The organism is Pseudomonas sp. BTN1 (assembly GCF_001907715.1).
Classification (GTDB): Bacteria; Pseudomonadota; Gammaproteobacteria; order Pseudomonadales; family Pseudomonadaceae; genus Aquipseudomonas; species Aquipseudomonas paracarnis.
The window spans coordinates 286390-342032 of record NZ_MPBM01000019.1; the positions used below are offsets into that span (position 1 = coordinate 286390).

The 55643-nt window shown below is 60.9% G+C and carries 56 protein-coding genes and 1 pseudogene (2 of these 57 only partly in view); 27 read left to right on the top strand and 30 right to left on the bottom strand.

Annotated elements, in window-relative coordinates; all coding sequences use genetic code 11:
- Window positions 1-861, bottom strand: partial view of a tonB-system energizer ExbB gene (exbB, locus tag BMH52_RS08905; RefSeq protein WP_032873316.1) — the 5' portion only. The gene continues 123 nt to the left of window position 1, outside the view; 861 of the gene's 984 nt are visible here — the first part of the coding sequence; the start codon lies at window positions 859-861; its stop codon lies beyond the left edge, outside the window.
- 188 nt (window positions 862-1049) lie between these two features.
- Here exbB and BMH52_RS08910 point away from each other — a divergent pair, with 188 nt between their 5' ends.
- Window positions 1050-1901 carry an SDR family oxidoreductase gene (locus BMH52_RS08910; RefSeq protein WP_020302849.1) on the top strand — a complete coding sequence of 284 codons (852 nt, stop codon included), beginning with the start codon at window positions 1050-1052 and terminating at the stop codon, window positions 1899-1901.
- A gap of 125 nt (window positions 1902-2026) precedes the next feature.
- Here BMH52_RS08910 and BMH52_RS08915 read toward each other — a convergent pair whose 3' ends face one another.
- From BMH52_RS08915 to BMH52_RS08940, 6 genes are all read right to left on the bottom strand, one after another.
- The gene (locus BMH52_RS08915) at window positions 2027-2767 is read right to left on the bottom strand and encodes a hypothetical protein (protein ID WP_014720485.1); all 741 of its coding nucleotides are present in this window, start codon (window positions 2765-2767) and stop codon (window positions 2027-2029) included.
- 56 nt (window positions 2768-2823) lie between these two features.
- Window positions 2824-3204, bottom strand: coding sequence for a RidA family protein (locus BMH52_RS08920; protein ID WP_003176922.1), 381 nt, complete (start codon window positions 3202-3204; stop codon window positions 2824-2826).
- Window positions 3205-3228: 24 nt separating this feature from the next.
- Window positions 3229-5334: a bifunctional GTP diphosphokinase/guanosine-3',5'-bis pyrophosphate 3'-pyrophosphohydrolase gene (gene spoT / locus BMH52_RS08925; RefSeq protein ID WP_003195510.1), complete on the bottom strand. Its 2106-nt coding sequence runs from the start codon at window positions 5332-5334 to the stop codon at window positions 3229-3231.
- A 60-nt stretch (window positions 5335-5394) separates the two neighbouring features.
- Complete coding sequence (rpoZ, locus tag BMH52_RS08930; RefSeq protein WP_003195508.1) at window positions 5395-5658, bottom strand: DNA-directed RNA polymerase subunit omega; 264 nt, start codon at window positions 5656-5658, stop codon at window positions 5395-5397.
- Between the two features lie 167 nt (window positions 5659-5825).
- Complete coding sequence (gene gmk / locus BMH52_RS08935; protein ID WP_019818119.1) at window positions 5826-6446, bottom strand: guanylate kinase; 621 nt, start codon at window positions 6444-6446, stop codon at window positions 5826-5828.
- Between the two features lie 10 nt (window positions 6447-6456).
- A complete protein-coding gene (locus BMH52_RS08940; RefSeq protein WP_073843432.1) occupies window positions 6457-7320 on the bottom strand; it encodes a YicC/YloC family endoribonuclease in 864 nt (287 codons plus the stop codon).
- Window positions 7321-7606: 286 nt separating this feature from the next.
- Here BMH52_RS08940 and rph point away from each other — a divergent pair, with 286 nt between their 5' ends.
- Window positions 7607-8329, top strand: a complete 723-nt coding sequence (rph, locus tag BMH52_RS08945; protein WP_003195497.1) for a ribonuclease PH — start codon at window positions 7607-7609, stop codon at window positions 8327-8329.
- A 22-nt stretch (window positions 8330-8351) separates the two neighbouring features.
- Entirely contained in the window at window positions 8352-8720 is a 369-nt protein-coding gene (locus BMH52_RS08950; protein WP_003195495.1) for a DUF4870 domain-containing protein, read from the top strand.
- Between the two features lie 59 nt (window positions 8721-8779).
- Here the strand turns inward: BMH52_RS08950 and BMH52_RS08955 are convergent, their stop codons facing one another.
- Window positions 8780-9559: an exodeoxyribonuclease III gene (locus tag BMH52_RS08955; RefSeq protein ID WP_003195493.1), complete on the bottom strand. Its 780-nt coding sequence runs from the start codon at window positions 9557-9559 to the stop codon at window positions 8780-8782.
- 82 nt (window positions 9560-9641) lie between these two features.
- Here BMH52_RS08955 and pyrE point away from each other — a divergent pair, with 82 nt between their 5' ends.
- On the top strand, window positions 9642-10286 hold the full coding sequence (pyrE, locus tag BMH52_RS08960; protein WP_014720483.1) for an orotate phosphoribosyltransferase: 645 nt from the start codon (window positions 9642-9644) through the stop codon (window positions 10284-10286).
- 166 nt (window positions 10287-10452) lie between these two features.
- Here the strand turns inward: pyrE and argB are convergent, their stop codons facing one another.
- The 4 genes and pseudogenes from argB to coaBC form a co-directional block, all read right to left on the bottom strand.
- The gene (argB, locus tag BMH52_RS08965) at window positions 10453-11358 is read right to left on the bottom strand and encodes an acetylglutamate kinase (protein WP_003213275.1); all 906 of its coding nucleotides are present in this window, start codon (window positions 11356-11358) and stop codon (window positions 10453-10455) included.
- Window positions 11359-11378: 20 nt separating this feature from the next.
- Window positions 11379-12785 (bottom strand): annotated as a pseudogene (locus BMH52_RS08970) (phosphomannomutase/phosphoglucomutase); the annotation flags it as partial.
- 253 nt (window positions 12786-13038) lie between these two features.
- Entirely contained in the window at window positions 13039-13494 is a 456-nt protein-coding gene (dut, locus tag BMH52_RS08975; RefSeq protein ID WP_014720481.1) for a dUTP diphosphatase, read from the bottom strand.
- A 5-nt stretch (window positions 13495-13499) separates the two neighbouring features.
- Window positions 13500-14708 carry a bifunctional phosphopantothenoylcysteine decarboxylase/phosphopantothenate--cysteine ligase CoaBC gene (gene coaBC, locus BMH52_RS08980; RefSeq protein ID WP_003195481.1) on the bottom strand — a complete coding sequence of 403 codons (1209 nt, stop codon included), beginning with the start codon at window positions 14706-14708 and terminating at the stop codon, window positions 13500-13502.
- A gap of 142 nt (window positions 14709-14850) precedes the next feature.
- On the opposite strand from coaBC, the gene radC reads away from it, so the two are divergent.
- Window positions 14851-15525 carry a DNA repair protein RadC gene (gene radC, locus BMH52_RS08985; RefSeq protein ID WP_014720480.1) on the top strand — a complete coding sequence of 225 codons (675 nt, stop codon included), beginning with the start codon at window positions 14851-14853 and terminating at the stop codon, window positions 15523-15525.
- Window positions 15526-15579: 54 nt separating this feature from the next.
- Here the strand turns inward: radC and BMH52_RS08990 are convergent, their stop codons facing one another.
- On the bottom strand, window positions 15580-17172 hold the full coding sequence (locus BMH52_RS08990; RefSeq protein WP_014720479.1) for an ABC transporter substrate-binding protein: 1593 nt from the start codon (window positions 17170-17172) through the stop codon (window positions 15580-15582).
- Window positions 17173-17629: 457 nt separating this feature from the next.
- Between BMH52_RS08990 and rpmB the strand changes: the two genes are divergently transcribed.
- The gene (gene rpmB, locus BMH52_RS08995) at window positions 17630-17863 is read left to right on the top strand and encodes a 50S ribosomal protein L28 (protein WP_003176907.1); all 234 of its coding nucleotides are present in this window, start codon (window positions 17630-17632) and stop codon (window positions 17861-17863) included.
- 11 nt (window positions 17864-17874) lie between these two features.
- On the top strand, window positions 17875-18030 hold the full coding sequence (rpmG, locus tag BMH52_RS09000) for a 50S ribosomal protein L33 (protein ID WP_003176906.1): 156 nt from the start codon (window positions 17875-17877) through the stop codon (window positions 18028-18030).
- Window positions 18031-18182: 152 nt separating this feature from the next.
- On the opposite strand, the gene BMH52_RS09005 is transcribed toward rpmG, so the two are convergent.
- Window positions 18183-18545: a cupin domain-containing protein gene (locus BMH52_RS09005; RefSeq protein WP_014720478.1), complete on the bottom strand. Its 363-nt coding sequence runs from the start codon at window positions 18543-18545 to the stop codon at window positions 18183-18185.
- Window positions 18546-18775: 230 nt separating this feature from the next.
- Here BMH52_RS09005 and BMH52_RS09010 point away from each other — a divergent pair, with 230 nt between their 5' ends.
- Window positions 18776-20269 (top strand): aldehyde dehydrogenase, encoded by a 1494-nt coding sequence (locus tag BMH52_RS09010; RefSeq protein WP_003195472.1) that lies wholly within the window; start codon window positions 18776-18778, stop codon window positions 20267-20269.
- 177 nt (window positions 20270-20446) lie between these two features.
- The gene (locus BMH52_RS09015) at window positions 20447-21589 is read left to right on the top strand and encodes an MFS transporter (RefSeq protein WP_019819806.1); all 1143 of its coding nucleotides are present in this window, start codon (window positions 20447-20449) and stop codon (window positions 21587-21589) included.
- A gap of 125 nt (window positions 21590-21714) precedes the next feature.
- On the opposite strand, the gene BMH52_RS09020 is transcribed toward BMH52_RS09015, so the two are convergent.
- Both BMH52_RS09020 and BMH52_RS09025 read right to left on the bottom strand, forming a co-directional pair.
- Window positions 21715-23283: a phospholipase D family protein gene (locus tag BMH52_RS09020; RefSeq protein ID WP_014720476.1), complete on the bottom strand. Its 1569-nt coding sequence runs from the start codon at window positions 23281-23283 to the stop codon at window positions 21715-21717.
- Between the two features lie 61 nt (window positions 23284-23344).
- A complete protein-coding gene (locus BMH52_RS09025) occupies window positions 23345-24769 on the bottom strand; it encodes a PLP-dependent aminotransferase family protein (protein WP_003195467.1) in 1425 nt (474 codons plus the stop codon).
- 166 nt (window positions 24770-24935) lie between these two features.
- On the opposite strand from BMH52_RS09025, the gene BMH52_RS09030 reads away from it, so the two are divergent.
- The gene (locus BMH52_RS09030) at window positions 24936-25160 is read left to right on the top strand and encodes a DUF1127 domain-containing protein (RefSeq protein ID WP_032901894.1); all 225 of its coding nucleotides are present in this window, start codon (window positions 24936-24938) and stop codon (window positions 25158-25160) included.
- On the opposite strand, the gene BMH52_RS09035 is transcribed toward BMH52_RS09030, so the two are convergent.
- Complete coding sequence (locus BMH52_RS09035; protein WP_073843434.1) at window positions 25161-26453, bottom strand: FAD-binding oxidoreductase; 1293 nt, start codon at window positions 26451-26453, stop codon at window positions 25161-25163.
- 115 nt (window positions 26454-26568) lie between these two features.
- Here BMH52_RS09035 and BMH52_RS09040 point away from each other — a divergent pair, with 115 nt between their 5' ends.
- Window positions 26569-26922 carry a YkgJ family cysteine cluster protein gene (locus BMH52_RS09040; protein ID WP_003195461.1) on the top strand — a complete coding sequence of 118 codons (354 nt, stop codon included), beginning with the start codon at window positions 26569-26571 and terminating at the stop codon, window positions 26920-26922.
- Between the two features lie 71 nt (window positions 26923-26993).
- On the opposite strand, the gene BMH52_RS09045 is transcribed toward BMH52_RS09040, so the two are convergent.
- Window positions 26994-27482, bottom strand: a complete 489-nt coding sequence (locus BMH52_RS09045; RefSeq protein WP_003176896.1) for an Lrp/AsnC ligand binding domain-containing protein — start codon at window positions 27480-27482, stop codon at window positions 26994-26996.
- Between the two features lie 156 nt (window positions 27483-27638).
- Between BMH52_RS09045 and dadA the strand changes: the two genes are divergently transcribed.
- The 6 genes from dadA (at window position 27639) to BMH52_RS09075 (ending at window position 33737) form a co-directional block, all read left to right on the top strand.
- Window positions 27639-28940 carry a D-amino acid dehydrogenase gene (dadA, locus tag BMH52_RS09050; protein ID WP_014720473.1) on the top strand — a complete coding sequence of 434 codons (1302 nt, stop codon included), beginning with the start codon at window positions 27639-27641 and terminating at the stop codon, window positions 28938-28940.
- The gene (locus tag BMH52_RS09055; protein ID WP_014720472.1) at window positions 28912-29265 is read left to right on the top strand and encodes a RidA family protein; all 354 of its coding nucleotides are present in this window, start codon (window positions 28912-28914) and stop codon (window positions 29263-29265) included. The genes dadA and BMH52_RS09055 overlap by 29 nt, the downstream gene beginning before the upstream one ends.
- Before the next feature lie 79 nt (window positions 29266-29344).
- The gene (gene alr, locus BMH52_RS09060; protein ID WP_034129082.1) at window positions 29345-30418 is read left to right on the top strand and encodes an alanine racemase; all 1074 of its coding nucleotides are present in this window, start codon (window positions 29345-29347) and stop codon (window positions 30416-30418) included.
- 116 nt (window positions 30419-30534) lie between these two features.
- The gene (locus BMH52_RS09065) at window positions 30535-31083 is read left to right on the top strand and encodes a cupin domain-containing protein (protein ID WP_014720470.1); all 549 of its coding nucleotides are present in this window, start codon (window positions 30535-30537) and stop codon (window positions 31081-31083) included.
- 182 nt (window positions 31084-31265) lie between these two features.
- Window positions 31266-31676 carry a cytochrome c5 family protein gene (locus BMH52_RS09070; protein ID WP_019819811.1) on the top strand — a complete coding sequence of 137 codons (411 nt, stop codon included), beginning with the start codon at window positions 31266-31268 and terminating at the stop codon, window positions 31674-31676.
- 138 nt (window positions 31677-31814) lie between these two features.
- Window positions 31815-33737, top strand: a complete 1923-nt coding sequence (locus tag BMH52_RS09075) for an acetyl-CoA hydrolase/transferase C-terminal domain-containing protein (RefSeq protein ID WP_014720468.1) — start codon at window positions 31815-31817, stop codon at window positions 33735-33737.
- Window positions 33738-33853: 116 nt separating this feature from the next.
- Here the strand turns inward: BMH52_RS09075 and BMH52_RS09080 are convergent, their stop codons facing one another.
- Together BMH52_RS09080 and rep are read right to left on the bottom strand one after the other, a co-directional pair.
- On the bottom strand, window positions 33854-34426 hold the full coding sequence (locus tag BMH52_RS09080) for a xanthine phosphoribosyltransferase (protein WP_003195447.1): 573 nt from the start codon (window positions 34424-34426) through the stop codon (window positions 33854-33856).
- Window positions 34427-34484: 58 nt separating this feature from the next.
- Window positions 34485-36494, bottom strand: coding sequence for a DNA helicase Rep (gene rep, locus BMH52_RS09085; protein ID WP_073843436.1), 2010 nt, complete (start codon window positions 36492-36494; stop codon window positions 34485-34487).
- Between the two features lie 266 nt (window positions 36495-36760).
- Here rep and BMH52_RS09090 point away from each other — a divergent pair, with 266 nt between their 5' ends.
- The gene (locus tag BMH52_RS09090) at window positions 36761-38425 is read left to right on the top strand and encodes a bifunctional diguanylate cyclase/phosphodiesterase (protein ID WP_014720467.1); all 1665 of its coding nucleotides are present in this window, start codon (window positions 36761-36763) and stop codon (window positions 38423-38425) included.
- 64 nt (window positions 38426-38489) lie between these two features.
- Here BMH52_RS09090 and BMH52_RS09095 read toward each other — a convergent pair whose 3' ends face one another.
- Window positions 38490-39893, bottom strand: coding sequence for a NorM family multidrug efflux MATE transporter (locus BMH52_RS09095; protein ID WP_014720466.1), 1404 nt, complete (start codon window positions 39891-39893; stop codon window positions 38490-38492).
- A gap of 152 nt (window positions 39894-40045) precedes the next feature.
- On the opposite strand from BMH52_RS09095, the gene BMH52_RS09100 reads away from it, so the two are divergent.
- The gene (locus tag BMH52_RS09100; protein WP_014720465.1) at window positions 40046-40966 is read left to right on the top strand and encodes a LysR substrate-binding domain-containing protein; all 921 of its coding nucleotides are present in this window, start codon (window positions 40046-40048) and stop codon (window positions 40964-40966) included.
- 176 nt (window positions 40967-41142) lie between these two features.
- The gene (locus BMH52_RS09105; RefSeq protein WP_072435237.1) at window positions 41143-43119 is read left to right on the top strand and encodes a methyl-accepting chemotaxis protein; all 1977 of its coding nucleotides are present in this window, start codon (window positions 41143-41145) and stop codon (window positions 43117-43119) included.
- 27 nt (window positions 43120-43146) lie between these two features.
- Here BMH52_RS09105 and BMH52_RS09110 read toward each other — a convergent pair whose 3' ends face one another.
- Together BMH52_RS09110 and BMH52_RS09115 are read right to left on the bottom strand one after the other, a co-directional pair.
- Window positions 43147-44643 carry a YifB family Mg chelatase-like AAA ATPase gene (locus BMH52_RS09110; protein WP_014720463.1) on the bottom strand — a complete coding sequence of 499 codons (1497 nt, stop codon included), beginning with the start codon at window positions 44641-44643 and terminating at the stop codon, window positions 43147-43149.
- A 155-nt stretch (window positions 44644-44798) separates the two neighbouring features.
- Complete coding sequence (locus BMH52_RS09115; protein ID WP_003195432.1) at window positions 44799-45062, bottom strand: accessory factor UbiK family protein; 264 nt, start codon at window positions 45060-45062, stop codon at window positions 44799-44801.
- Window positions 45063-45486: 424 nt separating this feature from the next.
- Between BMH52_RS09115 and glnK the strand changes: the two genes are divergently transcribed.
- The 4 genes from glnK (at window position 45487) to sutA (ending at window position 48267) form a co-directional block, all read left to right on the top strand.
- Window positions 45487-45825, top strand: coding sequence for a P-II family nitrogen regulator (gene glnK, locus BMH52_RS09120; protein ID WP_002555808.1), 339 nt, complete (start codon window positions 45487-45489; stop codon window positions 45823-45825).
- Between the two features lie 34 nt (window positions 45826-45859).
- On the top strand, window positions 45860-47197 hold the full coding sequence (locus tag BMH52_RS09125; protein ID WP_072435217.1) for an ammonium transporter: 1338 nt from the start codon (window positions 45860-45862) through the stop codon (window positions 47195-47197).
- A 209-nt stretch (window positions 47198-47406) separates the two neighbouring features.
- Window positions 47407-47832 carry a secondary thiamine-phosphate synthase enzyme YjbQ gene (locus tag BMH52_RS09130; protein ID WP_003195429.1) on the top strand — a complete coding sequence of 142 codons (426 nt, stop codon included), beginning with the start codon at window positions 47407-47409 and terminating at the stop codon, window positions 47830-47832.
- Between the two features lie 102 nt (window positions 47833-47934).
- Entirely contained in the window at window positions 47935-48267 is a 333-nt protein-coding gene (gene sutA, locus BMH52_RS09135) for a transcriptional regulator SutA (RefSeq protein WP_073843438.1), read from the top strand.
- A 127-nt stretch (window positions 48268-48394) separates the two neighbouring features.
- On the opposite strand, the gene BMH52_RS09140 is transcribed toward sutA, so the two are convergent.
- From BMH52_RS09140 to BMH52_RS09165, 6 genes are read right to left on the bottom strand one after another with little or no spacing between them, the layout of a single operon-like run.
- Window positions 48395-49090 carry an HAD family hydrolase gene (locus tag BMH52_RS09140; protein ID WP_014720460.1) on the bottom strand — a complete coding sequence of 232 codons (696 nt, stop codon included), beginning with the start codon at window positions 49088-49090 and terminating at the stop codon, window positions 48395-48397.
- Entirely contained in the window at window positions 49087-49986 is a 900-nt protein-coding gene (xerC, locus tag BMH52_RS09145) for a tyrosine recombinase XerC (RefSeq protein ID WP_014720459.1), read from the bottom strand. Before xerC ends, BMH52_RS09140 begins: the two co-directional genes overlap by 4 nt.
- A 2-nt stretch (window positions 49987-49988) precedes the next feature.
- Window positions 49989-50705, bottom strand: a complete 717-nt coding sequence (locus tag BMH52_RS09150; RefSeq protein ID WP_014720458.1) for a DUF484 family protein — start codon at window positions 50703-50705, stop codon at window positions 49989-49991.
- Window positions 50706-50718: 13 nt separating this feature from the next.
- Entirely contained in the window at window positions 50719-51549 is an 831-nt protein-coding gene (gene dapF / locus BMH52_RS09155; protein WP_020302864.1) for a diaminopimelate epimerase, read from the bottom strand.
- 3 nt (window positions 51550-51552) lie between these two features.
- Window positions 51553-52800, bottom strand: a complete 1248-nt coding sequence (lysA, locus tag BMH52_RS09160) for a diaminopimelate decarboxylase (RefSeq protein WP_003195418.1) — start codon at window positions 52798-52800, stop codon at window positions 51553-51555.
- A gap of 14 nt (window positions 52801-52814) precedes the next feature.
- Entirely contained in the window at window positions 52815-52982 is a 168-nt protein-coding gene (locus BMH52_RS09165; protein ID WP_003195417.1) for a lipoprotein, read from the bottom strand.
- A 238-nt stretch (window positions 52983-53220) separates the two neighbouring features.
- Here BMH52_RS09165 and cyaY point away from each other — a divergent pair, with 238 nt between their 5' ends.
- The 3 genes from cyaY (at window position 53221) to rnk (ending at window position 54319) form a co-directional block, all read left to right on the top strand.
- Entirely contained in the window at window positions 53221-53553 is a 333-nt protein-coding gene (gene cyaY, locus BMH52_RS09175) for an iron donor protein CyaY (protein ID WP_014720455.1), read from the top strand.
- Between the two features lie 2 nt (window positions 53554-53555).
- Window positions 53556-53774: a DUF1289 domain-containing protein gene (locus tag BMH52_RS09180; RefSeq protein WP_032873896.1), complete on the top strand. Its 219-nt coding sequence runs from the start codon at window positions 53556-53558 to the stop codon at window positions 53772-53774.
- Window positions 53775-53905: 131 nt separating this feature from the next.
- Window positions 53906-54319, top strand: a complete 414-nt coding sequence (gene rnk / locus BMH52_RS09185) for a nucleoside diphosphate kinase regulator (RefSeq protein WP_014720453.1) — start codon at window positions 53906-53908, stop codon at window positions 54317-54319.
- On the opposite strand, the gene BMH52_RS09190 is transcribed toward rnk, so the two are convergent.
- A protein-coding gene (locus BMH52_RS09190) for a class I adenylate cyclase (RefSeq protein WP_073843443.1) crosses the window boundary here: on the bottom strand, window positions 54316-55643 show its final stretch. 1513 nt of this gene lie beyond the right edge of the window; 1328 of the gene's 2841 nt are visible here — the last part of the coding sequence; its start codon lies off the right edge, out of view; it ends in the stop codon at window positions 54316-54318. The genes rnk and BMH52_RS09190 overlap by 4 nt on opposite strands.

Here is a 55643-nt window from a genome sequence, read left to right on the forward strand (position 1 = left end):
CGAACGGGCGAAGACGTTGTAGATCACCACCGCAGGAATCGCGGCAACCAGGCCCAGGGCGGTAGCCAGCAGGGCTTCGGCGATGCCGGGGGCAACGACGGCGAGGTTGGTGGTCTGGGTTTTGGCGATGCCGATGAAGCTGTTCATGATGCCCCACACGGTACCGAACAGGCCGACGAAGGGTGCGGTGGAACCGATGGTAGCGAGTACGCCGGTGCCGCTGCTCATGTTACGGCCGCAGGCGGCAACCAGGCGCTCCAGGCGGAAGCTGACGCGCTCCTTGATGCCTTCTTTTTCGCGAGTGTTGGCCGACAGGCGCATTTCTTCGAGTGCGTCGTGCACCAGCAGGTTAGCCAGGGTGCCCTTCTTGGTCGCGGTTTCGCTCGCTTCCTTGAGGGTGGTGGCTTTTTTCAGGTGGACGATTTCAGCGCGCAGACGACGCTTGGCGCCCAACAGCTCGAAGCCTTTGGCAATCCAGATGGTCCAGGTGATGATCGAGGCAATGGCCAGGCCGATCATGACGGCTTTCACCACCACGTCAGCATTCTGGTACATGCCCCATGGTGACAAGTCGTGGGCCATGCCCAGGGTGTTGTCTTCCTCAAGCACCACGCCGGTTTCGTCGGCAGGTGCGGCGGCGCCGGCGGCCTGGGCCGGGTCGGTGGCCACTGGCGCGACGGCAGGCGTTGCCGCAGTAGCGGCATTTTGCTCGGCAGCGGCCGGAGCGGCGGGGGCAGTGGCGTCAGCGAATGCGGCGGTCGGTGCCAGCAATACGCTGAACAGCATCGCAGCAATCGCACGCCAGGCGCGGGAGGGGCTGTGAAGCTTGGTTGGCGAAGCGGGGTTTGTATGACGTGTCATGCTGGCCGGACCTGAGAGAAAAAATGGGTGATCGTCCTTCCAGACCATTTCGGGTCGAGGACAAATGGGCGGTTATTATTGCAAGTAATTCTTGTTAACTAAAGTGGCACTGTTACTTTATTTCGCTTTTTACTGGCCGTTGATCCACTCGCGCGGCTAATCTGCGCCTTTGAGAATGGAGTTTTGTGATGTCTGTGCCTTCTGTTGTGATTGCCGGTTGCGGTGATGTGGGTAGTCGGCTGGCTAGCCAATTGCTGGCCTCGGAATGGGAGGTTCACGGCCTGCGCCGCGATATTTCGCGCCTGCCCGACGGGGTGATCGGCATCGCCGGCGACCTGTTCAAAAAGGACTGCCCTGACACCTGGCCCATCGGCGGGGTGGATTACCTAGTGTATTGCGCCGCTGCCACTGACCACGACGAAGCCGGCTATCGCGCCGCCTACGTGCAAGGGTTGCTGCATGTGCTGGAGTGGCTGGAAGACTACGGCCAGACGCCCAAGCATTTGCTGTTTGTCTCCAGCAGCAGTGTGTATGGGCAGCAAAACGGCGAGTGGGTCGACGAAACGTCCGAGACGCAAGCGAAGGGCTATTCCGGGCAGGTGATGCTGGAGGCTGAACAGGTGGCGCTCAACAGCGGTATTCCAGCGACCATCGTGCGACTGACCGGGATTTACGGCCCGGGTCGTGAATGGCTGCTCACTCAGGTTCGCCAAGGCTATCGCGTAGCGATTGACCCGCCGTTGTATGGCAACCGTATCCACGCCGATGACGCCGCGGGCCTGCTCGCCTTTTTGCTGCGGCATGTGGAAAAGGGCGGTTCGCTGGACAAGGTCTACATCGGCGTTGACGATGCGCCGGCACCACTGGCCGAGGTGGTGGCCTGGTTGCGCGAGTACCTGGGTGTGACCGAGTGGGCTGAAGATGCAAGTGTGCGCCGTGCTGGCAGCAAACAATGCAGTAATGCGCGTATCAAGGCGCTTGGCTGGATGCCGACATACCCGACTTACCGGGAAGGCTATGCGGCGATTCTGAAAGGCTGAAGCGCGCAAAAAATGTGGGAGCTGGCTTGCCTGCGATAGCGGTATATCAATCACATCTTTGTTGGATGTAATACCGTCATCGCAGGCAAGCCAGCTCCCACATTTGGATTTGGGTGAGGCTTTTATTACTTTTCAAGCAACCATTGGCGAGGGCCTGGCGTAAACGAAGGCACTTCATCGGCCTGTGCGGTATTGATCGCCTGGAAGATCTCCAGTTGCTCACCCTTGCGCGCGAAGATCCAAGGGTTGCCCTGGCCGTTCAGTTGCAGCCAGATGCTGTCATAGCCGCCGCTCATGGAGGCGCAATCGCCTGCCAGACAGAGTGAATAACGATCAACCCCCGGTAGGCCGGCGACCTTGCCGTCTGCCTGGAACTGCACCGTGGCGCCGCTGCCGGTGCCGTCGCTGATCTTCCAGTCGCCGCCCATATAGGCCGCGTACAGCGCGCGTTCGAAGTTGGCGCCCAGTGGCGCGCCTTCTGGGGCCGGGTCTTTGGCGCGGGCAAACAGCTGCTCGGGCTCGTTGTCGTTGGCCACTTGCAGCAGTTGCTTGCCTTTGCGCTTGAGTTCGGTGGCAGAGCTGCCATAGAAATCCACGTTCCATGCGCCGGGCTCTTCACCCGACAACTTGCCTTCCGCCACTTCAAAACCGTTGTAGTAGCGGGCCTGCAAGGCCTTGGTGTTGACCTCCCACTCAAGGTTGGGGCCATAAGACTGCAGGGCTTCACGCAAAGGGCCGCCCTTGGCTGCCGCGTCGATGGCGGCCTGGTTGATCCAGGTACCGCTTACATCCAGGTCGGCGGGGTTACTGGCACAGCCACCGAGCAACAGGGCGAGCAACGAAGAGGCTACAAGCGCTTTGCGCATTACGAAATCCTTCTGAAACGAAGTCGGCGCAGCCTTTTGGGGCTGCGCCGGGTGTTTTACTCGATGACCAGAATGGCGTCCATCTCAACCTGTGCGCCCTTTGGCAAGGCGGCAACGCCGATGGCGGCGCGGGCTGGGTAAGGTTGTTCGAAGTACTTGCCCATGATCTCGTTGACCTTGGCGAAGTGGCTGAGGTCGGTGAGGAAGATGTTCAGCTTGACGATGTCCTTGAACGAACCACCGGCAGCTTCAGCCACGGACTTGAGGTTTTCAAAGACCTGTACGGTCTGGGCTTCGAAGCCTTCAACCAGTTCCATGGTCTTTGGGTCCAGCGGGATCTGGCCGGACATGTAGACGGTGTTGCCCGCCTTGATCGCCTGGGAATAAGTGCCGATGGCGGCTGGAGCTTTATCGCTGGTGATAACTGTCTTGGTCATGAATGACTCCTTGTAATGGATCGGTTATGCACGCATGCGGGTGATGCGGATCACACCGGTCAAGGCGCGCAACTTTTTGATCACGCGGGCCAGGTGCACGCGGTCGTGCACGCTGACCACCAGTTGGACCACGCTGATGCGACCATCGCGTTCGTCCATGCTGATTTTCTCGATATTGCCGTCGGCGGCGTTGACGCTGCTGGCCAGCAGGGCGATGAGGCCGCGCTGGTGCTCCAGCTCAACTCGCAGTTCGACGTTGAATTCGCCGGTGACATCCTTGGCCCACGAGAGCTGGATGCATTTTTCCGGGTTGTGGCGGATTTCAGTGATGTTGCGGCAGTTGTCCAGGTGCACCACCATGCCTTTGCCGGCGGACAAGTGGCCGACAATCGGGTCGCCCGGGATCGGCGTGCAACATTTGGCGTAGCTGAGCACCAGGCCCTCGGTGCCGCGAATTGCCAGCGGGCCTTCAGGGCTCGGCAACTGTTCGCCTTCGCCCAGCAGGCGGCGCGCAACCACGTAAGCCATGCGGTTGCCCAGGCCGATATCTTCCAGCAGGTCTTCGATGGTTTCCTGGCGGTACTCGTGGAGCATCGCTTGCACGCGCTCTTGCGGGATCTTGTCCAGGGCGCTGTCGAAGCCGTTGAGCACCTTGTTCAGCAGGCGTTCGCCCAGGCTGATGGATTCGGAGCGGCGCTGCAATTTCAGCGCGTGGCGAATATGCGTACGCGCCTTGCCGGTGACCACAAAGTTGAGCCAGGCCGGGTTGGGGCGAGCGCCCGGTGCGCTGACGATCTCCACCGTGGAACCGCTTTGCAGTGGTTCGGACAGCGGGGCCAGGCGCCGGTTGATGCGACAGGCGATGCAGCTGTTGCCGACATCGGTGTGCACTGCGTAGGCAAAATCGACCGCCGTGGAGCCTTTGGGCAGCTCCATGATCCGGCCTTTGGGCGTGAACACGTAGACCTCGTCCGGGAACAGGTCGATCTTCACGCTTTCGATAAATTCCAGGGAGTTGCCGGCACGTTGCTGCATTTCCAGCACGCCCTTGACCCATTGGCGCGCGCGAGCATGGGTGCCTTTGGGCTGCTCGTCGCCGCTGGACTTGTACAGCCAGTGGGCGGCAATGCCGTTGTTGGCCATTTCTTCCATTTCGCGGGTGCGGATCTGGATCTCGATCGGCACGCCGTGCATGCCAAACAGGGTGGTATGCAGCGACTGGTAGCCGTTGGCCTTGGGAATTGCGATGTAGTCCTTGAAGCGGCCCGGCAGCGGCTTGTACAAATTATGTACAGCGCCCAGCACGCGGTAGCAGGTATCGACCTTGTCGACGATAATCCGGAACGCGTACACGTCCATGATCTCGTTGAAGGCCCGGCGCTTGCCGCGCATCTTTTTGTAGATGCCGTAGATGTGCTTCTGCCGGCCGCTGACCTCGCCCTCGATTTCGTCGATCGCCAGGCAATGGCTCAGGGACTCTTCGATCTTGTTGACGATTTCCTTGCGATTGCCCCGTGCGCGCTTGACCGCCTGGTAGATGCGCGCCGAACGCATGGGGTGCATGGCTTTAAAGCCGAGGTCTTCGAATTCGATACGAATGGCGTGCATGCCCAGCCGGTTGGCGATGGGCGCATAGATTTCCAGGGTTTCCTTGGCGATGCGTCGGCGCTTTTCGCCGGACAGCACTTCCAGCGTGCGCATGTTGTGCAGCCGGTCGGCCAGCTTGACCAGGATCACCCGAATGTCTCGGGCCATGGCCATGGCCATCTTCTGGAAGTTTTCCGCCTGGGCTTCGGCCTTGGTCTCGAAGTTCATCTGGGTCAGCTTGCTGACCCCATCGACCAGTTCGGCCACGGTTTCGCCAAATTGCGCACTGAGCGCTTCCTTGGCAATGCCGGTGTCTTCGATCACGTCATGCAGCATCGCGGCCATCAGGCTCTGATGGTCCATGTGCATGTCGGCAAGAATATTGGCCACCGCAAGAGGATGGGTGACATACGCCTCGCCGCTACGGCGGCGTTGGCCGTCGTGGGCTTGTTCGGCGTAGAAATACGCTCGGCGAACCAGGTTGACCTGGTCGGCGCCGAGGTAGGCCGATAAGCGATCGGCGAGGGCGTCTATGCTCGGCAAAGTGTGAACTCCTGCCGATGGCTGTGACCCCGCGCCGTGCTACGTCGACCAGGCATAGGCTTAGACGTCCTCGTTGGACTCGCCTTCGAACGCTGCAAACAGCGGTTCGTCTTCAACGATTTCGGCGTTGGCGATGAACTCGTAGCTCATCAGGCCTTCAGCGATTTCACGCAGGGCTACAACGGTAGGCTTGTCGTTTTCCCACTGGACCAGGGGCTCTTTGCCGCCAGTGGCCAGTTGACGGGCACGCTTGGTAGAGAGCATGACCAGCTCAAAGCGGTTATCCACGTGTTCTAGGCAGTCTTCAACGGTTACGCGGGCCATGGTATTCCTCGGAGCGAATGCAAGATGCGCGCTGCCCGGTTGGGCGAGCGGACTGAGCAGTTTAAAAAATCACCAGCGTTTAGGGAAGCGCTGATTTTTCGCAGGCCTTCGCAAAACCGCTACAAGTGCCAATGTAAGGCCCTTGCAGCTGTTTTGGGAAGCGCCAATCAACCGAGCAATTCGGCGAGTAATTTGCCGAAACGCTGCTGTTGGCGCTTTTGCTGCAGTTGGTTGGCGCGGAAAATCGCCTTCAAATCGTCCAATGCGTGGGTAAAGTCGTCATTGATGATCAGGTAGTCGTAGTCGACGTAGTGGCTCATTTCGCTGACGGCCTCACGCATGCGACCTTCGATGATCTCGTCGCTGTCCTGGCCACGGTTGGTCAGACGCTGGTGCAGGGCTTGGAGCGAGGGCGGCAGGATGAAGATGGAGCGCGCCTTGGGCATCAGCTGGCGCACTTGCTCGGCGCCCTGCCAGTCGATCTCCAGAATCAGGTCGTGGCCTTCGTCCAGGGTCTGTTGCAGGTGGCTCTGCGAGGTGCCGTAGAGGTTGCCGAACACTTCGGCGCGCTCCAGGAAGTCACCGTGTTCGATCATCTTGACGAACTCGGTACGCTCGACGAAGTGATAGTGCACGCCGTCCACTTCGCCCGGGCGCATGGCGCGGGTGGTGTGCGAGACCGAAATGCGGATCTGCTCGTCAGCGTCGGTCAAGGCCTTGACCAGGCTGCTCTTGCCCGCGCCCGAAGGGGCGGAAATGATGTAAAGGGTGCCGGTGCTGTGGGTCATGGAGGGTGCCTTACTCAATATTCTGTACTTGTTCGCGCATTTGCTCGATCAACACTTTGAGGTTGACCGCCGCCGTGGTGCTGCGCGGGTCGAACGCCTTGGAGCCCAGTGTATTGGCTTCGCGGTTGAGTTCCTGCATCAGGAAGTCCAGGCGCCGACCGGCGGCACCGCCCGACTTGAGTACGCGGCGCACTTCAAGGATATGGGTACTCAGGCGGTCGAGTTCTTCGGCCACGTCGCTCTTCTGTGCGAGCAGGACCATTTCCTGTTCCAGGCGCGTCGGGTCGAGGTCGGCCTTCATGTCGGTGAAGCGGTCGAGGACCTTCTGGCGCTGGGTGGCGAGCATCTGCGGTACCAGTTCACGCAGGGTCACTACGTCGGCTTCGATCGACGTCAGCCGCTCGCTGATCAGGCGCGCCAGTTCGGCGCCTTCGCGCTCACGGCCGGCCTTGAGTTCCTTCAGGCCCTGGTTGAACAGGGCGAGGGCTTCGGCATTCAGGGCCTGTGGGTCAGCCGCGTCGGCCACCAGCACGCCGGGCCAGGCCAATACTTCCAGAGGGTTCAATGCGGCCGGCTGCTTGATCAGGCCGGCGATGGTTTCGGCAGCGGCCACCAGTTGGGCGGCGCGGTCGCGGTCGACCTGCAGCGGCTTGCCGGTGGTTTCTTCGGTAAAGCGCAGGGTGCATTCCAGCTTGCCACGGGAAATGCCCTGGCGCAGCGCTTCACGCACGGCGCCTTCGAGGTCGCGGAACGACTCTGGCAGGCGCAGGTGCGGCTCCAGGTAACGGCTGTTGACCGAGCGCAGTTCCCAGCTGAGGGTGCCTTGGGTCCCGGCTTTTTCGACACGGGCGAAGGCGGTCATGCTGTGCACCATGGAGGTACCTCGCGTTGGATAAATAGAAATTGGCCAGGCCGACCTGTAGGAGCGAGCTTGCTCGCGAAGAACGCAAGGCGCCGCGCTGAATCAGGAAGCCCCCGTAATTGTTGGCGTTTTTCGCGAGCAAGCTCGCTCCTACAGTCTGGAGGCGCAGGATTGTAGCGCAGTGGGAGGTAGGCGCCCAAACCCGGGCATTGGTAACCGGATTTTTTAGAAGTGCCCCGAACCGGCTTGCGGCTCTATAATGCTCGGCAGTTTTTCGTCCTCAGTACAGGTATCCCCTATGAAACGTCCAAGTGGTCGCGCTGCCGATCAGCTCCGCTCGATCCGCATCACCCGCAACTACACCAAACACGCCGAGGGATCCGTACTGGTCGAGTTTGGCGATACCAAGGTCATCTGCACTGTCAGCGTCGAAAACGGCGTGCCGCGCTTCCTCAAGGGCCAGGGCCAGGGTTGGTTGACCGCTGAATACGGCATGCTGCCGCGCGCCACTGGCGAGCGTAACCAGCGTGAAGCCAGCCGTGGCAAGCAAGGCGGGCGTACCCTGGAAATCCAGCGCTTGATCGGCCGTTCCCTGCGTGCCGCCCTGGATATGTCCAAGCTGGGTGACGTGACCCTCTACGTCGACTGCGACGTGATCCAGGCAGATGGCGGCACCCGCACGGCGTCCATCACCGGCGCCATGGTGGCCCTGGTCGACGCACTGAAAGTGATCAAGAAGCGTGGCGGCCTGAAAGCGGGTGACCCGCTCAAGCAGATGATCGCCGCTGTGTCGGTTGGCATGTACCAGGGCGAGCCTGTGTTGGACCTGGACTACCTGGAAGACTCGGCCGCCGAGACCGACCTCAACGTGGTCATGACCAGCACCGGTGGTTTCATCGAAGTGCAGGGCACTGCCGAAGGCGCGCCATTCCAGCCGGCTGAGCTGAACGCCATGCTGGCCTTGGCCCAGAAAGGCATGACCGAAATCTTTGAATTGCAGAACGCCGCGCTGGCTGACTGAGCCGGCCCCAAGGAGAAGCGCCATGAATGACAGCCAGTTGCCGGTCCCGGCCCCGTCCAAGGAAGTACGCCAGTGGGCAATGTTGTGTCATTTTGCGGCATTCCTGGGGTTGGTATTCCCCTTCGGCAGCTTGCTGGGGCCGTTGATCCTGTGGCAATTCAAGAAGGACATGGACCCGCTCATCGATGACCAGGGCAAGGAGGCGCTGAATTTCCAGATCACCGTGGCGATCGCCTGGCTGGTGTGCCTCTTGTTGGGCTTCGTGGTTGTTGGCTTCTTGCTGATGACCGTGCTGGTGATCGGGGCGTTGATACTGACGATCATCGCCGGTATCAAGGCCAACAAAGGCATTGCCTATCGCTATCCGTGGACCTGGCGCCTGGTCAAGTAACCGAACGGCCACAAAAAAACCGACATCAGTGTCGGTTTTTTTGTGCCTGGAAAACGACCTCAGATGGTCAATGTCCAGTCGTAGTCCACGATCAGCGGCGCGTGCTGCGAGAAGCGCGGCTGGCGCGGCAGGCGTGCACTGCGTACGAACCGGCGCAGGCCTGGGGTCAGCAGCTGGTAGTCGAAACGCCAGCCCAGGTTGAGCATCTCAGCCTGTTCGTTATCTGGCCACCAGCTGTACTGGTCGCCTTCGCGGCTGACTTCGCGCAGGGCATCGACATAGCCCATGTTGCCGACAATCTCGTCCATCCAGGCGCGTTCCGGCGCCAGGAAGCCTGGGGATTGCTGGCTGTCGCGCCAGTTCTTGATATCCAGCTTCTGTTGCGCCACGTACAGCGAGCCACAATAAATGTACTCGCGACGTTTACGTCGCTGTTTATCCAAGTAACGGGCGAAATCGTCCATTAGCTTGAATTTCTGGTTCAAGTCTTCATCGCCGTTCTGCCCGGAAGGAAGCAGCAAGGTCGCGATGCTGACCTTGTCGAAATCGGCTTGCAGGTAACGCCCGTAGCGGTCGGCTGTCTCGAAGCCGAGGCCGCTGATGACCGCCTTGGGTTGCAACCGCGAGTACAAAGCCACGCCACCTTGGGTGGGCACTTCGGCATCGCAGGCATAAAGGAAGTAGCCATCCAGTTGGAAGGCTGGGTCGTCCAGTTCAAAGGCGGAGGCACGGGTGTCCTGCAGGCAGATGACGTCGGCATTCTGTGCTTGCAGCCAACTGAGCAAACCACGCTCGACTGCAGCCTGAATACCATTAACGTTCACACTGATGATCCGCATAAATGGCCCCAAAAATCGCGTGCGTGTATGATACACGCCGTCCACCCAATTAGCTAAATCCGTGGTATCTGAGGCTTTTTTCATGCAGGCGTATCAGCGCGATTTCATTCGTTTTGCCATCGATCGCGGCGTTTTACGCTTCGGTGAGTTCACCCTCAAGTCCGGGCGCACCAGCCCGTACTTCTTCAATGCGGGCCTGTTCAACTCAGGTTCGGCCCTGGCTCAGCTGGGCCGTTTCTATGCGGCAGCCATCGTTGAGAGCGGTATTTCCTTCGACGTACTCTTTGGCCCGGCCTACAAGGGTATTCCCCTGGCAGCGGCGACGGCGGTAGCGCTGGCGGAGCATCACGGGCAGGACTTGCCGTGGTGTTTCAATCGTAAGGAAGCCAAGGCCCATGGTGAAGGTGGCAGCCTGGTCGGCGCGCCATTGACCGGCGAGGTGCTGATCATCGATGACGTGATCACCGCGGGTACTGCTATCCGTGAAGTGATGCAGATCATCGCTTCCCAGGACGGCGCCAAGGCTGCCGGTGTACTGATCGCCTTGAACCGCCAGGAACGCGGCAACGGTGAGTTGTCGGCGATCCAGGAAGTGGAGCGTGACTTCGGCATTCCGGTGGTGAGCATCGTGTCGTTGAACCAGGTGTTGCAGTTCCTGGAAGATGACCCGCAGCTCAAGCAGCATTTGCCGGCGGTGCGTGCCTACCGCGAGCAGTTCGGCGTCTGACACTGAATCCTGTGGGAGCGGGCTTGCCCGCGATAGCGGTGTGTCAGGCGGTGCATTTTAGAATGTACTGCCGTCATCGCAGGCAAGCCAGCGCCCACATTTGAACTGTGTACAAACAAAAAGCCCCGCTCAATTCGATTGAGCGGGGCTTTTTGCTTTGCAGCGGTTAAGGACGCTTGCGGTTACTGATCAGCGTGCCCACACCAGTATCGGTGAAGATTTCCAGCAGGATTGCATTTGGCACGCGGCCATCCAGGATCAGCGAGCTGCCGACGCCGCCCTGCACCGCTTCCAGTGCGCAACGGATCTTCGGCAACATGCCGCCGTAGATGGTGCCGTCGGCGATCAGGTCGTCTACCTGCTGGGTAGTCAAGCCGGTCAGTACCTTGCCTTCCTTGTCCATCAAGCCGGCGATGTTGGTCAGCAGCATCAGCTTTTCAGCCTTCAGTGCTTCCGCCACCTTACCGGCTACCAGATCGGCGTTGATGTTATAGGACTCGCCATTAGCACCCACGCCGATCGGCGCAATTACCGGGATGAAGTCGCCCTTGACCAGCAGGTTGAGCAAATCGGTGTTGATGCCGATGACTTCGCCCACCTGGCCGATGTCGATGATTTCCGGCTGGGTCATCTCCGGCGTCTTGCGGGTCACGGTCAGTTTCTTGGCGCGGATCAGTTCCGCATCCTTGCCGGTCAGGCCGATGGCGCTGCCGCCATGGCGGTTGATCAGGTTGACGATGTCTTTGTTGACCTGGCCGCCGAGGACCATTTCCACCACGTCCATGGTTTGCGCGTCAGTGACGCGCATGCCATCGATGAAGTGACTCTCGATGGACAACCGCTTGAGCAGGTCGCCGATTTGCGGGCCGCCGCCGTGGACAACCACGGGGTTGATCCCTACGGCCTTCATCAGCACGATGTCGCGCGCAAAGCCGGTTTTCAGCTCATCGCTTTCCATGGCATTGCCGCCGTACTTGATCACCAGCGTCTTGCCGACGTAGCGTCGAATATAAGGCAACGCTTCGGACAGGACCTTGGCGGTGTTGGCAGCGGCTTCGCGTTCGAGGGTCATTCAGGGCTCCGGGCAAAAAATCAGAACGGTAATTGGAGATCAGGGGCAACACGTTTCAACTGGGCGTGGAACACGTCCTTGATGCGCTGCAACTCAGCCTCGGTATCCGCCTCGAAACGCAGGACCAGCACCGGCGTGGTGTTAGACGCGCGAACCAGGCCCCAGCCTTTGGCGTAATCGACTCGCACACCATCAATGGTGGTCAGGTTGGCGCCTTCACCCCATTGCGCATCGTGCAATGCGTCAATGATGCTGAATTTGCTCTCCTCGGTCACATGGATATTGATCTCTGGCGTAGAAATATCATTCGGGAAGGTCTGAAACAGCTCTTCGGCCGTGGATTTCTCCTTGCTGAGGATCTCCAGCAGGCGAGCGGCGCTGTAAATACCATCATCAAACCCGAACCAGCGCTCCTTGAAGAACACGTGGCCGCTCATTTCACCGGCCAACAGCGCGCCGGTTTCCTTCATTTTCTTTTTGATCAACGAGTGACCGGTCTTCCACATTAGCGGGCGACCGCCGTACTCCTTGATCAATGGCGTCAGGCGACGCGTGCATTTCACGTCGAAGATGATCTCGGCGTTGGCATTGCGCGCAACCACGTCGCGGGCAAACAGCATCAACAGGCGGTCCGGGAACACGATCTCGCCGGTTTCGGTCACCACGCCCACACGGTCCCCGTCGCCATCGAAGGCCAGGCCGACGTCGGCGCCCACTTCCTTGACCTTGGCGATCAGGTCCACCAGGTTTTCCGGCTTGCCTGGGTCTGGGTGATGGTTGGGGAAGTTGCCGTCCACTTCGCAGAACAGTGGGATCACTTCGCAGTTCAGGGCTTCGAGCAATTGCGGGGCAATCACACCCGCTGCGCCGTTGCCGCAGTCCACCACGACTTTCAAGCGGCGGGCGAGCTTGACGTCACGGGTGATTTCATCGGAGTAGCGTTGCAGGATGTCAACCTTGGTGATGGTCCCTGTGCCGCGGGTCAGGTCGTTGGTCTTCAGGCGGGTGTGCAGGGCCTGGATCTGCTCATTGGCCAGGGTGTCGCCAGCGATGACGATCTTGAAGCCGTTGTAGTCCGACGGGTTGTGGCTGCCGGTAAGCATGACCCCGGATTTGCCCGCCAGTACGTTGGCGGCGTAGTACAGCGCGGGGGTTGGCACCAGACCGACGTCGCTGACGTGGCAGCCGCTGTCAGCCAGGCCCTGGATCAGTTGCTCGACCAGCTCCGGGCCAGACAAGCGGCCGTCACGGCCTACCGAAACGTTGGGTTCGCCTTGGGCCAGACTCTGGGAGCCGATGGCGCGGCCGATCCAGTAGGCGGTTTCGGCGGTCAGGGTCTTGGGGACCACACCACGGATGTCATAGGCGCGAAAAATGCTGTCGGGAAAGGTCGGGGCTACGCGGGCTGCGGTACTCATCGCGGGGGAAACTCCATCTGAAGGGGGCAAGGCGGGCCTGATGTGGCTGGCCGGCAGGCTCAAACTGAAGGGTATGACGGCGTTTTCGGCAGAGAGTTCGTGGTGTAAAAATGCCATCGGCGCTTCGGCGCTAGCATTATTTTTACGTAGTCCTTTGATTTCATTAGAGAAATCTCGATGATTATTTCCGCGCATTCTTCATCCTGAAAAGCCGGGCGGTGGCGCGTGGCCGGACGATTGCATCCGGCCACGTTCAGCTTAGTCAGTGACTGCCGGAATGCCCAAAACCGCCTGCGCCGCGTTGGGTTTCGTCGAATTCCTGCACCAATTCAAAATGCGCCTGCACCACCGGCACCAATACCAGTTGGGCGATGCGCTCGCCGACGGCGATGTTGAAAGCAGTCTGGCCACGGTTCCAGCACGACACCATCAACTCGCCCTGGTAGTCGGAGTCGATCAGGCCGACCAAGTTGCCGAGCACGATGCCATGTTTGTGACCCAGGCCGGAGCGCGGCAGGATCAGCGCCGCCAAGCCAGGATCGCCGACATAGATCGACAGGCCAGTGGGAATCAGGATGGTTTGGCCCGGCTCAAGGACGGTGTCCTCTTTGAGCATGGCGCGCAGGTCCAGGCCGGCGGAACCCGGCGTGGCGTACGCCGGCAGAGGGAATTCGTTGCCGAGGCGTGGGTCGAGAATCTTGGCTTGCAAAGCGTGCATGGACATTAAACCTGGTTCAGCCGTTGGGCGATAAAAGAGATCAGTTGGCGGGCAATCTTGCCCTTGCTGGTCTGGGCGAAAAGGGTGGCGTGCAGTTCGCGGTCGATCACGCTGCACGCATTTTCCTCGCTGTTGAAGCCGATGCTCGGGTTGGCGACATCATTGGCAACGATCAGGTCGAGGTTTTTGTCTTTCAGTTTGCGTGCGGCGTAGTCCAGCAGGTGCTCGGTCTCGGCAGCGAAACCGACGCTGAACGGACGGTCTGGACGGGTTGCGATGGTGGCCAGGATGTCCGGGTTACGCACCATTTGCAGGAGCAGGCCGTCGCCGCTCGTAGGGTCTTTCTTGAGCTTCTGCGGGGCCACGACCTCCGGGCGGTAATCCGCAACCGCTGCCGAGGCGATAAACAGGTCGCAGGGAATGGCGGCTTCGCAGGCCGCCAACATGTCCCGGGCGCTGACTACGTCGATCCGCGTGACGCGATCAGGGGTCGGCAGATGCACGGGACCTGTGATCAGTGTGACCCGTGCGCCTGCCTCGACCGCAGCTTCTGCCAACGCGAAGCCCATTTTTCCTGAGCTATGGTTGGTGATGTAGCGCACCGGGTCGATGTTTTCCTGGGTCGGGCCGGCGGTGATCAGCACGTGCTTGCCGGTCAGGGCCAGATGCTGGAAGCACTCGGCGGCGCACTGCGCCAGGTCCGTGGCTTCGAGCATGCGGCCCAGGCCGACGTCGCCGCAGGCCTGGCTGCCGGAAGCCGGGCCGAACACCTTGAGGCCGCGGGTTTGCAGGAGTTGGGTATTGGCCTGGGTGGCCGGATCGCGCCACATGGCCTGGTTCATGGCCGGTGCTATAGCGACGGTGGCGTCGGTGGCCAATACCAGGGTGGTGAGCAGGTCATCGGCAATGCCCTGGGCCAGGCGGGCGATCAGGTCGGCAGTGGCCGGGGCGATCAGCACCAGGTCGGCCCATTTGGCCAGTTCGATATGGCCCATGGCGGCTTCTGCGGCCGGGTCCAGCAGGTCGAGGTGAACCGGGTGGCCGGACAGGGCTTGCATGGTCAGCGGGGTGATGAACTCACTGCCACCACGGGTCATGACCACGCGCACTTCGGCGCCCTGGTCCAGGAGCCTGCGAACCAACTCTGCGCTCTTGTAGGCGGCAATGCCGCCGCCGACGCCGAGAACGATGCGTTTCCGATACAGACGCTGCATTGGTTTGCCTTTCCAGTTCAGTGATGCCAGTTCAGTGACGCCTGCGATGACCCCTCCCCAGGTGAAATCGCCGGCAAAAAAGAGGGCCCTACGATAACACAGCGCCCGCCGGGCAACAGCGGAGCAGATACAGGGAGGTGGGATGAGTATTCGTGATTGGCCCGTGGCGGAGCGTCCGCGGGAGAAATTATTGGAAGGCGGCGCAGCGAGCCTGTCCGATGCCGAGCTGTTGGCGATTTTCCTGCGTACGGGGGTTGCCGGGCGAAGTGCGGTGGATCTGGCGCGCCATCTGTTGGCGCAATTCGGTGGCCTGCGCCCGTTACTGGAGGCCAGCCAGACGTTGTTCAGCCAGCATCTGGGGCTGGGGCCGGCGAAGTTCGCCCAACTGCAGGCGGTGCTGGAAATGTCCCGGCGCCACTTGGCTGAGCGCTTGCGGGCTGACTCGGTGCTGGAGAGCCCGTTGGCCGTGCGCGAGTACCTCAAGGCGCTGCTGCGCCATGAGCCCCATGAGATATTCGGCTGCCTGTTTCTGGACTCCAAGCATCGGGTGCTGGGGTTCGAGGTCATTTCCCAGGGCACCATCGACGCTGCGATTGTCTATCCGCGACAAGTGGTCAAGCGCGCCTTGGCGTACAACGCGGCGGCGTTGATCCTGTGCCACAACCACCCGTCGGGGAGCGCGGAGCCCAGCGCGGCTGATCGAAAATTGACCAAGCTGCTGCAAAAGGCGCTGGACGTGGTGGATGTGCGGGTGCTGGACCATATCATCGTGGGCGATGGCGACCCGCTGTCGATGGCTGAATACGGTTGGTTGTAACGGTCCGGCCTCTGTAGGAGCGAGCAAGTTCGCTCCTACAGGTGGGAGTGTGCCTTAGGGCTTGAGGCTGACTTTCGAATAGTCCTGGCGCCCGAACGGGCTTACCTGGTACCCCTGGATGTTCTTGCGGGTCAAGGCAAACGCCGTCGGATGCGCCAGTGGCAGCCACAGCGCCTGTTGCTGGATCTGCGCCTGGGCCTGCTGATACAGCTTGCTGCGCACACCTTGCTCACTGGTGGTTTTGCCCGCGCTGATCAACTTATCCAGGGTGGGGTCGCAATAGCGGGCAAAGTTGGTGCCGGACTTCACCGCTGCGCATGAGAACTGCGGCGTCAGGAAGTTATCCGGGTCGCCGTTGTCGCCGGCCCAGCCCATGAACAGCAAGTCGTGCTCGCCGGCCTTGGCGCGGCGGATCAACTCGCCCCATTCGATCACGCGAATCTCGGCCTGGATGCCAACCTTGGCCAGGTCGGCCTGCAACAGTTGGGCGCCGAGGTTCGGGTTGGGGTTCAGCAGGCTGCCCGTAGGGCGGGTCCATATTGTGGTCTTGAAGCCGTCCTTGAGCCCGGCGCGGCCCAGCAGCGCCTTGGCTTTGGCGAGGTCCTGCGGGTAGCCTGGCAACTCCTTGGCATAGCTCCAGGTGTTCGGCGGGTAGACACCGTTGGCTGCTTCGGCGGTGCCTTCGAACACGGCCTTGAGGTAGCTGCCCTTGTCAAAGGCCAGGTTGATCGCCTGGCGCACTTCGGGCTTGTCCAGCGGTGGGTGCTGGCTGTTGATGGCGACGAACGCGGTCATGAAGGCGGCGGTTTTTTCCACCTTCAGCGCCGAGTCTTTTTCGGCCTCGCCCACATCCAGGGGCTTGGGTGACAGGGCGATCTGGCATTCATCGCGGTGCAGCTTCTGCAGGCGTACGTTGGCGTCCGGGGTGATGGCGAAAATCAGGTTATCCACCGCCGGTTTGCCGGCGAAGTAGTCCGGGTTGGCCTTGTAACGCACCACGGCATCTTTCTGGAAACGCACGAACACAAACGGGCCGGTGCCGATTGGCTGGCTGTTGAGCTTCTCGGGTGTGCCGGCCTTGAGCAATTTATCGGCATATTCAGCCGGATAGATCGAGGCAAAGCCCATGCTCAGTGCTGGTAAGAAGGTGGAATCGGCATGGTCGAGGGTGAAGCGCACGGTCAGTGGGTCAAGGGCGTCGATTTTCTTGACCAGTGTGGGCAATTGCAGGGATTGGGCGTGAGGAAAGCCGCTCTGGGCGATCTTGTGCCACGGGTTGGCCGGGTCGAGCATGCGCTCGAAGCTGAAGCGCACGTCTTCGGCGGTCAAGGTGCGGCTTGGGCTGAAATAACTGGTGCGATGGAATTTCACATCGGGGTGCAGTTTGAAGGTGTACGTCAGCCCATCGGGCGACACTTCCCAGCTGTCTGCAAGGCTCGGTACCAACTTGCCACTGGCCGCGTCGAATTCCACTAAACGGTTCATCAGCACGTCGGCCGAGGCGTTGGTGGTGGTCAGTGAGTTGTACTGCACCACATCGAAGCCTTCGGGGCTGGCCTCGGTGCATACGCTCAAGTTGGTGGCCGCAACGGCCATCGGCGCAATAAAGAGAGGGGCAAGCAATAGCGGTAGGGCAGCGAGGCGCATATTCGGTTTCCTGTGCAGATCGAAGGCCCATCTGCGAGTGCAGTCTGGAAAAAGCCTACCGTAGAGGTCTGATTGATAAATGACTAGCCCATTTTTGCCTGTGCTTTTGGCCAAAATGCTGTTTTGATGGCGCCTCAGCGTGTTTCGCCGTGCACTTCCCTGTGACCGCAGGCGTTGTAAATCATTCTGTGCGACGAGCGGTCGGCTGTTACAGCGGCCCCTCCTGGCAGCGGTTCAGGCACTTGTGGCCAAGATTTACGCTGCTAAAAGTACACAGGTTGTTGTTGCACTGGGGTCTTTCTGGTATAAAGCAGCGCTCTTTTCTAGGGGCCCGGTTCCTTCACTGTAGGTGTAGCCGGTAAGACCCTAAAGAAACGCGGCGCCTGGCGCCAAATGACTGAGAGATTAAGCGGCCAACCCATGCCGGGTTGGGCATGTGGTTTTAGAGGGCTGAGGCATGTCGAGAGTCTGTCAAGTTACCGGTAAGGGTCCGGTGACTGGGAATAACATTTCCCACGCAAATAACAAAACCCGTCGTCGTTTCCTGCCGAACCTGCAGCATCACCGCTTCTGGGTTGAAGAAGAGAAACGTTTCGTGCGTCTGCGCGTATCTGCTAAAGGCATGCGTATTATCGACAAGCGTGGCATCACTGTCGTGCTGGCCGAAATCCGCGCCGCTGGCAAGATCTAAGGAGCTCTATCATGCGTGAATTGATTCGAATGATCTCTAGCGCCGGTACTGGTCACTTCTACACTACCGACAAGAACAAGCGTACTACCCCGGACAAGCTCGAAAAGAAAATGTTCGACCCGCGCGTTCGCAAGCACGTGATCTACAAAGAAGGCAAAATCAAGTAATTGATTTTCCTCCTTGTGAAAAAAAGCCCGTATCTCACGATGCGGGCTTTTTTTTGCCTGGGGTTTGGTGATCAGGCTTGCTGATCGTTCCCACGCTCTGCGTGGGAATGCCGTCTCGGACGCTCAGCGTCCCGTTGTCGATCAATCAATGATCAGGCTTTCTCTTCAAACACCACGTAGATCTTGCGGCACGCTTCCAGCACTTCCCAGGTACCGCTGAAACCGGCAGGGATCACAAAGCGATCGCCGGCCCGCAGGGTCTTGGCATTCCCCTCGGCATCACGCAACACCGACACGCCTTGCACGATCTCGCAGTACTCATGCTCGGTGTAGTTGACCTTCCACTGGCCCACTTCACCTTCCCAGACGCCGGCGTTCATCTGGCCGCATGGGCTGTTGTAGTGGTTGTAGAGTGTCTGCTCGGGATCGCCCTTGAGGATTTTCTCGGCGGCAGGGCGGTAGCGTTCGGGGGCGGTGTTGGCTTGGCTGAAATCGACGATGTCCTGGATGCTCATGTGCATTTCCCGTCTGGCCTGCGGTTGGAGAGTCCAAAGTCTATGTTTATTAAAATGAACATCGCAAGGGCGTTTGCCGCCGTTATGTCAAATATATTGAAACATCCCCAGCCGCTGGTTTAGGGTGGCAGCTGCCTTGAGCCGAACAGCAGGCTGGTCGGGCAAGCATTCGTGATGGCGCCGGGATAAACCTCCCAGGCCCTTGTATTCAATAAGAGGAGGACACTCGCATGACCACCCTGACCCGTGCCGACTGGGAACAACGCGCCAAGGCTCTGAAAATCGAAGGCCGCGCCTATATCAATGGCGAATACACCGCCGCCGTTTCCGGTGACACCTTCGAATGCATCAGCCCGGTGGATGGGCGCTTGCTGGCCACTGTCGCCAGCTGTGATGCCAGCGATGCCCAGCGCGCCGTGGAAAATGCGCGTGCCACTTTCAATTCCGGCGTGTGGTCGCGCCTGGCACCGGCCAAGCGCAAGTCCGTCATGATCCGTTTCGCCGCGCTGCTCAAGGCCAACGCCGAAGAGCTGGCGCTGCTTGAAACCCTGGATATGGGCAAGCCCATCAGCGATTCCCTGAACATCGACGTCCCCGGCGCGGCGCAAGCCCTGAGCTGGAGCGGCGAGGCGATCGACAAGATCTACGACGAAGTCGCCGCCACGCCCCACGATCAACTGGGCCTGGTGACCCGCGAGCCCGTCGGTGTTGTTGGCGCCATCGTGCCGTGGAACTTCCCGTTGATGATGGCGTGCTGGAAACTCGGCCCGGCGCTGTCCACCGGCAACTCTGTCATCCTGAAGCCGTCCGAAAAATCCCCGCTCACCGCCATCCGCATCGCCGCGTTGGCCGTTGAGGCTGGTATTCCAAAAGGCGTGTTCAACGTGCTGCCTGGCTATGGCCACACCGTGGGTAACGCCCTGGCGGTGCACATGGACGTCGATACCCTGGTGTTCACGGGCTCCACCAAGATCGCCAAGCAACTGTTGATCCGCTCCGGCGAGTCGAACATGAAGCGTGTATGGCTGGAAGCCGGTGGCAAGAGCCCGAACATCGTGTTTGCCGACGCGCCGAACCTGCAAGCGGCGGCCGAATCCGCCGCCAGCGCCATTGCCTTCAACCAGGGCGAAGTCTGCACTGCCGGCTCGCGCCTGCTGGTCGAGCGTTCGATCAAAGACACCTTCCTGCCGCTGGTGATCGAGGCCCTCAAGGGCTGGAAACCCGGCAATCCACTGGACCCAGCCACCACTGTGGGTGCATTGGTGGATACGCAACAGATGAACACCGTGCTTTCGTACATTGAAGCCGGCCACGCCGACGGCGCCAAGCTGGTCGCGGGTGGCAAGCGCACCCTGGAAGAGTCCGGCGGCACCTACGTCGAGCCGACGATTTTCGACGGCGTGACCAATGCCATGAAGATCGCCCAGGAAGAGATCTTTGGCCCGGTCCTGTCGGTGATCACTTTCGACAGCGCCGAAGAAGCCATCGCCATCGCCAACGACACCCAATACGGCCTGGCTGCGGCGGTGTGGACGGCGGATATCTCCAAGGCACACCTGACGGCCAAGGCTCTGCGCGCCGGCAGCGTGTGGGTTAACCAGTACGACGGCGGCGACATGACCGCTCCGTTCGGTGGTTTCAAGCAGTCGGGTAATGGCCGCGACAAGTCGCTGCATGCATTCGACAAGTACACCGAGCTGAAGGCGACCTGGATCAAGCTCTAAGCAACACTGCTGATCCCCTGTAGGAGCGAGCCTGGGTGGGAACTGGCTTGCCTGCGATAGCATCACTGAGGTGTGGCTGACACACCGAGGCGTCTGTATCGCAGGCAAGCCAGCTCCCACATAAGCTCGCTCCTACAGTTCGTTTTGCGAAGCAGAATTATCCACAGGAGCGTGGCAATGCGTTGGGCGACATATTTCGCCGTGCTGGCCTCGGTACTCAGCGTTGGCCTGGCCCTGGGTGTCAGCATGCCGTTGGTATCCCTGCGTCTTGAAGGTTGGGGTTATGGCAGTTTCGCCATTGGCGTGATGGCGGCGATGCCGGCATTCGGCGTACTGCTGGGCGCCAAGGTCTCCAGCCGCATGGCGTCCTGGCTCGGCACTGCCAACCTGATGCGCCTGTGCCTGTGGGCCGGTGCGGTGTCCATCGGCTTGCTGGCGATCCTGCCCAGCTACCCGGTGTGGCTGGTGCTCAGGCTGATGATCGGGGTGATCCTGACCATCGTATTCATCCTTGGCGAAAGCTGGATCAACCAACTGGTGGTCGAGCAGTGGCGTGGCCGGCTGGTGGCGCTCTACGGCTGCAGCTATGCCTTGAGCCAGCTGTCGGGGCCGTTGCTGCTGGGCCTGATAGGCACCGATCATGACTATGGCTTCTGGGTCGGCGCAGGCCTTTTAGTGGTGGCGCCGTTACTGTTGCTAGGACGTACCGGGGCGCCGACAGCGGATTCGTTCAGCGTGACGTTTGGCGACCTGTGGCGCTTTTGCCTGGGCCTGCCGGCGATTGCCTGGGCTGTGGCGTTGTTCGCTGCCTTCGAAGCGATGATTCTGACGTTGTTGCCGGTGTATTGCCTGCAACAGGGTTTTACCGCTGAGATCGCCTTGGCGATGGTCAGCACGGTGGTGGTGGGCGATGCGTTGCTGCAATTGCCCATTGGCGCGCTGGCCGACTACCTGCCGCGACGCACTCTGTTTCTGGCCTGTGCACTGTTGTTGCTGGCATCGAGCCTGGCGGTGCCGTTATTGATGCACACCTTGCTGATCTGGCCGGTGTGGGTGCTGTTCGGCGCCAGTGCCGGCGGTTTGTTTACCTTGTCGCTGATTTTGATTGGCGAGCGCTACCGCGACGATGCGTTGGTGCGTGCCAACGCTCACGTGGCGCAGCTGTGGGGCATTGGCTGCCTGATCGGGCCGCTGGTGGCAGGAGCGGGCAGCCAGTGGATCAGTGGGCATGCGCTGCCGCTGTTGATGGCGGCCGGGGCGCTGGGGTTGGTGGTGCTGTTGCTGCGCCAGGGGGCTTTCGGCGCTACGCAGCCGGCCTGACCTTTAAACGCGGCCAATGTGGGAGCTGGCTTGCCTGCGATGACGGTTTGTCAGCCAGCGGATTTGTTGTCTGGCACACCGCTATCGCGGGCAAGCCCGGCTCCCACAGGTGATTCGCAGGGGTTTTAGAGCATGCGTTCCAGGCCAACACTGGTGGCGAACCAGGCGTTGAACCGCCGCCACCAATTGCCCGGTTCGCGCGTCAGAGTGTGCATCTGGCCGTTGTCTTCTGTCACCCACACCACTTGGCCGTCCTGCAGTTTGGCCTCATAGCTCAACGCTGGCGCCATACCTTCCAGCGCCAGGTTGCGCACGTGTTCGGCCAGTTCGGGGCTGTCCACCAGTACGCCGACTTCGGTGTTCCACAGCACTGAGCGCGGGTCGAAATTGAATGAGCCGATAAACGACTTTTCTCGATCGAAAATCATCGCCTTGCTGTGCAGGCTGGAGTCCGAGCCGCGCCAGCTGCCATGCCGAAACAGGTGCGGGCCGCTGCTTGCGCTGGGGTCGCCCGGCTGCCGGCGCAGCTCATAGAGCTTCACCCCGTGCTCCAGCAGTGCCTTGCGATACGGCGCATAACCGCCGTGCACGGCCGGTACGTCGGTTGCTTCGAGGGCGTTGGTCAGCAGGCGCACCGAAACACCCGCATCGGCACGCCCTGTGAGGTAGACCAGCCCAGGTTGGCCCGGTACGAAGTAAGCCGAAATCATGATCAGCTCATGGCTGACCCCCGCCAGCTCTGGCGCCAGCTGGGTGGTCAGCAACAGTCGCGGGTCGGGGTCGGCCTTGGCCAGTACCTTGCTCGGTGCGTCCCACAGCGCCTGGTTCCAGGCCCAGATCAACTCGCGGCGCCAGATGTCCATGCGGGGCTGGGTCTGGTAAGTGCGCAGGCGGTTATACAGCGCGTGGTTCTGCTGACGGGACTGAGCCAGGGAGGCTTCAAGGCGCCCGCGGGCGACGGCGAGGTCGACCTTGGAGGGTTTGTTCGAGACGAAGTCATCGATAGGCTTGCTCAGGGCGCTGTTCCAGTACTGGTCGAAGCTGTGACCCAATTGCTCGGCTACCGGCCCGACGCTGAGCATGTCGATGTCGGTGAAATTCAGGTTGGGTTCGGCGTCGAAATACTCGTCGCCCAGGTTGCGCCCGCCAACGATGGCCACGCTGTTATCGGCCAGCCACAGCTTGTTATGCATGCGCCGGTGTTGCAGCGACAGGTTGAATACACGGCCCATGGCGCGTGTAACGCCGGTGCTGCGCCCCAGGTGCAGCGGGTTGAACAGGCGTATCTGCACCTTGGGATGGGCGGCGAGGGTGGCGATGATCTGGTCGAGGCCATCGCTGGTGGTGTCGTCCAGTAGAATGCGTACGCGCACCCCGCGGTCGGCGGCCTTGAGCAGTTCGTCCACAAGCATGCGTGTGCTGATGCCGTCGTGCACGATGTAGTACTGCAAGTCGAGGCTGGTCTGGGCGTTGCGGATCAACTCGGCGCGGGCCATGAAGGCTTCACTGCTGTTGGGCAGCAAACGAAAGCCCGAGCGCCCTTGGTAGGGGGCGGCCTGGGCCTGGATCGAGCGACCGAACGAGGAGTCCTTCGCCGGCAGGGCATCGCTGGGGATGCGCGGGGTGTCGACCGTGGCGCAGCCGCCCAGGGCCAGGGCGGCCAGCAGGCAAAACGGTAAAAGCCGTCGAATCATCAAGGAAACTGCTTCCAGGTCAGGGCGGTTGTGGCATATGACGGCAATTGCTCGGGAAAGGTCAGTCCGCCGTCTCTTCCAGCATCTTGCCAGCGGCAGCACCTACCTTGCGCACGGCCTCTTCAATCTGCGCTGTTGGCTTGGCAGCGTAGTTCATGCGCAAGCAGTTACGGTACTTGCCGGAAGCGGAGAAGATACTGCCTACCGCCACCTGTACGCCTTGTTCCACCAGCACGCGGTTGAGCTTCAAGGTGTCGAAGCCCTCCGGCAGCTCGATCCATAACATAAAGCTGCCCTGGGGCCGGCTGGCACGCGTACCAGCGGGAAAATAACGGCTGACCCAATCCAGCATCAAGTCGCGATTACGTTGGTATTGGGTGCGCATCCTGCGTAAATGCGGCTCGAAATGACCGCCTTTGAGGAATTCTGCAATGGCAATCTGCGGCTGTGTAGCCGTAGAACCGGTGCTGATGTATTTCATGTGCAGCACCCGTTCCAGATAGCGTCCCGGTGCGACCCAGCCAATGCGCAGGCCGGGCGCCAGGGTTTTGGAGAACGAGCTGCACAGCAGCACACGCCCGTCTTCATCGAAGGATTTGATGGTGCGCGGGCGTGGGTAGCTGTAGGCCAGTTCGCCATACACATCGTCTTCGATAATCGCCACGTCAAAGCGCTGGGCCAAGGTCAGCAAGGCGCGTTTGCGCGCTTCCGGCATGATGTAGCCCAAGGGGTTGTTGCAGTTTGGAGTGAGCTGGATGACTTTGATCGGCCACTGCTCCAGCGCCAGCTCCAGGGCCTCCAGGCTGATGCCGGTGAGCGGGTCGGTGGGGATTTCCAGGGCTTTCATGCCCAGGCCCTTGAGGGTCTGCATGGCACCGTGGAAGCTGGGCGAATCCACCGCGACGATATCGCCGGGCTCACAAATGGCGTGAATGCTGGCGGAGAGGGCTTCGTGGCAACCGGTGGTGATCACGATGTCTTCGGCGCTCAGTTGGCAACCGGAGTCCAATGAAAGCCGGGCGATTTGCTCACGCAGTTCCATACAGCCGAGGATATTGTCGTAATACAGCCCCGGCAGGTCTTGGCGCCGGCTGACACGGGCGAGGCTACGCAGCAGCGGCTTCAAGGTGGGCGACAATACATCCGGCATGCCCCGACCCATCTGTATGACGTCTTTGCGCGGCACCGCACGAATCAGTTCCAGCACCAGGTCCCACTGGGAGATTTCCACTGGCCGTTGGGCCGGGCGGCCAATCTCGGGCAGTGCCGGCAGTTCACGGCCCACCGGAACAAAATAGCCCGACTTGGGCTTGGGCATCGCCAGGCCGTTGTCTTCGAGCAACCGATATGCCTGCTGCACGGTGCTCAGGCTCACCCCATGTTCCACACTCAAGGCCCGCACCGAGGGCAGCCGATCGCCCGGACGATAGAAGCCCTGTTCAATGCGGGTGCCGAGCAATTCGGCGAGGTTGACGTAAAGAGTCATGGTGGTCGCTCCCGAGGGACCAGTACAGATAGAAGGAAAATACAGGATTCAGCCACGCATAGGGAGTATCTGTATGGATCTAATAAAAGTTGGCTGAATCTGTAATGGTTCTGGCCGCCCGCGCATGCTGGTCACTCAAGGCAACAGGCCAATGAGGGGCAGTCAAATGAGCGGCATGAGCGATGTACGGCTGGCGTTACGCAGTCAGGAACTGGAAGCGGGGCAGGAGCAGGCGCTCACTGCCCCGGCGCCTGGCCGCTGGCATCTGTTCTGGCGCCGTCGCCATACGCGCAAGGCCCTGCTGGACCTGAGCCGCGAGCAGTTACGCGACATCGGGCTGACCGCCGAGCAGGCGCGCCGTGAGGGTTTGAAACCCTTCTGGCGCGATTGATCAGAGCAGTTCTTTGAGGCGGTGCCAGAGCATCCCCAGGGCCAGCAACGGCGAACGCAGGTGTTTGCCGCCGGGGAAGGTGATGTGTGGCACCTGAGCGAACAGATCGAAGCGCTCCTGTTGCTGGCCGCTGATGGCCTCGGCCAGCAGCTTGCCCGCCAGGTGCGTGGCGTTGAGGCCATGGCCGGCATAGGCCTGGGCGTAATACACGTTGGGTTGATCGGCCAGGCGGCCAATCTGCGGCAGGCGGTTGGCGCCGATGCCGATCATGCCGCCCCATTGGTAGTCGATTTTCACGTCTGCCAATTGGGGGAATACCTGCAGCATCTTCGGCCGCATGTAGGCGCCGATGTCCTTGGGGTCTCGACCGGAGTAGTGGCAGGCGCCGCCGAACAACAGGCGACGGTCGGCGGACAGGCGGAAGTAATCCACCGTCACGCGCTGGTCACACACGGCCATGTTCTGCGGTAACAGGCTGGTGGCTTGCGCCTCGCTCAAGGGCTCGGTGGCAATGATGTAGCTGCCGGCGGGCAACACCTTGCCGCTCAGTTGCGGGTTGAGCCCGTTCAGGTAGGCGTTGCAGGCCAGTACCAGGGTCTTGGCGCGCACAGTGCCTTGGGCGGTGTGCACCTTGACCTCAGGGCCATAGTCGATACGGGTCACTTGGGATTGCTCGTACAGCGCCACGCCCAACTGCTGGGCAACGGCAGCCTCACCCAGTGCCAGGTTCAGCGGGTGCAGATGACCGGAACCCATATCGATCATGCCGCCTACATAGCGCTCAGAGCCGATTACGGTGCCCATCTCGCTGGCTTGCAACAGGCGCACTTCGTGGCGGTAACCCAGGCTGCGCAGCTCTTCGGCATCCTCGGCCAGGCCCTGCAAGTCGCGGGGTTTGTTGGCCAGGTCGCAGTAGCCCCAAGTCAGGTCACAGGGGATCTGGAAGCGCTCCACACGCTCGCGCACGATCTCCACGGCTTCCAGGCCCATCAGCTTCATCTGGCGCACGCCGTCGCTGCCGATCACCTGGGTGAACTGATCCAGCCCGTGGCCGACACCGCGAATCAACTGGCCGCCATTGCGCCCGCTGGCGCCCCAACCGATTTTGCGCGCCTCCAGCAACACCACGCGAAAGCCGCGCTCGGCCAATTCCAAGGCGGTGTTGAGCCCGGAGAACCCCCCGCCGATCACACAGACATCGGCGTTTACCTCACCGGTCAGCGTCGGGTAATCCGGTTGCGGCACGCTGCTGGCGGCGTAGTAGGAAGCGGTGTGCCGGGCGCTGGCGGTCATGGGGAACCTCCCTGTCTGGAAAATTTGACGCAGGATACAGTGGTCGCACGACGCTGTCTGCGCGGGGCGTTTTGCGTCAGAATCCACGTCTATTCGCCGTTCGGTATGGGTTTCGATGAGTTGCAACAGTCAGAAAATCAGCGCGCTGCGTCGCCAGATTCCTTCGTTCGAGTGCGTCCCCGGTTGCCACGACTGCTGTGGGCCGGTGACCACCTCGCCCGAGGAAATGTCGCGCCTGCCGCGCAAGACCGCTGCCGAGCAAGAGGCGGCGATGGACGAGCTGAACTGCGTGCACCTGGGGCCCAAGGGTTGCACGGTGTATGACGAGCGGCCGCTGATCTGTCGCCTGTTCGGCACCACCAAGACCTTGCCGTGCCCTAATGGCCGCCGGCCAGTGGAGCTGATTCATCCGCGGGTGGAGAAGCAGATTCATGAGTACATGGCGAGTACCCGGCAGGTGTTGGTCTAGCGGATGTACTCGGTTAAAACCAAGGGAGCAGGCAAGCCAGCTCCCACATTTGACCGTGTTGTGTCAGTGGGTCAGTCAGGGATCGGCAGGTTCAGGCTTTCTTTCACCTCTTCCATCACGATATAGCTCTTGGATTCGCGCACATGGGGGAGTTTGAGCAGGATATCGCCCAGCAATTTGCGGTACGAAGCCATCTCCGAGATTCGCGCTTTCACCAGGTAGTCGAAATCACCCGACACTAGATGGCACTCCAGCACGTGAGGCAGTTTCAGCACGGCCCGGCGGAATTCTTCAAAGGTGTCACCCGACTTGTAATCCAGGCTGATCTCGACAAATACCAGCAAACTGCCCTTCAAATGCTGGGGATTGAGCCGTGCGTTGTAGCCCATGATGATCCCTTCGCGCTCCAGGCGCCGCACGCGCTCGGTGCAGGGCGTGGTGGATAGCCCGACCTTTTCCCCCAGCTCCGTGAACGAGATGCGCCCGTCGGTTTGCAGGATGCGCAGGATATTGCGGTCGATCTTGTCCAGCTCCCGTTTGGTCTGGGTGTTGGTACGCATAGGGGATACGCCTCTGTCAAAAGGGTTTTTGCCAAGAATTGTCGCCAAATATAGGCATTTATATAGTGAAATGCACTGTCGATTGTTTTTTACACTGCGCTCATCATTGCTCGAATAACACACGTCAGCGGCCAAGCCCGCGATGAGGATATAAAAATGCGCGTTCTGGTCTTGGGTAGCGGCGTCATTGGGGTGACCAGTGCCTATTATTTGGCGCGGGCCGGCTTTGATGTCGTGGTGGTTGATCGTCAGCCTGCCGCTGCCATGGAAACCAGTTTCGCCAACGCCGGCCAGGTCTCCCCTGGGTATGCTTCGCCCTGGGCCGCGCCGGGTGTGCCACTCAAGGCGATCAAGTGGCTGTTGCAACGCCACGCGCCGTTGGCAATCAAGGCCACTGCTGATATCGACCAATACCTGTGGATGGCGCAGATGCTGCGCAACTGCACGGCCAGCCGCTACGCGGTGAACAAGGAACGCATGGTGCGCCTGTCCGAGTACAGCCGCGACTGCCTCGACGAATTGCGCGCCGAGACCGGCATTGCCTACGAAGGGCGCAGCCTCGGGACTACCCAACTGTTCCGCACCCAGGCCCAGCTCGATGGCGCCGCCAAGGACATCGCCGTGCTGAAAGAGTCCGGCGTGCCATTCGAATTGCTCGACCGAGCCGGCATTGCCCGGGTTGAACCGGCTCTGGGCAGCGTCACCGATATCCTCGCGGGTGCCTTGCGCCTGCCCAACGACCAGACGGGCGATTGCCAGATATTCACCACGCGCCTGGTCGACATGTGCAAACAATTGGGCGTGGAATTCCGCTTCGAACAAGACATCCAGCGCCTGGACTACGCAGGCGACCGCATCAATGGTGTGCTGATCGACGGCAAGCTGGAAACCGCCGACCGCTATGTACTGGCCCTCGGCAGTTACTCGCCCAAGTTACTCAAGCCATTGGGCATCAAGGCGCCCGTGTACCCGCTCAAGGGCTACTCGCTGACCGTGCCGATCACTAACCCGGCAATGGCGCCGACCTCGACCATTCTCGATGAAACCTACAAAGTCGCGATCACCCGTTTCGACAACCGTATTCGCGTCGGTGGCATGGCTGAAATAGCCGGTTTTGACCTGTCGCTGAACCCGCGGCGACGTGAAACCCTGGAGATGATCGTCAACGACCTTTATCCTCAGGGCGGCGATCTGGCCCAAGCCAGTTTCTGGACCGGCCTGCGCCCGACCACCCCAGACGGCACGCCGATTGTGGGTGCCACGCCGTTCAAGAACCTGTTCCTGAATACAGGCCACGGTACCCTCGGTTGGACCATGGCCTGTGGTTCGGGTCGCTTGCTGGCCGACCTGATGGCGAAGAAAACGCCGCAGATCAGCGCCGCAGGCCTCGATATTTCCCGTTATGGCAACCACCAGGAGTCCGCACAACATGTCAATCCAGCGCCAGCTCACCAATGAGCGCATGAGCCAGATCGTTGTCCACAGCGGTACCGTGTACCTGGCAGGGCAGGTAGGCGACGACATGAGCGCCGGGATTGAACAGCAAACCCGTGAAACCCTGGTCAATATCGAGCGCTTGCTGGACTTGGCCGGTACTGACAAGTCCAGGTTGCTGTCGGTGACGATCTACCTCAAAGACATCGACGCCGACTTCGCCGGCATGAACGCGGTGTGGGACAAGTGGCTGCCCAAAGGCGTCGCCCCGGCCCGCGCCACTGTGCAAGCCAAGCTGTGCGAACCCGAGATTCTGGTAGAGCTGTCAGTCGTGGCTGCGCTGCCTTAACAATGATCCCTCTCCCGGTGCCGGCGTTGTTGGTCGGCACCGGTTTTTTATTGACTTTGCTGCCTAGAAGCCTGCCGCCATGCGTCCAGCCCGTGCCCTGATCGATCTCCAAGCCCTGCGCCATAACTACCAATTGGCCCGAGAAGTCACCGGGGCCAAGGCCCTCGCCGTGATCAAGGCCGATGCCTACGGCCATGGCGCGGTGCCCGTGGCCCAGGCACTGGAGGCGCAAGCCGACGGGTTCGCGGTGGCGTGCATCGAGGAAGCGCTGGAACTGCGCGCCGCCGGCATTCGTGCGCCGGTGTTGCTGCTGGAAGGTTTTTTCGAGGCCGACGAGCTGCCGCTGATCATCGAGCAGGATTTGTGGTGCGTGGTGCATTCGCTGTGGCAGTTGGACGCCATCGAGCAAGCTCGTTTGAGCAAGCCGCTGACAGTGTGGCTGAAGCTGGACTCGGGCATGCACCGTGTGGGCCTGCACCCCAAGGATTACCAGGAGGCGTATCAGCGCCTGCTGGCGAGTGGCAAAGTGGCAAAAATCGTGCTGATGAGCCATTTTGCCCGCGCCGATGAGCTCGATTGCGTCAGCAGCAACGAACAAGTAACGGTGTTTGAGGCGGCGCGCCAGGGGCTGGCGGCTGAGGTCAGCCTGCGCAACTCACCGTCTGTATTGGGCTGGCCGAGCGTGTCCAGCGACTGGGTGCGCCCCGGTATCATGCTTTACGGCGCAACGCCCTTTGGCGAAGACCAGGCCCTCGCCGCGCGCTTGCAGCCGGTGATGACCCTGGAATCCAAAGTCATCTGCGTGCGCGAGTTGCCAGCCGGTGAGCCGGTGGGCTATGGCGCCAGGTTCGTCACGCCCAAGCCGATGCGCATCGGCGTGGTTGCCATGGGCTATGCCGACGGTTACCCGCGCCATGCGCCTACCGGCACACCGGTGCTGGTCGCTGGCCAGCGCAGCCGGCTGCTGGGGCGCGTGTCCATGGACATGCTGTGTGTCGACCTCACCGACTTGCCCCAGGCGGGCCTTGGTTCCACCGTAGAGCTGTGGGGCAAGCACATCCTCGCCAGCGATGTGGCCGTGGCCGCCGAGACCATCCCTTATCAGATTTTCTGCAATCTGCGCCGAGTGCCAAGGCTCTATAGCGGCGCTTAGCCGCCGGCAACGAACCGAGCACGCCGGGATTTAGGCCCAAGTGTTGTAAATACTGAACGCTGTCGCCATGATAACGCTCAATTACAACAAAGCCTGAATCCTAGGAGGCTCCTGCATTGGACGTCGGCGAACGACTGCAATCCATCCGTAAACTCAAAGGTCTTTCCCAGCGTGAGCTCGCCAAGCGTGCGGGCGTCACCAACAGCACCATTTCGATGATCGAGAAAAACAGCGTCAGCCCCTCGATCAGCTCCCTGCGCAAGGTGCTGGGCGGTATCCCCATGTCCATGGTCGAGTTCTTTTCCGAAGAAGTCCTCCAGGAAATACCGACGCAGATCGTCTATAAAGCCAATGAGCTGATCGACATCTCTGACGGTGCCGTCACCATGAAACTGGTGGGCCGGGCGCGCCCAAGCCGGGCCATCGCATTTCTCAATGAAATCTACCCTCCGGGTGCCGACACGGGCGAAGAAATGCTCACTCATGAAGGCGAAGAAACCGGAATTCTGGTGGAAGGGCGCCTGGAATTGGTGGTCGGCCTTGAAACTTTTGTGCTCGAAGCGGGCGATAGCTACTACTTTGAAAGCACCAGGCCTCATCGTTTTCGCAATCCGTTCGACGTGCCGGCGCGACTAATCAGCGCAGCCACACCCGCGAACTTTTAAGAATAGAGGCGCCCTGCCAGCGTTGCAGAGGTTCCCGCAGCTGTACACCGTGAGGCCGAATCTCCCTTTATTTAATAGGGTTGTTTCGGCCAGGCGGGCTAACCGTTATACTTTCGCCGCCTGCGAAACCGTGGCCGCAGGCGTGAATAGCCACCATTGAGGGTGAACGCGTGAACCTAATTATGAAAATGCTGGCTGCACCAGCAACCGTACTGGCCCTATGGGCTGTCAGCGCTCAAGCTGCGACCAATGATGACATTGCCAAGCGCCTGGAGCCTGTGGGCCAGGTTTGCGTCCAGGGCCAGGAATGCAAGGGCATGGAAGTTGCCGTGGCAGCCGGCGGCGGCGGCGCGAAAACCCCCGATGATATCATCGCCAAGCACTGTAACGCGTGCCACGGCAGCGGCCTTTTGGGTGCGCCAAAAATTGGCGACACCGCCGCATGGAAAGAGCGCGCCGACCATCAAGGTGGCCTCGATGGCATCCTGGCAAAGGCCATCACCGGTATCAACGCCATGCCGCCCAAAGGCACCTGCGCTGATTGCTCGGACGACGACCTCAAGGGTGCGATCAAGAAGATGTCCGGGCTGTAATCGGTCGATCTTCGTCAAAAATGCCGCTTACGAGCGGCTTTTTTGTAACCGCGATTTGGTATTCAGGCTGTTCATTGCAGCAAAGACCCGGCAAGCTCGGTCCAACCCCTAATTCATGGAATGTTCGGGAGCAGTCGGATGGTGCAGTTGTGTTCAATCGAGCAAGCAGTTGACGACGTACTGGAGCGCCTGCCGGCGCATATCCACATGGGCATGCCGCTGGGGCTGGGCAAGCCCAACCTGTTCGTCAACGCGCTGTACCGGCGTATCGCAAAGTTGCCCGAACGGGCGCTGACGCTTTATACCGCGCTGAGCCTGGGTCGGCCTACGCAGGGTGATGGTCTTCAAAAGCGCTTTCTCGAACCCTTCATCGAACGGGTGTTTGGCGACTACCCCGAACTGGATTTCCTCGCGGACCTGCACAGGGGCAGCCTGCCGAAGAATATCCGTGTGCAGCAATTCTTCATGCAGCCCGGTAGCCTGCTCCACAGCGCCGCGGCGCAGCAGGATTACGTCAGCAGCAACTACAGCCATGCGGCCCGCGACATCAATGCCGCCGGCCTGAACCTGGTGGCGCAATTGGTTGCCAGTAGCAGCGAGCATCCCGACCGCCTGAGCCTGAGCTGCAACCCGGATATCACTCTCGACCTGCTGCCCATGATCGCCAAGCGCCGCGCGGCCGGGGAGACCATCCTGGTCGTCGGCCAGGTCCATAGCGATTTGCCCTACATGCCTGGCGATGCCGAGTTGGGCATGGATGAGTTCGACTACCTGCTGGATGAAAAAGACAGCACCACGTTGTTCTCCACCCCGAATATGCCGGTGGGCTTTCAGGATCATTTTATCGGCCTGCATGCCAGCACCCTGGTGCGTGATGGCGGTACGTTGCAGATTGGCATCGGCTCCATGGGCGATGCCCTGACGGCTGCCCTGCTGGCGCGCCAGGCCGACAACGAAGCCTATCGCCTGTTGCTCACCGACTTGGATGTGTACCAGTGGGCACCGTTGATCAGCCGCGAAGGCGGCGTTGAGCCGTTTGCCCGTGGCCTTTACGGTTGCAGCGAGATGTTCGTCAACGGCCTGCTGGTATTGGCCGATGCCGGGATCGTGCGGCGCAAGGTCTACCCGGATGTGGCGACCCAGATGCAGGCCAACGCGGGCACCCTGGACGACGCGGCGCAACCTGATGGCGTGTCGATTCATGGCGGTTTCTTCCTGGGACCGCGCAGTTTTTACCAGCGCCTGCAGGAAATGACCCATGCCAAGCGCCAGGCATTCAACATGACCCGCATCAGCTACATCAACGAGCTGTACGGGCAGGAAGAACTCAAGCGCCTGCAGCGCCTGGATGCTCGGTTTATCAACAGCGCCATCATGGTCACCTTGCTCGGTGCTGGCGTGGCTGATCAGTTGGAAGACGGTCGCGTGCTCAGTGGTGTGGGCGGGCAATACAATTTCGTGGCCCAGGGGCATGCGCTGGAAGGTGCACGCTCAATCCTGATTTTGCGCAGCTGGCGTGAGTCGGCGGGTGAGGTCAGTTCCAATATTGTCTGGGAGTACGGCCACTGCACCATTCCCCGGCACCTGCGGGATATCGTCATTACCGAATACGGTATTGCCGACTTGCGCGGTCAGACGGATGCCAAGGTGATCGAAGCGTTGCTGAACATCACTGACTCAAGGTTCCAGCACGACTTGATTGAGCAGGCGCAAAAGGCCGGCAAACTGCCCAAGGATTTCCAGTTGGATCCCCGTTTCGCCGACAACACGCCAGAGCGGCTTCAGGCGATTCAGGCCAGGCATCGTCGCCTGTTCCCGGAATACCCCCTGGGCAGCGACTTCACGAATGAAGAGCGGGATTTGTTACGAGCGCTGAACTGGCTCAAGAGCAAATTCAAGCTCACGGAAATTCTGGAGTTGGGCAAGGCGGCACTCGACGCGCCGGAGCCGGAGGCGTTTCCCGAGCATTTGCAGCGCATGCGCTTGGATAAGCCGGAGGGCATCAAGGAAGACCTGTATCAACGCTTGCTGCTGGCCGGACTGCAGGCCACCGCCCACTGACAGCGCAACGCAAAAGCTAATGTGGGAGCTGGCTTGCCTGCGATGAGGGCCTGTCAGTCGACATCTCTGTCGACTGACACACCGCTATCGCAGGCAAGCCAGCTCCCACACAGTGATTACTCGATAAAGGTCACGACACCACCGGCCAGCGACTTCACCCGCGCCAGCGACTCAACCCGATAACCCTGTGCATCCAGTTCTGCACGCCCACCCTGGAACGACTTCTCGATCACGATGCCCAAACCGGCGACGGTCGCGCCGGCCTGCTTGATGATCGAGATCAGCGCCTGGGACGCCTTGCCGTTGGCCAAAAAGTCATCGATCACCAGCACGCGGTCGCTGCTGGTCAGGTGGCGCGGGGAGATCGCCACGGTGCTTTCGGTTTTCTTGGTGAAGGAATACACCGTGGCCGACAGCAGGTTTTCCGTGAGGGTCAACGACTGCTGCTTGCGGGCGAAGATCACCGGCACACCCAGGTTCAGCCCGGTCATGATCGCCGGGGCAATGCCCGACGCTTCGATGGTGACGATCTTGGTGATGCCCGAATCCTTGAACAGTGCGGCGAACTCGTCGCCGATCAGTTTCATCAGTGCCGGGTCGATCTGGTGGTTCAGAAAGGCGTCAACCTTGAGGACCTGATCGGAAAGCACGATGCCTTCTTCGCGAATTTTCTTGTGCAGTGCTTCCACGGAAAGCTTCCTCTAATGGCGCGTTGTGCGCCGAAAGTAGATTAAAAAGTAGTCGATTCTAGCGTTTTAACATCGCGCGTATGTCCGCCAAGGCGGTATTGCCGCGAACGGCCTTCACCTCGGTGGGCGTGTCGTCATTGCCTTCCCAGGCCAGATCGTCCGGCGGCAGTTCATCCAGGAACCGGCTGGGGGCACAATCGATGATTTCACCGTATTGCTTGCGCTTGGCGGCAAAGGTGAAGGCCAGGGTCTGACGTGCGCGGGTAATGCCCACGTAGGCCAGGCGGCGTTCTTCCTCGATGGTGTCGGCTTCGATGCTGGAGCGGTGCGGGAGGATTTCCTCTTCCATGCCCATGATGAACACGTAGGGAAATTCCAGGCCCTTGGAGGCATGCAAGGTCATCATCTGCACGCCTTCGGCACCGTCTTCCTCTTCTTGCTGGCGCTCGAGCATGTCGCGCAACACCAGCTTGCCGATGGCGTCCTCGACGGTCATCTCGCCGTCTTCGTCTTTTTCCAGGGTGTTCTTCAGCGCTTCAATCAGGAACCAGACGTTGCCCATGCGGTAATCCGCGGCCTTGTCGCTGGAACTGTTGGTGCGCAGCCAGTTTTCATAGTCGATGTCCATGACCATGCTGCGCAAGGCGCTGATCGGGTCTTCGCCGGCGCACTGCTCGCGCACCTTGTCCATGAAACGCTTGAAGCGCGACAGGCGATCGGTGAAGCGCGTATCCAGGTGTTCGCCCAGGCCTATTTCGTCGGTGGCGGCATACATGGAAATCTTGCGTTCGGTGGCGTAGTTACCGAGCTTTTCCAGGGTGGTGGAGCCGATTTCCCGGCGTGGCACGTTGATCACGCGCAGGAAGGCGTTGTCGTCGTCCGGGTTCACGATCAGCCGGAAGTAGGCCATCAGGTCTTTGACTTCCTGGCGTCCGAAAAAGCTGTTGCCGCCCGACAGGCGATACGGCACCTGGTGATGCTGCAATTTCAGCTCGATCAGCTTGGCCTGGTAGTTGCCGCGATACAGGATCGCAAAGTCGCTGTAGGGCCGGTCGGTGCGCAAGTGCAGGCTGAGGATTTCCACGGCCACGCGCTCGGCTTCGGCGTCTTCGTTGCGGCAGCGGATCACACGGATCTCGTCGCCATGGCCCATCTCGCTCCACAGTTGTTTTTCAAACTCGTGGGGGTTGTTGGAGATCAGCACGTTGGCGCAGCGCAGGATGCGGCTGGTGGAGCGGTAGTTCTGCTCCAGCATCACCACTTTCAAGGAGGGGTAGTCTTCCTTGAGCAGCATCAGGTTTTCCGGGCGGGCGCCGCGCCAAGCGTAGATCGACTGGTCGTCGTCGCCCACTACGGTGAACTGGTTGCGCGTACCGATCAGCAACTTCACCAGCAGGTATTGGCTGGCGTTGGTGTCCTGATATTCGTCCACCAGCAGGTAGCGCACCTTGTTTTGCCACTTCTCCAGGATGTCCTTGTGCTCTTGGAACAGCTTGACCGGCAGCAGGATCAGGTCGTCGAAGTCCACCGCGTTGAACGCCTTGAGCGTACGCTGATAGTGGGTGTAGACGATGGCGGCGGTCTGCTCCTTGGGGTTGCGTGCGGCCTCCAGGGCTTCGGCGGGCAGGATCAGGTCGTTTTTCCACGAGCCGATCATGTTCTTGATTTCGTCTACGCCGTCGTCGCCCGCGTATTCCTTCTGCATGATGTCGGTCATCAGGGCCTTGATGTCGGTCTCGTCGAAGATCGAGAAGCCGGGCTTGTAGCCCAGTCGCACATGCTCCTTGCGGATGATGTTCAGGCCCAGGTTGTGGAAGGTGCACACGGTGAGGCCGCGGCCTTCGCCGCCTTTGAGCAGGGTGCCGACCCGCTCTTTCATTTCCCGTGCCGCCTTGTTGGTGAAGGTCATGGCGACGATGTACTGGGCGCGGATGCCGCAGTTCTGGATCAAGTGCGCGATCTTGCGCGTGATCACGCTGGTCTTGCCGGAGCCTGCACCGGCGAGCACCAATAGAGGGCCGCCGACGTAGTTCACGGCTTCTTGCTGCCGGGGATTGAGTCGGGACATACGGAATTTTAGGGGTCGTTGTTCAAAAGGGCGGGCATTTTAACAGGCTGGAAAGATTCTGCTGCCATAGAACGACGGTGTGACGTACCACTCGATCTAAATTTGCCGGTTTTGCTACTTTGCCGCAGGATGTGGAGGAATATCCGAGACGATTATTTACAGTCTGCGTATTTGATAACACCTATCATTTGTCATCCTTTGTCATTGTCAGGCCGCACGTCATAATGGCACCGCTAATGAAATTTTGCAGAGTCTAGGGAGTTAGCGTGTCTACGCCTGTCGAACCCTTGCGTTTGCTGCTGCTGGCCGATGAGCCTGAGTGGGCAGCGTTGTTGCGCGAGTGCCTGGCGCCGATGGGCGAAGGGGCTGTGCTGATCAGTGCGCCCAACTGGGACTCGGTAAGCCGCCTGTTCGATGACGACCAGGGTGCTGTGTTATTGACCACGCCCAGCCTGCAGCCAGGCCCTGGCCGGTGCAGCCTGCCGTGTGTATTGCTGCTGGAGCAGGAGCCACTGGTGTCGCCGCTGGGTGTCAGCGATTGGTTGGTGTTGGATGCATTGGACGCCGACACATTGCGCCGCTGCCTGCGCCATGTGCGCGAGCGCGGCGTGCTGGAGAATACCTTGCAGCGCCTGGCCGAGCAGGACCCGCTCACCGGTATTGCCAACCGTCAGGGCTTCCAGACCTTGCTCGCTGCACGCTTGGCGGACAATGACGGCCGTGGCCTGGCCCTCGGTCATCTGGACCTGGACAATTTTCGTCATGCCAACGATGCTCTCGGCCATCAGGCGGGCGACCGGTTGATCCTGCAAGTGGTGTCGCGGCTCAAGAGCCAGCTCGAAGCCGGGGACCAACTGGCGCGCCTGGGCAGCGATGAGTTTGCCTTGTTGATCGATACCCGCCGGGCGCCTCAGCGCGCCGAGTGGATGGCTGAGCGCATCACCGAAGTGATGGCCGAGCCCTACTGGGTGGATGGTGAAAGCCTGTTGATTGGTTGCAGCCTGGGTATGGCCCATGCTCGAGCCCGCGCTGGCGCCGACCCGTTGATGTGGCACGCCCATATCGCCATGCAGCAGGCCAAAAGTACCCAGGGCTGCACCTTCCATATCTTCAATGAGCGCATCAACCGCAACGCCCGCAGCCTGGCCGACCTGGAAAGTGAACTGCGCCGGGCTTTGCGTCGCGATGAGTTGGAGCTGCATTACCAGCCGCGCCTGGACCTGGACGACGGTCATATCGTTGGCCTCGAAGCCCTGGTGCGCTGGCGTCACGGCGAGCGCGGCTTGTTGCCGCCCAGCGAGTTCGTGCCGCTGGCCGAACAGAGTGGCTTGATCGTGCCATTGGGCTACTGGGTGATCTCCCGAGCCCTGCGCGACATGCAAGACCTGCGTGAACGCGGCCTGCCGCCGCTGCACATGGCGGTCAACCTGTCGTTTCGCCAGTTCCAGGACAGTCAGTTGCTGTCTACCCTCAGCCGCCTGATTGCCGAGCGCGGCGTGGAAGCGCAATGGCTGGAGTTCGAATTGACCGAAACCGCCGTGATGCGCCGCAGCGACCTGGTCAAGCAGACCATGGACGCCCTTGGCCGGCTGGGTGTGCGGTTTTCCCTGGATGACTTCGGCACCGGGTTTTCGTCGTTTGTGCACCTCAACAGCCTGCCGATTGCCTTGTTGAAGATCGACAAGAGCTTTGTCGGCGGCATGGAAGAGCGCGAAGAAAACCGCAAGCTGGTGCACGCCATGATCAACCTGGCCCACAACCTCAATCTGGAAGTGGTCGCCGAAGGCGTGGAAACCCCTGAGCAACTTGAACTTTTGCGCTTGTTTGGGTGCGATCAGGTCCAGGGTTACCTGATCAGCAAGCCGTTGCCGTTGCCGGAGCTGGTGGAATACCTGCTGTTTGGTCAAAGCCAGCAGGCGCTGTTGGGCTAAGCCTTCAAAGTGGTTCAAATGTGGGAGCAGGCAAACCAGCTCCCACATGGGCCGCGTGCACTTGCTAGTCAGGCATTGCCGCTTGGAAACCAACAGGAGCATCTGGCTCCTGCCGAATCATCCGCTTCATCTTCGCCTCAAATGCCCAGGTTAGGCTCACCGCCGCACACGCCAGGCCCAGTGCCAGGCCCCACCAGACGCCGGTGGGCCCCCAGCCCAGGGTGAACGCCATCAACCAGGCCGACGGTGCGCCAATCAGCCAATAGCAACCCAGCCCCACCAGGAAGGTGGTCTTGGCGTCCTTCAAACCCCGGATACAACCCATGGCGATGGTCTGCACACCGTCGAATAATTCGAACCAGGCGGCGACGGCCAGCAGGCTCACCGCCAGGACGATGACGTCATGGAACGCCGGGTCGTCATGGTCGAGGAACAGCCCGATCAGTGGGTCGGAAAACAGCCACAGCACTGCTGCGAATCCCAACATCACCATGGCCCCGAATCCTATGCCGACTCGCCCGGCCAGGCGTGCCATCAGCAACTGCCCGGCGCCGTAATGCTGGCCGATGCGCATGGTCACCGCGTAGGACATCCCCGCCGGCACCATGAAGGCCACCGAGACAATCTGCAGGGCGATCTGGTGCGCCGCCAACTGCGTGCTGCCCATGGTGCCCATGCACAACGCCGCAAAGGCAAACAACCCGACCTCTACCGCATAGGTGCCGCCAATCGGCAGGCCCAGGCGCCACAGCTCGCGCAGGTAATGGGTATTCAGGCGCAGCAGGCCGGTGCCCAGCGGGTAAGCGGCGTAGGCCCGGTTGCTGCGGATGTACCACATCAATGCCAGCGCCATGCCGTTGGCGACGATGGCAGTCACCAGGCCGATGCCCATCAGGCCCAGTTTCGGCAGGCCGAACATGCCTTCGATCAAGGCATGGTTGAGCAGGTAGTTGACCACGGTGCCGCACAGGCTGATCACCATCACCGGAGTGGCCTTGCCGATGGCGCTGGTAAAGCCGCGCAGAGCCATGAAGCTCAGGTAGCCGGGCAGGGCAAAGGGCAGGATCGTCAGAAATTGCCCGGCTGCTTGCACGTTGGTTTCGGTCTGGCCAAACATCAGCAGCACCGGCTTCAAGTTCCATAACAGCAACGCCGCCGCCAGCGCCATCAACCACGCCAGCCACAGCCCGGCCTGGGTCAGGCGGGTGGCGCCGTCGATATCGCCCGCGCCATGGCGAATGGCGACCAGGGTGCCCACGGCTGCGATCACGCCGATGCAGAAGATCGCCACGAACGAATAGCTCGCCGCGCCCAGGCCGCCGCCTGCCAAGGCCTCGGGGCTCAGGCGCGCCATCATCAGGGTGTCGGTCAGCACCATCAGCATGTGCGCCAACTGTGAGGCAATCAACGGCCCCGACAGCCGCAGAATGGCCCAGAGTTCGGTACGTGCCGGATGTTGCATGATCATCACACTCGAATAATCAAGAAGGTGGGGAAGGGTTGATTCTCGGCGCATTCAGCGCATTGCACAAAAGGATAAAAGCGATCGTTGGCATGATTAAAACTCATGCTTGAGCGATTCTGGTAGGGTTTCCAGATTGCGCAGTCGGAGCTTTCAGAATGTCCCGTCGTCTTCCTCCTCTTTATGCCTTGCGGGCATTTGAAGCCGCCTCCCGGCACCACTCCTTTACCCGCGCGGCTGAGGAGTTGTCGATTACCCAAAGTGCGATCAGCCGGCATATCCGTACGCTCGAAGATTATTTCGCCTGCCGATTGTTCCAGCGCAGCGGTCGCACATTGCAGCTCACGGAAGCGGCGCGGTTGTTGCTGCCTGGCGTACGGGAAGGCTTCGCTGCCCTGGAGCGTGCTTGCCATACCTTGAATGCCGAAGATGACATCCTGCGTATGAAGGCGCCGTCCACCTTGACCATGCGCTGGCTGCTGGCGCGGTTGAGTCGCTTCCGCGCATTGCAGCCAGGCAATGAGGTACAGCTCACCAGTGCGTGGATGAGCATCGATGAAGTGGACTTTAACCAAGAGCCGTTCGACTGTGCAGTGTTGCTCAGCAACGGGCACTTTCCGGCGGACTGGGAGGCCAGTTATCTGTTTGCGGAAATGCTGATCCCGGTGGGAGCGCCGAATCTGTTGGACGACGGTCCCTGGGACGTGACGCGGCTGGCAACCGCCGAACTGCTGCACCCGACCCCAGACCGCCGCGACTGGCGTTACTGGCTGCAGCGCATGGGGTTGTCATCTCACGTTTCACTCAAGGGTGGGCAGGTGTTCGACACGCTCGAGCTGGGCATGATCGCTGCCGCCCGTGGCTATGGCGTCTCCATGGGTGACTTGCTGATGGTGGCCGAAGACGTGGCGCAGGGACGCTTGAGCCTGCCGTGGCCCACGGCGGTCGCCAGTGGGGAAAGCTACTACCTGGTGTGGCCGAAAACTCGCCCGGGCGGGGAGCGTTTGCGACGGCTGGCGGAATTTCTTCAGGGCGAAGTCAAGGCGATGGAATTGCCCCAGGTTGAACGCCTCGATTGAGTAGGGCCGGACCGGGTGTGCAATCGTTTGCGGGATACCCCTGTGATTCGCTCAAGTATTGCCAAATGCCGCCGAAGAAGGAGGTTGGAACCATCGTGCATCAACGTTTCCCACTAGATAATTTGCCGAGCAGCGCTATGAGATCAGGATGATCCTGGCCTCGGCCAGGAGCTGTCATGTCTCAACCTCGTGCCCGGATTGCCTCCCAGTTAGGCCTTGCACTCGCCGTGATTCTCGCTGTCGTCATCAGCGGCAGTACGGTCTTTGCCTTGCGTACCCTCGACTCCGCCAACCTCGCCACCCGCGAGGAACACCTGGCCAGCGAGGCGCGTCTGCTCGCCGACCAACTCAACACCTTCCACAGCACCTTGCGCGAAAGCACCCAGCGTTTGAGCGGGCTGTTTGAAAAGCGCTTCGGCGCCGGCTTGAGTGTACGTGCGGACCAGCCCGTGGCCGTGGCCGGCGTGCAGACGCCAAGCCTCTACCTGGGCAACGAGGTATTGAATAACAACTTCGAAGAGGTGGATGAGTTCAAGCAGATGTCCGGCGGCGTGGCCACGGTATTCGTGCGCAGCGGCGACGACTTTATCCGCGTCAGCACCTCCCTGACCAAGCAGGATGGCAATCGCGCCATTGGCACCGTGCTCGACCGTCAGGGCGCGGCCTACCAGCGCGTTGTGGGCGGCCAGACCTACATCGGCCGTGCCGTGTTGTTCGACCGCTCCTACATGACCCAATACAGCCCCGTGCGTGACAGCAGTGGCCAGGTCATCGCCGTGCTGTTCATCGGTTTCGATTACACCGATGCTCAGAACGCCCAGTTTGAAAACCTCAAGCGCTTCCGTATCGGTCAGACCGGCTCCCTCGCGCTGCTCGATGAGCAAAAGCACTGGCTGGTGCCGCCGGCTGGCGTGCAAGCGCCGGATCAGGCGATTGCCGTGATGCTCGACCTGGCGAAAAAGCCGGGCGCAGGCCGTTTCTGGAGCGACAAGAACGAAGATTTCTATAGCGTATCGGTGCCGTTCGAAGGCGGCCCTTGGGCGGTGGTAGCGAGCATGCCCAAGGCTGAGATTCGCGCAGTGACCTGGGAAGTCGGCATCCGCCTGGTGATCGGCAGTGTGTTGGCGATGTTGCTGGCAGTGGGCGCCACGGTGTGGCTGTTGCGCAGCAAGCTGGCGCCATTGAGCGAGCTGGTGCGCCAGGCCCAGGCGCTGGGCGCGGGCGATTTGAGTGCGCGCCTCAACGTTTCCAGCCATGACGAAATCGGCCAGTTGGCGCGCAGTTTCAACCAGATGGGTGAAGCGCTGTCGACCATGGTGTCGCATATCCGTACCGCGGCCGAACAGGTCAACAGCCGCGCACAGGCGTTGTCGGGCCTATCCGGTGGTGCCTACGAAGGCATGGAGCAGCAGTCCGGCGAGATCACCAGCATGGCCGGTGCGGTGGAAGAGTTCAGTGCTACCTCGCTGAACATTGCCGACAACATGGGCAGCACCGAGCGCCTGGCCCAAGAGAATGCCCAGCAAACCCGTATCGGCCGCACCTCGATGCAAGAAGCGTCATCGTCCCTGGAACATATCGCCACTGCGCTGAACAGCACCGCTGCAGTGATCAACACCCTGGGCCAGCGTTCCCAGGAAATCGGCGGGATCGTCGGCGTGATTACCGCCATCGCCGAACAGACCAACCTGCTGGCGCTCAACGCCGCCATCGAAGCCGCCCGCGCCGGTGAGCAAGGCCGTGGTTTTGCCGTGGTCGCCGACGAAGTGCGCAATTTGGCTTCGCGCACCCGCCAGGCCACCGATGAAATCTCCGGCATGATCCAGAGCATCCAGCAGGAAACCGGCAACGCCATCAGCACCATGGAACACGGCAATGCGCTGATGCAGGAAGGCTTGTCGCGCAACGCTGACGTGGCCTCGGCCCTGGCGCGTATCGACGAGCAAAGCCGCTCGGCCGGCCAGCAGTTCGCGGCGATCACCACCGCCACCCAGGAACAGAGCAGCACCGCGACCTTGCTCAGCAGCAACCTGCAGAGCATTGCGCTGGCCAACAGCGAGCAGCGTGAAGTGGTGTCCAACCTGGCGGTTACCGCCAAGGAGCTGGAGACCTTGGCGGCAGGCTTGCGTCATGAGGTGGATCGGTTTCGTTGAGGCACCGCCAATCAAATTGTGGGAGGCTCAACTGAGAGATGCTGGGCGGTATTGCAAGGCCTCCTTCAGATGATCACGGGTGATGGCGTCCATCTGGTCCAGGTCCGCCAGGGTGCGCGCCACCTTCAGCAGCCGATGGGCCGCCCGCAGTGACAGTGTCAGTCGCTCGCAGGCGGTCTCCAGCCAGCCCTCGTCGACCTTTGGCAGCTTGCAGTGCTGGCGCAGCCCCGGCAGGTCGAGAAAAGCATTGGCACACCCCTGGCGTTGCTGTTGACGCTCGCGTGCTTCGGCTACCCGCACCGAGGCATCGGCCGTTGTATCGCCCGCCGGTTGAGTGGGGCTCAGCGCAGTGGCCTCCCGCGCGACGGTCAGGTGCAAATCAATCCGGTCCAGCAAAGGGCCGGATAGCTTGTTGCGATAACGCTGGATCTGCTCCGGCGTACACCGGCAACGCCCGCTGGGTTCGCCCATGTAGCCGCAAGGGCAGGGATTCATCGCCGCGACCAGTTGAAAGCGAGCCGGGAAACGCACTCGGTCACGGGCGCGGGATATCACGATATGCCCCGACTCCAATGGCTCGCGCAGCACCTCCAGTACCTTGCGATCGAACTCTGGCAGCTCATCCAGGAACAGCACCCCGTGATGGGCCAGGGTGATTTCCCCCGGTTGGGGCTTCGAGCCGCCACCCACCAGCGCCGGCCCGGATGCCGAGTGGTGCGGCTGGCGAAACGGGCGGTTTGGCCAATGGCTCAGCGGTGCCAGGCTGACCACGGATTGGATCGCGGCCACTTCCAGTGCTTCCTGCTCGCTCAACGGCGGCAGCAAGCCCGGTAGCCGGCTGGCCAATAACGTCTTGCCGGTGCCCGGTGGCCCGCTGAAAAGCAGGTTATGCGCGCCCGCCGCCGCGATCAGCAATGCTCGCTTGGCCGCGAGTTGGCCCTGCACTTCACGCAGGTCTGGGTAAGGCTTGTTCACGTACAGCAAGCCGTCGGACCTGTAGGGCTCAATCGGCACGTGCCCATTCAGGTGCGCCACCACTTGCAGCAGGTGGTCCACCGCAATCACCTTCAACCCCGATGCCAGGCACGCCTCTTCGGCGTTGGCGCGCGGCACTATCACGGTGCGCCCGGCCTTGCGCGCCGCCAGCGCGGCCGGCAATACCCCCTTCACCGCGCGCACCTCGCCGGACAGCGCCAATTCCCCAAGGCACTCCACGTCATCGAGCATCAAGGCCGGCACTTGCACACTGGCCGCCAGGATGCCGAGGGCAATCGCCAGATCAAAACGCCCGCCGTCCTTGGGCAGGTCGGCGGGCGCGAGGTTGAGCGTGATGCGCCGGGCCGGATATTGCAGCGCCGAGTTGAGGATGGCACTGCGCACGCGGTCCTTGCTTTCCTTCACTGCGGTTTCGGGCAAACCCACCAAGGTGAGAGACGGCAGGCCATTGGCCATATGCACTTCGACAGTGACGGCTGGGGCTTCCACACCGACCTGGGCGCGGCTGTGGACAATGGCGAGGGACATGCTCGTTCCTTGAATGGGAGGGCCGCTTCCTGCGGTTTTTTCAAGGGTAGACGAGGTGGGATGGAGCGGGGCGGGGGAGGTTTTACAGAACGTATCCGGGCGGCAACGCAAAACAAGTGTGGGAGCAGGCAAGCCAGCTCCCACAACAATCGCGTTCACTCAGCAGAAGGTGGCGTCAACCGGGCTTCAAGTTCAGCCACCTTCGCCTCCAGGCTCTCCAGCCGCGCACGTGTGCGGGCCAGCACCACCATCTGGCTGTCAAACTCTTCTCGGCTGACCAGGTCGAGCTTGCTGAAACCACTCTGTAGCAAAGCCTTGAACTGGCTTTCGATTTCATTGCGGGGCAGTGGGGTGTCGCCGCTGAACAGGCGAGAGGCGTGGCCGCTCAGGGCGTCGAGGAAGTCTTTGGGCGCGAGCATTGGACATTATTCCGGAAAACAGTTGGCCGGCAGTGTATCACGCAGCGTCTATAGTCATTTTCACGCTCTGTTGCGCACGGTTTTCGCGCATTGGGGCGGGCGGCCGCGCACTGTTTTGATGCGCAATGCTGTCGCGCAGGCGCCCCGTAGGTGGGCACAAGCGGGCAATGGATTGATTTCAGTGGTTTTTACGGAGCTGGCAAGGTTTCTGCTTAGACGATCATGACCCATGCACTGATGCAGTCGCTGTGACGAATGCAGTGCGCCGACGGATCCGGGGTACAGGGCTCGTCACCAGTGGTTCGCTGGCGTCGCGACGGCAAATGCCGAGGCGACGATGCGTTACAAAGCCAGGCACTGCGCTTAGACTTGAGACGGGTTTGTTTTCCTGGGGCAAGTCCACCAAATTCGGGAGAGAGTTTTCATGAAGCTAGTCACTGCCATCATCAAGCCGTTCAAGTTGGACGATGTTCGCGAGTCACTGTCCGAGATCGGCGTGCAGGGCATTACCGTTACTGAGGTCAAGGGCTTCGGTCGGCAGAAGGGTCATACCGAGCTGTATCGCGGCGCGGAATACGTGGTCGATTTCCTGCCGAAGGTGAAGATCGATGTCGCCATTGACGACAAGGATCTTGATCGGGTTATCGAGGCGATAACCAAGGCGGCCAACACCGGCAAGATCGGTGACGGCAAGATCTTCGTGGTCAATCTGGAACAGGCTATTCGCATCCGTACCGGCGAAACCGATACCGACGCAATCTAAGCCGCCAAACCCCAACGCCCCAGGAGAAAACAATATGACTCTGCGTAAATCCGCAGGGCTCGGAGCCCTGCTGTCCATCGTAATGCCAAGCCTGGCCATGGCGGCAGATGAAGTGGCTGCTCCAGTCCTCAATTCCGGCGACACCGCCTGGATGCTCACTGCCACCGCGCTGGTGCTGTTCATGACCATCCCTGGCCTGGCGCTGTTCTACGGCGGCATGGTCCGCTCCAAGAATATTCTGTCGGTGATGATGCAGTGCTTCGCCATCACTGGCCTGATCAGCATCCTCTGGGTCGTCTACGGCTACAGCATCGCGTTCGATACCACCGGTATGGAACAAGGCGTGGTCAACTTCAATTCCTTCTTCGGCGGCATGGGCAAGGCGTTCCTGGCGGGTGTTACCCCGGCCAGCATCACCGGGCCGGCGGCGCTGTTTCCGGAGGCCGTGTTCATTACCTTCCAGATGACCTTTGCCATCATTACCCCGGCGCTGATCGTCGGTGCTTTCGCTGAGCGTATGAAGTTCTCCGCAATGCTGATCTTCATGGCTATCTGGTTCACCCTGGTCTACGCGCCGATTGCGCACATGGTCTGGAGCGGCAACGGCGGCCTGATGTGGGACTGGGGCGTGCTGGACTTCGCTGGCGGCACCGTTGTGCACATCAACGCGGGTGTGGCTGGCCTGGTGGCGTGCATCGTGCTCGGCAAGCGCAAAGGCTTCCCGACCACCCCGATGGCACCGCATAACCTGGGCTATACCCTGGTGGGCGCGGCCATGCTGTGGATCGGCTGGTTTGGCTTCAACGCCGGTTCCGCCGCGGCGGCCAACGGCACCGCGGGCATGGCGATGCTGGTAACTCAAATCGCTACAGCAGCTGCGGCCCTGGGCTGGATGTTTGCCGAGTGGATCACCCACGGCAAGCCCAGCGCACTGGGTATCGCCTCGGGCGTGGTCGCCGGCCTCGTCGCCGTGACGCCTGCGGCGGGCACCGTGGGCCCGATGGGCGCCCTGGTGATTGGCCTGGTCGCCGGTGTGGTGTGCTTCTTCTGTGCTACCAGCCTCAAGCGCAAGCTGGGTTATGACGACTCCCTGGACGCTTTCGGCGTGCACGGTATCGGCGGCATCGTCGGTGCGATCCTTACCGGTGTGTTCGCTGCCCCGGCGCTGGGCGGCTTCGGCACCGTGACCGACATCGCAGCCCAAGTCTGGATCCAGTGCAAAGGCGTGGGCTTCACCGTGATCTACACGGCGATCGTGACCTACGTCATCCTCAAGGTGCTCGACATGGTCATGGGCCTGCGTGTCACCGAAGAAGAAGAGGCGGTTGGCCTCGACCTGGCGCAACACAACGAGCGCGGCTACAACTTGTAACCAGGCGAAAAAAACATGCCCGGCTTGCCGGGCATTTTTTTGTCTGGTGTTTGTCTTTGGCTAAAGGTGTATGGGTTTTTTATCAACTTTGTGATGGGATCCACACGGCACTTTTCAGAGTGCAAATGTCTTACAGGCATGAAGGCGTATTCGGCACTTTGTTTTTTCCCAGAGCGCGCTAGAATGCGCGCCGATGGGCGGAGAACTGTATGTGGCAACAGACCCTGATTACCCTGCGGGCCAAGCCCCGGGGCTTTCACTTGGTAACGGACGAGTTGCTTGCCGGCTTGCCTGAGTTGAAGGCGTGCCGTGTGGGCCTGTTGCATCTGTGGCTGCAGCACACCTCGGCCTCGTTGACCGTCAACGAGAATGCCGACCCGGCGGTTCGCCGTGACTTCGAGCGTTTTTTCAACCTGCTGGTGCCACAGGGTCGCGCAGGGTTTGAACATAACGACGAAGGTCCGGATGATCTGCCGGCTCACTTCAAGGCCAGTCTGCTGGGCTGCCAGTTGAGTTTGCCGGTCAAGGCCGGCCGCTTGGCGATAGGGACCTGGCAAGGTGTTTATCTGGGCGAGCACCGTGATCATGGCGGTGCTCGTAAAGTCCTCGCCACCTTGCACGGTGAAGGGGCATAAGCCACTGGTTATCTGGTGGATGTTGATTTTTTTCCGGCGACCTCGACAGAGGGTGAAGCTGGGCTATAACTAATCTGCTTTTCGCAAGTCATGAGGTAGAACATGAGCGACGATGATCTGGAACAAGACGACCTCGAAGTAGGCGATGAAGACGACACCGAAGAAGGTCTTGAAGTAGCGGCCGAAGACGTTGCTGAGGATGTCGATGACAGTGTTGGCGATGACGCGGCTCCCAAAGCCAAAGGCAAAGCCAAGGCGGCTGTTTCGGTAGACGAGTTGCCGAGCGTTGAAGCCAAGAACAAAGAGCGCGATGCCCTGGCCCGTGCGATGGAAGAATTCCTCGCTAAAGGCGGCAAAGTGCAGGAAGTCGAGGCCAACGTGGTGGCTGATCCACCGAAGAAGCCGGATAACAAGTACGGAAGCCGACCTATCTGAGGTCTGCCTCCTGCTTGTAAGAAAAAGCCCGCCGTCGCTGCGGGCTTTTTCATGCCTGGAGCAATTTACCGGTTTGCTGCAATACCCTGTGGAAGCAGGCAAGCCAGCTCCCACATTGGGGCCAGTGTTAGCTCCAGCGACTCAGCAGTGGCGGCAACTCCGTCAGGCTGCGAATCTGCGCATCCGGGCGCTTGTCACCCTCCCAGGCCTTGCCCGTGGGGTTGAACCACACTGCCCGCAGTCCCGCCTGCTGCGCGCCGGCGATGTCATCCCCAGGATGATCGCCCACATGCACTGCCGCGCTGGCGTCCACACCGCCACGTTGCAGTGCTTCATGAAACAGCCGTGCGTCCGGCTTGGCGATGCCGATATCTTCAGCGCGCAGGGCAAAGTGAAAGTAGTCCGCCAGGCCCACACGCTGCACATCGGCATTGCCATTGGTGATCACGCCGAGCAGGAAGTGCTGGCGCAGCGCCTTGAGCATCGGCTCGGCTTCCGGAAACACGGTGAGTTGGTGGCGTGCGTGGATGAACGCTTCGAAGCAGACATCCGCCATCTCTGTGGCCTCAGGTTGGGGATAACCGGCCTCCTCGAACGCATGCATCAACACGCGGTGGCGCAGCAGGCTGATACGGTGTTTGAGTTCGGGATGACGCTGCAGCACCTGCTGGCGCAGGCTGGCAAAATGCTCAAGGGGCAGGTCGCCGACCTTGGACGCGTGGGTCGCCAGCCATTCACGCATCGACGCTTCGGCGCTGATGATGACAGGTACGTTGTCCCAGAGGGTGTCGTCCAGGTCGAAGGTGATCAGCTTGATACTCATGAGTCGCCGCCCTTGATGCGTTTGGCCCGTGGATGGGCGCTGTCGTACACCGTTGCCAGGTGCTGGAAGTCGAGGTGGGTGTAGATTTGCGTGGTCTTGATATCCGAGTGCCCGAGCAGCTCCTGTACGGCGCGCAGGTCCTGGGAGGATTCGAGCAGGTGGCTGGCAAAGGAATGACGCAACATGTGCGGGTGCAGATTCTGCCCCAGCTCGCGCTCGCCGGCAGCCTTGACCCGCAGCTGAATCGCCCGCGGCCCCAGGCGCCGGCCTTGCTGGCTGACAAACACGGCATCGTCTGCCGGGTTGGTCAGAAGGCGTAGCGGCAGCCATAGCTGCAAGGCTTCGCGGGCTTTCCTGCCCACGGGCAGTACGCGCGTCTTGCTGCCTTTGCCGAGCACTTGCACCAGGCCATCGGCGAGGTCCAACTGGTCGAGGTTCAGGCCCGTCAACTCCGACAGGCGCAGGCCCGAGGAATAGAACAGCTCGAGGATTGCCTGGTCGCGATGGGCCAGGAAGTCATCCTCGACGGCACCGTCGAGCAATTGCAGGGCGCGGTCTGTGTCCAGGGTCTTGGGCAGGCGTCGTTCGCCTTTGGGCGGTGACAGGCCATTGGCCGGGTCGTGGTCGCACAGCCCTTCGCGATTGAGGTAGTGATAGAGGCCGCGCACCGCCGACAGCAGGCGAGACAGGCTGCGGGAAGATTGGCCCTGCTGGTGCAACCGGGCGATCAGGCTGCGCAGGGCCTGGATATCCAGGGCCTTCCAGCTGCTGACGTGCTGCTTTTCGCAATAGGCCAGGACCTTGTTCAAGTCCCGCCGATAAGCTTCCAGCGTGTGGGACGACACCTGGCGCTCATTGCGCAGGTGAGCGCAGTAAGCGTCCAGTTGCCGCTCCATGATCAGCGCACCGCGCGCAGGGTGGTGGTGTGGCGTGGCAGGACGCGGCCCAGCACTTCGGCGATATAGGTCAGGAACAACGTGCCCACCGAGCTTTTGTAGTGCGCCGGGTCGCGGCTGGCGATGGCCAGTACCCCGTGCAAGCCTTGATGGCTGAGGGCGATGACAGCCGTAGAGCCGATCTGCTTGCGCTGTTCGGCGCCAAACAGGAAGTCCAGCTCATGCTCGCGCAAGGTGCCGCTGACGGTCTTGCCTTCGGACAGCAGGCCGCCGATGGCCGTCTGCGCTTCGCCACCTGTGACCCAGCGGCCCACCGGCATCGGGTTGTCGCTGAACAGGATCAGGCTGACGAAGGGCACCTGGAAATCCTCACGCAGGCTGTCTTCCACGGCGATCACCGTTTCTTCCAGGCTGGTGGCATCCATCAGGGTCAGAATCAGGCGGCGGGTCTTGTCGAACAAGCGGTCGTTGTCGCGGGCCACGTCCATCAGATGCGAGAGCCGGTGGCGCATTTCAATATTACGCTCGCGCAGGATCTTCATCTGCCGCTCCACCAGCGACACGGTATCGCCGCGCTGGTGAGGGATGCGCAGGGCCGGCAGCAGTTCTTCGTGCTCGACGAAGAAGTCCGGATTAGCCTCAAGGTACGCCGCAACAGCAGCGGCCTCCAGGCTTTCACTCGGGGTAGCGTGTGCGGGTACTTGAGGCTTATCGGTCATTAGCTTGGCTCACTCATAGACGGACCTGTCCTTCGTATACGCGCGAGGCCGGCCCGGTCATCATCACCGGGTGGCCAGGGCCTGCCCATTCGATGGACAAACGTCCGCCGGGCAGGTCGATCAACAGTGGCGAATCCATCCACCCCTGGCTGATCGCGGCCACGGCAGCGGCGCAAGCACCGGTGCCGCAAGCCTGGGTTTCGCCGGCGCCGCGTTCCCATACGCGCAATTGCGCACGGTTACGGTCGATCACCTGCAGGAAGCCCACATTGACCCGTGCCGGAAAGCGCGGGTGATGTTCGATCTTCGGCCCCAGTTCATGCACAGGGGCGTTATTGATGTCGGTGACCCGCAGCACCGCATGGGGGTTGCCCATGGACACGGCGGCGACCTCCACGGTTTTGCCATCCACATCCAGCGGGTAACTGAGGGCCTGCTCGGTGGCCTGGAACGGAATATCCGCCGGCACCAGGCGTGGGGCGCCCATGTTGACGCTGATCTGGCCATCGTTGCGGATGTCCAGTTCGATCACGCCGCCTTTGGTTTCGACGCGAATCTGGCGTTTGGCAGTCAGGCGTTTGTCGAGCACAAAGCGCGCAAAGCAGCGCGCGCCGTTGCCGCACTGTTCCACTTCGGAACCGTCGGAGTTGAAGATCCGGTAGCGGAAATCCACCTCCGGGTTGCTCGGCGCCTCGACCAGCAGCAACTGGTCGAAACCGATCCCGGTGTGGCGATCACCCCACTGTTTGGCGTGCTTGGGCAGGATGTGCGCGTGCTGGCTGACCAGGTCGAGGACCATGAAATCATTACCCAGCCCGTGCATCTTGGTAAAACGCAGCAGCATGGCTTACTCCGGCAGCAGGCTTTCGCCAGCATACAACTCGGCTACCGTCTCGCGGCGACGCACTTCAAATGCTTGATCACCGTCCACCAGCACCTCGGCGGTACGCCCGCGGGTGTTGTAGTTGGAACTCATGACAAACCCGTAGGCACCGGCCGAATGCACGGCCAGCAGATCACCTTCCTCAAGCGCCAACTCACGATCCTTGGCGAGGAAGTCGCCGGTCTCGCAGATGGGCCCGACGATGTCATAGGCGCGGGCTTCGCTTGTGCGCGGCGTCACGGCGGTGACATCCATCCAGGCCTGGTACAGCGCCGGGCGGATCAGGTCGTTCATCGCCGCATCGACGATGGCGAAATCCTTGTGTTCGGTATGCTTGAGGTACTCGACCTGGGTCAGCAACACGCCAGCGTTGGCGACGATGTAGCGGCCCGGCTCGAACATCAGCGTCAGGTCGCGGCCTTCGATGCGTTCGCGCACGGCCTGGATATAGTCGGCAATCAGTGGCGGCTCTTCATCGCGATAACGCACGCCCACGCCACCACCGAGGTCGATGTGGTGCAGGTAGATGCCGCACTCGCCGAGGCGGTCGATCAAGGCCAGCAGGCGGTCGAGGGCATCCAGGAACGGTGGCAGGGTGGTCAGTTGCGAGCCGATATGGCAGTCGACGCCCAGCACTTCCAGGTTCGGCAGTTGGGCTGCGCGGATGTACACGTCCTCGGCGTCGGCGATGGCAATGCCGAACTTGTTCTCTTTGAGACCGGTGGAGATGTACGGGTGGGTGCCGGCGTCGACATCCGGGTTGACGCGCAGGGAGATCGGCGCGCGAACGCCCATTTCGGCGGCAACGACTTGCAGGCGCTCCAGTTCGTCGGTGGATTCGACGTTGAAGCAATGCACGCCGACTTCCAGGGCGCGGCGCATGTCTTCGCGGCTCTTGCCGACGCCGGAGAAGACGATTTTGTCCGCCTGGCCACCGGCGGCCAGTACGCGTTCCAGCTCGCCACGGGACACGATGTCAAAACCAGCGCCAAGACGCGCCAGGACATTGAGTACACCCAGGTTGGAGTTGGCCTTGACTGCGTAGCACACCAGGTGCGGCACGCCGTCGAGGGCGTCGGTGAACGAGCGGTATTGGGCTTCGATATGCGCACGCGAGTACACATAGGTCGGGGTGCCGAAGCGCTGGGCAATCGCGGACAAGGCCACGCCTTCCGCGAACAGCTCGCCGTCCCGGTAGTTAAAAGCGTCCATAAGTTTCCCTTAACTTAGTAGGTGTCGTGCTTATGGGCTTTTGACGGCTTTTGCGACGATTGCGCCTGTTCGTTTGGATCTTTGCTGTCATCCGGCAGGTACAACGGGCCTTTCTGGCCACAGGCACTAACGAGGCAAGCGACCGCGACGAGCGCAGCAAGGGAAGAGATCAGGCGCTTCATGGCGAAATCCTTGAATATGCATTAATTGCGCCCGAGTATACCGACCACCCGCCAGCTTGCCTATGCGCCGCAACACCCGTCCGGCGGGGGTTTGCCGAGACAGTAGGGAAGCAGGCTACGATGCCTGGGGATATTTCGTACCGTCATCCGTGATGAAATCAGTATCCTTTGCAATCGGCGAGGCTCGCCCGTATCGTGCGGCGCTTGAGCAAAACCAGACACTTTTGAGGTTGCCACAATGAGTTTGACCGAAGCCCGTTTTCACGACCTGGTGGATGCCACCCAGGAGAAGCTGGAAGATATTTTCGACGACAGCGACCTGGATGTGGATCTGGAAAACTCGGCCGGTGTGCTGACCGTCAAGTTCGAGACTGGCCCGCAATTGATCTTCAGTCGCCAGGAGCCTCTGCGTCAGCTGTGGCTGGCGGCGCGCTCCGGTGGCGTTCACTTCGACTACGATGAAGAAAGCGGCAAATGGCAGTGCGACAAGAGTGAAGAGTTGCTGGGTGAGATGCTCACCCGACTGGTCCAGGAATACACCGGCGTCGAGCTGGATTTCGACGAGGTCTGATGGTGAGTGAGCCTGCAACCGTACGCCCGCCCAAGCCGCTGTTCAGCAATGTCAGCCCGGCAGTGCCGTCACCTTGTATCAGTTTGTGTCGCCTGGACGAGCAGAAAGTCTGCCTGGGCTGCTTCCGCCACGTGGAAGACATCCGGGAATGGCGCTCTGCCGACGATGCGCGGCGCCGGGTGATCTGCGCCGAGGCTGAACAGCGCAAGGCGAGCGCCTGACGGCGTCTTGTTTATTTGTGTCGCTGTGGTAGTGTCCGGATACACCTCCATTCGTCGAGGTCCGTGAGAACCCCGCCTTTTCCTGGCGGGGTTTTGCTTTTTTGTGCAGAAAAAAGGAGTCTGCCTGAATCATGACCACCGCACCGTCCATCATTCTTACCCGTCTTGACGTGCAGCGTCTGGAGCAACTGATCGACCGCTTGGGCGACGAGTTTCCCGGCGCCCGAGCGTTGCAAGCCGAACTCGACCGCGCCGAAGACGTGGTTGGTCACGATGAAGTGCCTGCGGGTGTCGTGACCATGAACTCCAGCGTGCATTGCCGTGAGCAAAGCAGCGGCAAGGACTATCACCTGACGCTGGTCTACCCCAAGCACGCGAACGCCGACGAAGGCAAGATTTCGATCATGGCACCCGTGGGCAGCGCATTGCTCGGCCTGCAAGTGGGCCAGCACATCGACTGGCCGGCGCCAGGCGGCAAGACCTTGAAGCTGGAATTGCTCAGCGTCGAAGGCCAGCCCAAAGATGGCGGCGCCTTCCCGCTCTAAACCTGATTCAAGGCCGCATTGAGTGACTGTTCCAGTTCGGCTTTATAGCGCAGGTACAGATTGCTTGGGCTTTGCACATCACCGAGCAGTCCCGACAGATCCAGATCAGTGATATAGCAGCGGTAACGCTCGGTTTCCCGACGTTGCCCGACGATCTCCCGGGCGACCACCGTAAACAGCTGGTCGCCAAATTCCAGTTCGGAAAACTCCCGCTGATTGCAGTACAGGGTGATCCCTACGTGGCCTGGCGTGCCTTTGCCGATAATGGCCTGCACGTCATAAAACGCCTTGTTGGCCGGGTCTTGCGGGGCCAGCCTTGGCTCAACGCCCCGCGCACGGCCGCTGCCCGATGGCAACAGTTGGTAATACAGGATCTGTATCTCGCCCGCGGGTTGCTGGGTGTCCAGGGACGATAGTGCTTCGCGGCGATACAGGATCGATTGCAAAAAGCGCTGCAACGGCACCAACAGGCTTTGCTCATCATGAAATGGCAAGCGCTGTTGCCAGAGCGCGTTGAATTCGTCGAGCACGTAGACGTCGGCGAAGCCTTCATTGACGCGGTAGAACACCTGCACACACTCGGCTTGGCCCATGGGCAGCAGCAGCGCCAGGTCGTGGTCTTCCAAGGCCATGGCGTCCAGGTGCCACGGGCTATAGCTGACCAGCTCCTCGCTGAGGTAGGCGATCAGCGCGTCCTGGGTCGGCAGTGACACATGGGTGGCCTGGCCCGGTACCAGTTCCATGACGTGATAATGCTGCTGCACCTGGAGCAGGTAGCGATGATTGCCCTGGCCGAGCAGCAGATGCTGCGCGGTGTCGAATACCTCTTCCACCCGCTGGGCAATGAACTGTGCCCGGTTGTGGCAAAAACAACGCACTCGCAGGCGTGGCAGATGGTTCGAGGGCAGTTGGTTGAGGTAGTCGCGCAGGCAGTCGAGCAGGGCGTGGGGGCCGTCATAGCGGCTGACCATCACTTCGTTCCAGCTGTTGAGCGTGACCTGGTCCAGGGTCAGCACCAGATTGTCGCGCACGCCGGCATAGCTCAGGGAGTCGGTGCGCTCTGTGGTCATCAGGATATTCAGGTCGCGATGATGTTTGAGCGGGTCAACCCCAACGTTGATCAACAGCAGCACCTCTTCCGGCACTGCCGGGCGCAGCAAGCGGCTCTCATCGACACTGGACAGGGGCAGGGCGATGGTCTGTTGCAGGCTGCCCAATAGGTTGAACAGCTCGAACTCGGTCATGTCGCTGGTGCCGGGGTGCAGCGCCAGGCGGGTGCTGCTGTCGATCACGCCGTTGCGATGGCACCAGGTGAGCATTTCCA

Coding starts and splice junctions, on each gene's coding strand:
- BMH52_RS08910 (WP_020302849.1), top strand. CDS start 1,050: ATGTCTGTGCCTTCTGTTGTGATTGCCGGTTGCGGTGATGTGGGTAGT.
- BMH52_RS08915 (WP_014720485.1), bottom strand. CDS start 2,767: ATGCGCAAAGCGCTTGTAGCCTCTTCGTTGCTCGCCCTGTTGCTCGGT.
- BMH52_RS08920 (WP_003176922.1), bottom strand. CDS start 3,204: ATGACCAAGACAGTTATCACCAGCGATAAAGCTCCAGCCGCCATCGGC.
- rpoZ (WP_003195508.1), bottom strand. CDS start 5,658: ATGGCCCGCGTAACCGTTGAAGACTGCCTAGAACACGTGGATAACCGC.
- gmk (WP_019818119.1), bottom strand. CDS start 6,446: ATGACCCACAGCACCGGCACCCTTTACATCATTTCCGCCCCTTCGGGC.
- BMH52_RS08940 (WP_073843432.1), bottom strand. CDS start 7,320: ATGGTGCACAGCATGACCGCCTTCGCCCGTGTCGAAAAAGCCGGGACC.
- rph (WP_003195497.1), top strand. CDS start 7,607: ATGAAACGTCCAAGTGGTCGCGCTGCCGATCAGCTCCGCTCGATCCGC.
- BMH52_RS08950 (WP_003195495.1), top strand. CDS start 8,352: ATGAATGACAGCCAGTTGCCGGTCCCGGCCCCGTCCAAGGAAGTACGC.
- BMH52_RS08955 (WP_003195493.1), bottom strand. CDS start 9,559: ATGCGGATCATCAGTGTGAACGTTAATGGTATTCAGGCTGCAGTCGAG.
- pyrE (WP_014720483.1), top strand. CDS start 9,642: ATGCAGGCGTATCAGCGCGATTTCATTCGTTTTGCCATCGATCGCGGC.
- argB (WP_003213275.1), bottom strand. CDS start 11,358: ATGACCCTCGAACGCGAAGCCGCTGCCAACACCGCCAAGGTCCTGTCC.
- dut (WP_014720481.1), bottom strand. CDS start 13,494: ATGCACGCTTTGCAAGCCAAGATTCTCGACCCACGCCTCGGCAACGAA.
- coaBC (WP_003195481.1), bottom strand. CDS start 14,708: ATGCAGCGTCTGTATCGGAAACGCATCGTTCTCGGCGTCGGCGGCGGC.
- radC (WP_014720480.1), top strand. CDS start 14,851: ATGAGTATTCGTGATTGGCCCGTGGCGGAGCGTCCGCGGGAGAAATTA.
- BMH52_RS08990 (WP_014720479.1), bottom strand. CDS start 17,172: ATGCGCCTCGCTGCCCTACCGCTATTGCTTGCCCCTCTCTTTATTGCG.
- rpmB (WP_003176907.1), top strand. CDS start 17,630: ATGTCGAGAGTCTGTCAAGTTACCGGTAAGGGTCCGGTGACTGGGAAT.
- rpmG (WP_003176906.1), top strand. CDS start 17,875: ATGCGTGAATTGATTCGAATGATCTCTAGCGCCGGTACTGGTCACTTC.
- BMH52_RS09005 (WP_014720478.1), bottom strand. CDS start 18,545: ATGAGCATCCAGGACATCGTCGATTTCAGCCAAGCCAACACCGCCCCC.
- BMH52_RS09010 (WP_003195472.1), top strand. CDS start 18,776: ATGACCACCCTGACCCGTGCCGACTGGGAACAACGCGCCAAGGCTCTG.
- BMH52_RS09015 (WP_019819806.1), top strand. CDS start 20,447: ATGCGTTGGGCGACATATTTCGCCGTGCTGGCCTCGGTACTCAGCGTT.
- BMH52_RS09020 (WP_014720476.1), bottom strand. CDS start 23,283: ATGATTCGACGGCTTTTACCGTTTTGCCTGCTGGCCGCCCTGGCCCTG.
- BMH52_RS09025 (WP_003195467.1), bottom strand. CDS start 24,769: ATGACTCTTTACGTCAACCTCGCCGAATTGCTCGGCACCCGCATTGAA.
- BMH52_RS09030 (WP_032901894.1), top strand. CDS start 24,936: ATGAGCGGCATGAGCGATGTACGGCTGGCGTTACGCAGTCAGGAACTG.
- BMH52_RS09035 (WP_073843434.1), bottom strand. CDS start 26,453: ATGACCGCCAGCGCCCGGCACACCGCTTCCTACTACGCCGCCAGCAGC.
- BMH52_RS09040 (WP_003195461.1), top strand. CDS start 26,569: ATGAGTTGCAACAGTCAGAAAATCAGCGCGCTGCGTCGCCAGATTCCT.
- BMH52_RS09045 (WP_003176896.1), bottom strand. CDS start 27,482: ATGCGTACCAACACCCAGACCAAACGGGAGCTGGACAAGATCGACCGC.
- dadA (WP_014720473.1), top strand. CDS start 27,639: ATGCGCGTTCTGGTCTTGGGTAGCGGCGTCATTGGGGTGACCAGTGCC.
- BMH52_RS09055 (WP_014720472.1), top strand. CDS start 28,912: ATGTCAATCCAGCGCCAGCTCACCAATGAGCGCATGAGCCAGATCGTT.
- alr (WP_034129082.1), top strand. CDS start 29,345: ATGCGTCCAGCCCGTGCCCTGATCGATCTCCAAGCCCTGCGCCATAAC.
- BMH52_RS09070 (WP_019819811.1), top strand. CDS start 31,266: ATGAAAATGCTGGCTGCACCAGCAACCGTACTGGCCCTATGGGCTGTC.
- BMH52_RS09075 (WP_014720468.1), top strand. CDS start 31,815: ATGGTGCAGTTGTGTTCAATCGAGCAAGCAGTTGACGACGTACTGGAG.
- rep (WP_073843436.1), bottom strand. CDS start 36,494: ATGTCCCGACTCAATCCCCGGCAGCAAGAAGCCGTGAACTACGTCGGC.
- BMH52_RS09095 (WP_014720466.1), bottom strand. CDS start 39,893: ATGATCATGCAACATCCGGCACGTACCGAACTCTGGGCCATTCTGCGG.
- BMH52_RS09100 (WP_014720465.1), top strand. CDS start 40,046: ATGTCCCGTCGTCTTCCTCCTCTTTATGCCTTGCGGGCATTTGAAGCC.
- BMH52_RS09105 (WP_072435237.1), top strand. CDS start 41,143: ATGTCTCAACCTCGTGCCCGGATTGCCTCCCAGTTAGGCCTTGCACTC.
- BMH52_RS09110 (WP_014720463.1), bottom strand. CDS start 44,643: ATGTCCCTCGCCATTGTCCACAGCCGCGCCCAGGTCGGTGTGGAAGCC.
- BMH52_RS09115 (WP_003195432.1), bottom strand. CDS start 45,062: ATGCTCGCGCCCAAAGACTTCCTCGACGCCCTGAGCGGCCACGCCTCT.
- glnK (WP_002555808.1), top strand. CDS start 45,487: ATGAAGCTAGTCACTGCCATCATCAAGCCGTTCAAGTTGGACGATGTT.
- BMH52_RS09125 (WP_072435217.1), top strand. CDS start 45,860: ATGACTCTGCGTAAATCCGCAGGGCTCGGAGCCCTGCTGTCCATCGTA.
- BMH52_RS09130 (WP_003195429.1), top strand. CDS start 47,407: ATGTGGCAACAGACCCTGATTACCCTGCGGGCCAAGCCCCGGGGCTTT.
- sutA (WP_073843438.1), top strand. CDS start 47,935: ATGAGCGACGATGATCTGGAACAAGACGACCTCGAAGTAGGCGATGAA.
- BMH52_RS09140 (WP_014720460.1), bottom strand. CDS start 49,090: ATGAGTATCAAGCTGATCACCTTCGACCTGGACGACACCCTCTGGGAC.
- xerC (WP_014720459.1), bottom strand. CDS start 49,986: ATGGAGCGGCAACTGGACGCTTACTGCGCTCACCTGCGCAATGAGCGC.
- BMH52_RS09150 (WP_014720458.1), bottom strand. CDS start 50,705: ATGACCGATAAGCCTCAAGTACCCGCACACGCTACCCCGAGTGAAAGC.
- dapF (WP_020302864.1), bottom strand. CDS start 51,549: ATGCTGCTGCGTTTTACCAAGATGCACGGGCTGGGTAATGATTTCATG.
- lysA (WP_003195418.1), bottom strand. CDS start 52,800: ATGGACGCTTTTAACTACCGGGACGGCGAGCTGTTCGCGGAAGGCGTG.
- BMH52_RS09165 (WP_003195417.1), bottom strand. CDS start 52,982: ATGAAGCGCCTGATCTCTTCCCTTGCTGCGCTCGTCGCGGTCGCTTGC.
- cyaY (WP_014720455.1), top strand. CDS start 53,221: ATGAGTTTGACCGAAGCCCGTTTTCACGACCTGGTGGATGCCACCCAG.
- rnk (WP_014720453.1), top strand. CDS start 53,906: ATGACCACCGCACCGTCCATCATTCTTACCCGTCTTGACGTGCAGCGT.